General features: G+C 69.5%; 55 protein-coding genes and 4 tRNA genes (2 of these 59 cut by a window edge). 36 read left to right on the plus strand and 23 right to left on the minus strand.

Annotation, left to right across the window (positions count from 1 at the left end):
* The 5 genes from rplA to ACIOD2_RS17925 form a co-directional block, all read right to left on the minus strand.
* Positions 1-238, minus strand: partial view of a 50S ribosomal protein L1 gene (rplA, locus tag ACIOD2_RS17905; protein WP_323329487.1) — the beginning only. It extends 482 nt beyond the left edge of the window; only the first 238 of its 720 coding nucleotides appear in the window; it begins with the start codon at positions 236-238; its stop codon lies off the left edge, out of view.
* A gap of 83 nt (positions 239-321) precedes the next feature.
* Positions 322-759 carry a 50S ribosomal protein L11 gene (rplK, locus tag ACIOD2_RS17910; protein ID WP_003079266.1) on the minus strand — a complete coding sequence of 146 codons (438 nt, stop codon included), beginning with the start codon at positions 757-759 and terminating at the stop codon, positions 322-324.
* Positions 760-832: 73 nt separating this feature from the next.
* Positions 833-1,660, minus strand: a complete 828-nt coding sequence (nusG, locus tag ACIOD2_RS17915; RefSeq protein ID WP_400539091.1) for a transcription termination/antitermination protein NusG — start codon at positions 1,658-1,660, stop codon at positions 833-835.
* Positions 1,661-1,734: 74 nt separating this feature from the next.
* Positions 1,735-2,175 carry a preprotein translocase subunit SecE gene (gene secE, locus ACIOD2_RS17920; RefSeq protein ID WP_400539093.1) on the minus strand — a complete coding sequence of 147 codons (441 nt, stop codon included), beginning with the start codon at positions 2,173-2,175 and terminating at the stop codon, positions 1,735-1,737.
* A gap of 26 nt (positions 2,176-2,201) precedes the next feature.
* Positions 2,202-2,274, minus strand: a tRNA-Trp gene (locus ACIOD2_RS17925).
* A 207-nt stretch (positions 2,275-2,481) separates the two neighbouring features.
* Here ACIOD2_RS17925 and ACIOD2_RS17930 point away from each other — a divergent pair.
* On the plus strand, positions 2,482-3,390 hold the full coding sequence (locus ACIOD2_RS17930; protein WP_400539095.1) for a TIGR03619 family F420-dependent LLM class oxidoreductase: 909 nt from the start codon (positions 2,482-2,484) through the stop codon (positions 3,388-3,390).
* 4 nt (positions 3,391-3,394) lie between these two features.
* Here the strand turns inward: ACIOD2_RS17930 and ACIOD2_RS17935 are convergent, their stop codons facing one another.
* Complete coding sequence (locus ACIOD2_RS17935; protein WP_257921896.1) at positions 3,395-3,610, minus strand: hypothetical protein; 216 nt, start codon at positions 3,608-3,610, stop codon at positions 3,395-3,397.
* A gap of 136 nt (positions 3,611-3,746) precedes the next feature.
* Here ACIOD2_RS17935 and ACIOD2_RS17940 point away from each other — a divergent pair, with 136 nt between their 5' ends.
* From ACIOD2_RS17940 to ACIOD2_RS17950, 3 genes are read left to right on the plus strand one after another with little or no spacing between them, the layout of a single operon-like run.
* Positions 3,747-4,097: a GntR family transcriptional regulator gene (locus ACIOD2_RS17940; protein ID WP_323329483.1), complete on the plus strand. Its 351-nt coding sequence runs from the start codon at positions 3,747-3,749 to the stop codon at positions 4,095-4,097.
* The gene (locus ACIOD2_RS17945; protein WP_400539098.1) at positions 4,094-5,056 is read left to right on the plus strand and encodes a hypothetical protein; all 963 of its coding nucleotides are present in this window, start codon (positions 4,094-4,096) and stop codon (positions 5,054-5,056) included. Before ACIOD2_RS17940 ends, ACIOD2_RS17945 begins: the two co-directional genes overlap by 4 nt.
* 35 nt (positions 5,057-5,091) lie before the next feature.
* Positions 5,092-5,997, plus strand: coding sequence for an SGNH/GDSL hydrolase family protein (locus tag ACIOD2_RS17950; RefSeq protein WP_400539100.1), 906 nt, complete (start codon positions 5,092-5,094; stop codon positions 5,995-5,997).
* Between the two features lie 58 nt (positions 5,998-6,055).
* Here ACIOD2_RS17950 and ACIOD2_RS17955 read toward each other — a convergent pair whose 3' ends face one another.
* From ACIOD2_RS17955 to ACIOD2_RS17980, 6 genes are all read right to left on the minus strand, one after another.
* Positions 6,056-6,454: a MaoC family dehydratase gene (locus ACIOD2_RS17955; RefSeq protein ID WP_400539102.1), complete on the minus strand. Its 399-nt coding sequence runs from the start codon at positions 6,452-6,454 to the stop codon at positions 6,056-6,058.
* Complete coding sequence (locus tag ACIOD2_RS17960; protein ID WP_400539104.1) at positions 6,451-6,900, minus strand: MaoC family dehydratase N-terminal domain-containing protein; 450 nt, start codon at positions 6,898-6,900, stop codon at positions 6,451-6,453. The genes ACIOD2_RS17955 and ACIOD2_RS17960 overlap by 4 nt, the downstream gene beginning before the upstream one ends.
* Before the next feature lie 81 nt (positions 6,901-6,981).
* Complete coding sequence (gene rpmG, locus ACIOD2_RS17965) at positions 6,982-7,146, minus strand: 50S ribosomal protein L33 (protein ID WP_005152047.1); 165 nt, start codon at positions 7,144-7,146, stop codon at positions 6,982-6,984.
* A gap of 51 nt (positions 7,147-7,197) precedes the next feature.
* Positions 7,198-7,270 (minus strand) — tRNA-Met (locus ACIOD2_RS17970).
* Between the two features lie 50 nt (positions 7,271-7,320).
* A tRNA-Thr gene (locus tag ACIOD2_RS17975) sits at positions 7,321-7,393 on the minus strand.
* An 80-nt stretch (positions 7,394-7,473) separates the two neighbouring features.
* A complete protein-coding gene (locus tag ACIOD2_RS17980; RefSeq protein WP_400539107.1) occupies positions 7,474-10,119 on the minus strand; it encodes a putative bifunctional diguanylate cyclase/phosphodiesterase in 2,646 nt (881 codons plus the stop codon).
* Between the two features lie 249 nt (positions 10,120-10,368).
* Between ACIOD2_RS17980 and ACIOD2_RS17985 the strand changes: the two genes are divergently transcribed.
* The 9 genes from ACIOD2_RS17985 to ACIOD2_RS18025 all read left to right on the plus strand — a co-directional run bounded on the left by ACIOD2_RS17985 (position 10,369) and on the right by ACIOD2_RS18025 (position 22,888).
* Entirely contained in the window at positions 10,369-11,307 is a 939-nt protein-coding gene (locus tag ACIOD2_RS17985; RefSeq protein WP_400539109.1) for a GNAT family N-acetyltransferase, read from the plus strand.
* Between the two features lie 70 nt (positions 11,308-11,377).
* Complete coding sequence (locus tag ACIOD2_RS17990; RefSeq protein ID WP_400539111.1) at positions 11,378-12,232, plus strand: SAM-dependent methyltransferase; 855 nt, start codon at positions 11,378-11,380, stop codon at positions 12,230-12,232.
* Positions 12,229-13,077 carry an SAM-dependent methyltransferase gene (locus ACIOD2_RS17995; RefSeq protein ID WP_400539113.1) on the plus strand — a complete coding sequence of 283 codons (849 nt, stop codon included), beginning with the start codon at positions 12,229-12,231 and terminating at the stop codon, positions 13,075-13,077. Before ACIOD2_RS17990 ends, ACIOD2_RS17995 begins: the two co-directional genes overlap by 4 nt.
* A 100-nt stretch (positions 13,078-13,177) precedes the next feature.
* Positions 13,178-15,580 carry an endopeptidase La gene (gene lon / locus ACIOD2_RS18000; RefSeq protein ID WP_400539115.1) on the plus strand — a complete coding sequence of 801 codons (2,403 nt, stop codon included), beginning with the start codon at positions 13,178-13,180 and terminating at the stop codon, positions 15,578-15,580.
* A 238-nt stretch (positions 15,581-15,818) separates the two neighbouring features.
* Complete coding sequence (locus tag ACIOD2_RS18005) at positions 15,819-18,410, plus strand: Z1 domain-containing protein (protein WP_400539117.1); 2,592 nt, start codon at positions 15,819-15,821, stop codon at positions 18,408-18,410.
* Positions 18,407-19,405 (plus strand): PD-(D/E)XK motif protein, encoded by a 999-nt coding sequence (locus ACIOD2_RS18010; protein WP_400539119.1) that lies wholly within the window; start codon positions 18,407-18,409, stop codon positions 19,403-19,405. The genes ACIOD2_RS18005 and ACIOD2_RS18010 overlap by 4 nt, the downstream gene beginning before the upstream one ends.
* Positions 19,402-21,243, plus strand: coding sequence for a hypothetical protein (locus ACIOD2_RS18015; protein ID WP_400539121.1), 1,842 nt, complete (start codon positions 19,402-19,404; stop codon positions 21,241-21,243). Before ACIOD2_RS18010 ends, ACIOD2_RS18015 begins: the two co-directional genes overlap by 4 nt.
* Complete coding sequence (locus ACIOD2_RS18020; protein ID WP_400539123.1) at positions 21,240-22,130, plus strand: hypothetical protein; 891 nt, start codon at positions 21,240-21,242, stop codon at positions 22,128-22,130. The genes ACIOD2_RS18015 and ACIOD2_RS18020 overlap by 4 nt, the downstream gene beginning before the upstream one ends.
* Positions 22,127-22,888, plus strand: a complete 762-nt coding sequence (locus tag ACIOD2_RS18025) for a DUF6339 family protein (RefSeq protein ID WP_400539125.1) — start codon at positions 22,127-22,129, stop codon at positions 22,886-22,888. Before ACIOD2_RS18020 ends, ACIOD2_RS18025 begins: the two co-directional genes overlap by 4 nt.
* An 18-nt stretch (positions 22,889-22,906) precedes the next feature.
* Here the strand turns inward: ACIOD2_RS18025 and ACIOD2_RS18030 are convergent, their stop codons facing one another.
* Complete coding sequence (locus ACIOD2_RS18030; RefSeq protein WP_400539127.1) at positions 22,907-23,947, minus strand: LacI family DNA-binding transcriptional regulator; 1,041 nt, start codon at positions 23,945-23,947, stop codon at positions 22,907-22,909.
* A 151-nt stretch (positions 23,948-24,098) separates the two neighbouring features.
* On the opposite strand from ACIOD2_RS18030, the gene ACIOD2_RS18035 reads away from it, so the two are divergent.
* From ACIOD2_RS18035 to ACIOD2_RS18055, 5 genes are read left to right on the plus strand one after another with little or no spacing between them, the layout of a single operon-like run.
* Complete coding sequence (locus ACIOD2_RS18035) at positions 24,099-25,751, plus strand: glycoside hydrolase family 13 protein (RefSeq protein WP_400539129.1); 1,653 nt, start codon at positions 24,099-24,101, stop codon at positions 25,749-25,751.
* A 17-nt stretch (positions 25,752-25,768) separates the two neighbouring features.
* Entirely contained in the window at positions 25,769-27,124 is a 1,356-nt protein-coding gene (locus ACIOD2_RS18040) for an ABC transporter substrate-binding protein (RefSeq protein WP_400539131.1), read from the plus strand.
* Complete coding sequence (locus ACIOD2_RS18045; protein ID WP_400539133.1) at positions 27,121-28,080, plus strand: carbohydrate ABC transporter permease; 960 nt, start codon at positions 27,121-27,123, stop codon at positions 28,078-28,080. The genes ACIOD2_RS18040 and ACIOD2_RS18045 overlap by 4 nt, the downstream gene beginning before the upstream one ends.
* Positions 28,077-28,937, plus strand: a complete 861-nt coding sequence (locus ACIOD2_RS18050; RefSeq protein ID WP_400539135.1) for a carbohydrate ABC transporter permease — start codon at positions 28,077-28,079, stop codon at positions 28,935-28,937. The genes ACIOD2_RS18045 and ACIOD2_RS18050 overlap by 4 nt, the downstream gene beginning before the upstream one ends.
* Positions 28,938-28,960: 23 nt before the next feature.
* The gene (locus ACIOD2_RS18055; protein WP_400539137.1) at positions 28,961-31,816 is read left to right on the plus strand and encodes a carbohydrate-binding protein; all 2,856 of its coding nucleotides are present in this window, start codon (positions 28,961-28,963) and stop codon (positions 31,814-31,816) included.
* Positions 31,817-31,876: 60 nt separating this feature from the next.
* On the opposite strand, the gene ACIOD2_RS18060 is transcribed toward ACIOD2_RS18055, so the two are convergent.
* Positions 31,877-31,959: transfer RNA gene (locus tag ACIOD2_RS18060), tRNA-Tyr, on the minus strand.
* Positions 31,960-32,076: 117 nt separating this feature from the next.
* Here ACIOD2_RS18060 and ACIOD2_RS18065 point away from each other — a divergent pair.
* A complete protein-coding gene (locus ACIOD2_RS18065; RefSeq protein WP_247060445.1) occupies positions 32,077-32,568 on the plus strand; it encodes a YajQ family cyclic di-GMP-binding protein in 492 nt (163 codons plus the stop codon).
* Positions 32,569-32,599: 31 nt separating this feature from the next.
* Here the strand turns inward: ACIOD2_RS18065 and ACIOD2_RS18070 are convergent, their stop codons facing one another.
* Complete coding sequence (locus tag ACIOD2_RS18070; protein ID WP_400539139.1) at positions 32,600-33,064, minus strand: GNAT family N-acetyltransferase; 465 nt, start codon at positions 33,062-33,064, stop codon at positions 32,600-32,602.
* 40 nt (positions 33,065-33,104) lie between these two features.
* Entirely contained in the window at positions 33,105-33,764 is a 660-nt protein-coding gene (locus ACIOD2_RS18075) for a hypothetical protein (RefSeq protein ID WP_400539141.1), read from the minus strand.
* A gap of 197 nt (positions 33,765-33,961) precedes the next feature.
* Between ACIOD2_RS18075 and ACIOD2_RS18080 the strand changes: the two genes are divergently transcribed.
* Together ACIOD2_RS18080 and rfbA are read left to right on the plus strand one after the other, a co-directional pair.
* A complete protein-coding gene (locus tag ACIOD2_RS18080; protein WP_400539142.1) occupies positions 33,962-35,098 on the plus strand; it encodes a sialidase family protein in 1,137 nt (378 codons plus the stop codon).
* 74 nt (positions 35,099-35,172) lie between these two features.
* Entirely contained in the window at positions 35,173-36,054 is an 882-nt protein-coding gene (gene rfbA, locus ACIOD2_RS18085) for a glucose-1-phosphate thymidylyltransferase RfbA (RefSeq protein WP_400539144.1), read from the plus strand.
* Between the two features lie 5 nt (positions 36,055-36,059).
* Here rfbA and htpX read toward each other — a convergent pair whose 3' ends face one another.
* Entirely contained in the window at positions 36,060-36,920 is an 861-nt protein-coding gene (gene htpX / locus ACIOD2_RS18090) for a zinc metalloprotease HtpX (protein WP_323329455.1), read from the minus strand.
* A gap of 143 nt (positions 36,921-37,063) precedes the next feature.
* Here htpX and ACIOD2_RS18095 point away from each other — a divergent pair, with 143 nt between their 5' ends.
* From ACIOD2_RS18095 to ACIOD2_RS18105, 3 genes are read left to right on the plus strand one after another with little or no spacing between them, the layout of a single operon-like run.
* Positions 37,064-38,032 carry a hypothetical protein gene (locus ACIOD2_RS18095; protein ID WP_400539146.1) on the plus strand — a complete coding sequence of 323 codons (969 nt, stop codon included), beginning with the start codon at positions 37,064-37,066 and terminating at the stop codon, positions 38,030-38,032.
* 40 nt (positions 38,033-38,072) lie between these two features.
* Positions 38,073-38,948, plus strand: a complete 876-nt coding sequence (locus ACIOD2_RS18100) for an LLM class F420-dependent oxidoreductase (RefSeq protein WP_400539148.1) — start codon at positions 38,073-38,075, stop codon at positions 38,946-38,948.
* The gene (locus ACIOD2_RS18105) at positions 38,945-39,817 is read left to right on the plus strand and encodes an LLM class F420-dependent oxidoreductase (RefSeq protein WP_400539150.1); all 873 of its coding nucleotides are present in this window, start codon (positions 38,945-38,947) and stop codon (positions 39,815-39,817) included. The genes ACIOD2_RS18100 and ACIOD2_RS18105 overlap by 4 nt, the downstream gene beginning before the upstream one ends.
* Positions 39,818-39,859: 42 nt before the next feature.
* On the opposite strand, the gene ACIOD2_RS18110 is transcribed toward ACIOD2_RS18105, so the two are convergent.
* Together ACIOD2_RS18110 and ACIOD2_RS18115 are read right to left on the minus strand one after the other, a co-directional pair.
* Complete coding sequence (locus ACIOD2_RS18110) at positions 39,860-40,219, minus strand: hypothetical protein (RefSeq protein WP_400539152.1); 360 nt, start codon at positions 40,217-40,219, stop codon at positions 39,860-39,862.
* An 80-nt stretch (positions 40,220-40,299) separates the two neighbouring features.
* Positions 40,300-40,668, minus strand: a complete 369-nt coding sequence (locus tag ACIOD2_RS18115; protein WP_400539154.1) for a YrdB family protein — start codon at positions 40,666-40,668, stop codon at positions 40,300-40,302.
* Between the two features lie 209 nt (positions 40,669-40,877).
* Here ACIOD2_RS18115 and ACIOD2_RS18120 point away from each other — a divergent pair, with 209 nt between their 5' ends.
* The 12 genes from ACIOD2_RS18120 to ACIOD2_RS18175 all read left to right on the plus strand — a co-directional run bounded on the left by ACIOD2_RS18120 (position 40,878) and on the right by ACIOD2_RS18175 (position 53,683).
* Positions 40,878-42,110: a class I SAM-dependent methyltransferase gene (locus tag ACIOD2_RS18120; RefSeq protein WP_400539156.1), complete on the plus strand. Its 1,233-nt coding sequence runs from the start codon at positions 40,878-40,880 to the stop codon at positions 42,108-42,110.
* A gap of 1 nt (position 42,111) precedes the next feature.
* A complete protein-coding gene (locus tag ACIOD2_RS18125) occupies positions 42,112-42,903 on the plus strand; it encodes a glucose-1-phosphate cytidylyltransferase (protein WP_400539158.1) in 792 nt (263 codons plus the stop codon).
* Entirely contained in the window at positions 42,900-43,547 is a 648-nt protein-coding gene (locus ACIOD2_RS18130) for a PIG-L deacetylase family protein (RefSeq protein ID WP_400539160.1), read from the plus strand. The genes ACIOD2_RS18125 and ACIOD2_RS18130 overlap by 4 nt, the downstream gene beginning before the upstream one ends.
* A gap of 5 nt (positions 43,548-43,552) precedes the next feature.
* Positions 43,553-44,572, plus strand: coding sequence for an NAD-dependent epimerase/dehydratase family protein (locus ACIOD2_RS18135; protein WP_400539162.1), 1,020 nt, complete (start codon positions 43,553-43,555; stop codon positions 44,570-44,572).
* Positions 44,572-45,852 carry a DUF4910 domain-containing protein gene (locus tag ACIOD2_RS18140; protein ID WP_400539163.1) on the plus strand — a complete coding sequence of 427 codons (1,281 nt, stop codon included), beginning with the start codon at positions 44,572-44,574 and terminating at the stop codon, positions 45,850-45,852. The genes ACIOD2_RS18135 and ACIOD2_RS18140 overlap by 1 nt, the downstream gene beginning before the upstream one ends.
* A 5-nt stretch (positions 45,853-45,857) precedes the next feature.
* Positions 45,858-47,240 carry a hypothetical protein gene (locus ACIOD2_RS18145; protein ID WP_400539164.1) on the plus strand — a complete coding sequence of 461 codons (1,383 nt, stop codon included), beginning with the start codon at positions 45,858-45,860 and terminating at the stop codon, positions 47,238-47,240.
* 7 nt (positions 47,241-47,247) lie between these two features.
* Entirely contained in the window at positions 47,248-48,192 is a 945-nt protein-coding gene (locus tag ACIOD2_RS18150) for a glycosyltransferase family 2 protein (protein WP_400539165.1), read from the plus strand.
* Positions 48,189-49,373 carry a polysaccharide pyruvyl transferase family protein gene (locus ACIOD2_RS18155; RefSeq protein ID WP_400539166.1) on the plus strand — a complete coding sequence of 395 codons (1,185 nt, stop codon included), beginning with the start codon at positions 48,189-48,191 and terminating at the stop codon, positions 49,371-49,373. Before ACIOD2_RS18150 ends, ACIOD2_RS18155 begins: the two co-directional genes overlap by 4 nt.
* On the plus strand, positions 49,370-49,918 hold the full coding sequence (locus ACIOD2_RS18160) for a dTDP-4-dehydrorhamnose 3,5-epimerase family protein (RefSeq protein WP_400539167.1): 549 nt from the start codon (positions 49,370-49,372) through the stop codon (positions 49,916-49,918). The genes ACIOD2_RS18155 and ACIOD2_RS18160 overlap by 4 nt, the downstream gene beginning before the upstream one ends.
* Positions 49,919-49,923: 5 nt before the next feature.
* A complete protein-coding gene (locus tag ACIOD2_RS18165) occupies positions 49,924-51,240 on the plus strand; it encodes a glutamate-1-semialdehyde 2,1-aminomutase (protein WP_400539168.1) in 1,317 nt (438 codons plus the stop codon).
* A gap of 171 nt (positions 51,241-51,411) precedes the next feature.
* Positions 51,412-52,893 carry a right-handed parallel beta-helix repeat-containing protein gene (locus ACIOD2_RS18170; RefSeq protein ID WP_400539170.1) on the plus strand — a complete coding sequence of 494 codons (1,482 nt, stop codon included), beginning with the start codon at positions 51,412-51,414 and terminating at the stop codon, positions 52,891-52,893.
* A gap of 166 nt (positions 52,894-53,059) precedes the next feature.
* Positions 53,060-53,683: an HAD family hydrolase gene (locus ACIOD2_RS18175; protein ID WP_400539172.1), complete on the plus strand. Its 624-nt coding sequence runs from the start codon at positions 53,060-53,062 to the stop codon at positions 53,681-53,683.
* Here the strand turns inward: ACIOD2_RS18175 and ACIOD2_RS18180 are convergent.
* From ACIOD2_RS18180 to ACIOD2_RS18195, 4 genes are all read right to left on the minus strand, one after another.
* Positions 53,670-54,284, minus strand: coding sequence for a maleylpyruvate isomerase family mycothiol-dependent enzyme (locus ACIOD2_RS18180; RefSeq protein ID WP_400539174.1), 615 nt, complete (start codon positions 54,282-54,284; stop codon positions 53,670-53,672). The two genes, ACIOD2_RS18175 and ACIOD2_RS18180, sit on opposite strands and share 14 nt — an antisense overlap.
* Positions 54,285-54,381: 97 nt before the next feature.
* On the minus strand, positions 54,382-55,029 hold the full coding sequence (locus ACIOD2_RS18185) for a phosphatase PAP2 family protein (protein WP_400539176.1): 648 nt from the start codon (positions 55,027-55,029) through the stop codon (positions 54,382-54,384).
* A complete protein-coding gene (locus tag ACIOD2_RS18190; RefSeq protein WP_400539178.1) occupies positions 55,026-56,201 on the minus strand; it encodes a glycosyltransferase family 4 protein in 1,176 nt (391 codons plus the stop codon). The genes ACIOD2_RS18185 and ACIOD2_RS18190 overlap by 4 nt, the downstream gene beginning before the upstream one ends.
* On the minus strand, positions 56,198-56,513 hold the 3' end of the coding sequence (locus ACIOD2_RS18195) for an O-antigen ligase domain-containing protein (protein ID WP_400539180.1). It continues 956 nt past the right edge of the window; the window shows 316 of its 1,272 coding nt (coding positions 957-1,272); the start codon falls outside the window, past its right edge; its stop codon occupies positions 56,198-56,200. The genes ACIOD2_RS18190 and ACIOD2_RS18195 overlap by 4 nt, the downstream gene beginning before the upstream one ends.

Genomic DNA, 56,513 nt, shown 5'->3' on the forward strand with positions numbered 1-56,513 from the left:
CGGCGAAGACGATGACGCGAGCGGTCTTACCGGTGCCGTGCGGCAGGTTCACGGTGCCGCGGACCATCTGGTCGGCCTTGCGCGGGTCCACACCGAGACGCATCGCGACCTCGACGGTCGCGTCCATCTTGGTCTTGGAGGTCTCCTTCGCCAGCTTCGCGGCGTCGAGGGGCGCGTACAGCCGCGCCTTGTCGATCAGCTCCGCAGCCTGGCGGTATGCCTTGCTGTGCTTGGTCATGCTTCTGTCCTTAACTTCTCAAAACGGATCAGTGTGGTGACGAGCCGCACCGGGCTCTCCCACGTACTGCTGTGCTGCAGACGTCAGGCGTCGACGACCGTGATGCCCATGGAGCGGGCGGTGCCGGCGATGATCTTCGCGGCCTGGTCGATGTCGTGCGCGTTGAGGTCGGTCTCCTTGGTCTTGGCGATCTCGCGGACCTGGTCCCAAGTGACCTTGGCGACCTTGGTCTTGTGCGGCTCGCCGGAGCCCTTCTCGACACCAGCGGCCTTGAGCAGCAGGCGCGCGGCCGGCGGCGTCTTCAGCTTGAAGTCGAACGACCGGTCTTCGTACACGGAGATCTCGACCGGGACGACGTCCCCACGCTGCGACTCGGTCGCGGCGTTGTAGGCCTTGCAGAACTCCATGATGTTGACGCCGTGCTGACCCAGGGCCGGGCCGACCGGCGGAGCGGGGTTGGCCGCGCCCGCCTTGATCTGCAGCTTGATGATCGCCGCAAGCTTCTTCTTCTTGGGTGGCATTTCTTTTCCTGTCCTGTACTACGTTCCCCGCGTACCTGCCGTGGACGTGGGGACTGCGGCCGCGCTGCAGCCGTCAGATCTTGGAGACCTGCGTGAACGACAGCTCGACCGGGGTCTCCCGGCCGAAGATCGACACCAGGACCTTCAGCTTCTGCCCATCGACGTTGACCTCGGAGATCGTCGCCGGGAGCGTGGCGAACGGGCCGTCCATGACGGTGACCGACTCGCCGATCTCGAAGTCGACCTCGACGGCCGGGCCACCGAGCGGGGCCGCGGTCGTGCCGGACTCGCCCTTGCCGCCCTTCGCGGGGGCTTCGCTCTCGACCTTCGGGGCGAGGAACTTCAGCACCTCGTCCACGGTCAGCGGCGAGGGCCGCGAGGTGGCGCCGACGAACCCGGTGACACCCGGCGTGTTGCGCACCGCGCTCCACGAGGCGTCGTTCAGGTCCATCCGGACCAGGATGTAGCCGGGCAGCACCTTGCGCTGTACCTGCTTGCGCTGGCCGTTCTTGATCTCGGTGACCTCTTCGGTCGGGACCTCGATCTGGAAGATGTAGTCCTCGACGTCCAGGGTCGTGGTCCGGGTCTCGAGGTTGGTCTTCACCTTGTTCTCGTACCCGGCGTAGGAGTGCACGACGTACCACTCGCCGGGGGCGGCGACCAGCTCGGCGCGCAGCGTGGCGACGGGGTCGTCGTCCACCGCGGGCTCGGCCTCGGCGTCGTCGGCCACCTCGTCGGTGACGTCGGTTTCCTCGGAGGCGGCTTCGTCGACCTCTTCGGCTTCGGGCACGTCGACGGGCTCCAGGTGCTCGGACTCCTCGTCACCGAGTGCCGCGTGCACCTGCTCGTCGGAAAGCTCGGTCAGCTCCTGACCGGCTGCTGTGCCGTTGTCGGAGGTCACGTTCCGTCCTCTCAGTTGATCATTGCCGGGGTCAGGCCGGGACCTGAGCCCCTATCGGCGCGCGCCGAAGCGCGTCAGCCGAAGACGTGGCCGATGCCCCACTTGAACAGCAGGTCCAGGCCACTCACCAGGGCCACCATGAACACCACGAAGACCAGCACGACCGCGGTGTAGGTGACCATCTGCTTGCGGTTGGGCCAGATGACCTTGCGCAGCTCCGCCCACACCTCGCGGATGAAGCGCACCAGCCGCGCGAACACGGAGGCCTTCTTCGGCTTCTGGTCCCGCTTGGGAGTCGCCGCGCCCTTCGCGTCGGAGGCGGTCTTCTCCCCCGACTTCCCGGCCGGCCGGGTCTTGTCGTCCGCACGTGCCGCGGACTTGCCCGCCGGACGAGCGGTCGCGCGGCGCTCACGCCGGGCAGCAGCTGTGACGGGACGGGACTGGCTCTCGGGCTTCTGCCCGGTGCCGTCCTGCTCCTGCTCGCCGCCGCTGGCGTCGCTGTCGCTCACGACCACTCCTTCGCTCCACCAGTTCCGTTACGCAGGGGTGACAGGACTTGAACCTGCAACCTGCGGTTTTGGAGACCGCTGCTCTGCCAATTGAGCTACACCCCTGTGAGGCTCCGACTGCTCGGAGCCCCCGTGGACGCCTTCCAGCATCCCCACCATCCAGGCGGGGATGACCGTAGTGCTTTCCAAGTCCCGAAGTCTACGGCAAGCCTCACGGGAGCCCGCAACCGCGCCCCCCGATCAACCGCCGAACCCCGGTCGGCCTGCGGAAAACCTCCCCGCCGACCTGGTGATCATGCCAGGATGTCCGCCATGACGAGCAACCCGGTGAGCGGGACACGGCTCGGGCTCGCCCTGCCCCAGTACGGCGCACTCGCCGACCCCGCCGCCGTCGCGCGCTTCGCCGTCGCCGCGGAGGAGCTCGGCTTCGGGTCCCTGTGGGTCGGCGACCGGATCCTGACGCCGCTCGAGCCGTCCGATCTCTACCCGGGCGGCGGGACGCCGGAGCACCCGTACCCGGAGGAGTTCAAGACCTTCGCCGACCCGTTCACGACGCTGGCGACGGCGGCCGCGGTGACGAGCACGGTCCGCTTGGGGATGAGCGCCCTGACCGGGCCGGTCTATTCCCCCGTCCTGCTCGCCAGGGCGCTGACCTCGCTCGACCTCGCCAGCGCGGGACGGCTGGACGTCGGCCTCGGGCTCGGCTGGCTGCGCGAGGAGTACTTCGCGACGGGCGTGCCGTGGGAGGGTCGTGGCAACCGGCTCGACGAGGTGCTCGACGCGCTCGAGGCGATCTGGACCGGTGACCCGGTGGCGCACGACGGCCCGCAGTGGCGGATCGCGCCGTCGACGGTCGGCCTGCGCCCGGCGCAGGACCCGCGGCCGCCGGTGCTGCTCGCCGGGTTCGCGCCGCCGGCACTGGCCCGGATCGGCCGCCGCGCGGACGGCTGGCTGGCCGGCTGGATGCCCCGGCAGTACCTGCAGGCCCTCTGGGCGGTGGCGCTCGAAACGGCCGAAAAAGCCGGCCGTGACCCCGGCACCCTGCGGCGGGTACTGCGGATCAACCCGCGCGCGGGCACCGGGGTCGAGTCGGTCGCGGACGTCCTGCCGTGCTTGGACGTGGCCCGCGAAGAGGGCATCACGGAGGTGCTGGTCGATCTGCACTACGTCGCGAAGGACGTCGACCACGCACTGGAGCTGGCCGGCGAACTGACCGGCTGAGCCCCTAGGACTCGCTGTCGGCGAGTGCGGCGAGCGCCTGCGCCTTGGCCGCGTACTTCCAGTTGGCGAGGTCGCGGATCGTCTTGATCTTCAGCTCGGCGAGCAGTTCGTCGTGCTTCGGCGTGAGCCCCTCGAGCGCGGACGGCGGGGCGTCCAGCAGCTCCTTGATCGACTTGTCCTCGTAAGCCTTGTCGACGAGCTTGTTCAGGTTCAGGCCCACAGCGCTATTCCTGCCTTTCTCGGTTCGGCTTTCTCGAGCGGCCCCACCCTCGCCGTGATCGGCGTCTCACGCAACCCTCGTTCCCTCACTCAGGTTCACCCGCACAAAGCCGGTTAGTTCTAGTACAGTTAGAACTATGTTGGTCCGCATCGACCCGGGTTCGCCCGTCCCGCTCTTCGAACAGGTGGCGGCGTCGATCCGCCGCGCCCTCGCCGGGGGCAGCCCGGCGCGGGGTGAACAGCTGCCGCCGGCCCGTGAGCTGGCGGCGTCGCTCGAGATCAACGTCCACACCGTGCTGCGGGCGTACGCGCTGCTGCGCGACGAAGGCCTCATCGACCTGCGGCGACGGCGTGGTGCCGTCGTGCTCGGCGACGCACCGTCGCGGGCACGGCTGACCGAGCTCGTCGCGGAGCTGGTCGACGAAGCGAAACGTGCGGGCGTCGGCCCGGACGAGCTCACCGGGGTGATCAAGGAGAAGTACTCATGAACAAGCTGATCCGGGTCCTGGTCGCGACGGCGGTGCTGCCGGGTGCGGTCCTGGCCGTCGCCGCCGTCCTCGCGAACGCGTGGCGGGACCGGCTGCCCGATCCCATCGCTACGCACTGGAACGACGGGCCGAACAGCGCCAACTCCCTCGGGCTGTTCGTCACCGTGTGCCTGGTGCTCGGCGCGGTCGTGACCGCGGTCGTGGCGGTCATCGCCGTCGCCGGGCTGCGCAACGGGCGGCCACTGCCGCGTCCGTCCGTCGGGCTCGGCGCCGGGCTCGCCGCGATGCCGTCCGCCGTCCTGCTGTCGACGCTCGCGCTGAACCTCGACGTGCCGGACTGGCACGCGGCCCGCGGGGGCGCTCTCGTCCTGCTCTTCCTGCTGGGTGTGGCGGTGCTGGGCGTCGTGGCGGCGTTCGTCGGCGGCCTGCCCACGCCGGCCCGCGAGCACGCGGCCGGGGCGTACCGGCCGAGTGTCGGGCTCCAGCCGGGCCAGCGGGCGTTCTGGTCGGGCCGGGCGTCGAACCCGGTGATGCTCTGGGCGCTACTGGCGATCCCGGTCGCGATCGCTTTCCTGCCCGCCGGGCTCCCGTGGCCGACGGCCGTCTGGATCGGCTTCGTCGGCGCGGTGGTCACGGCGTTGACGTACCGGCTGCGGGCGAAGGTGGACGCCACGGGCGTGACGATCCGCTTCGGCCTCCTCGGCTTCCCGTGGCGGCACCTCGAACTGGGCGGCATCCGCGAGGCCACCGTGCGCGAGCTGACGACGTTCGGCGACGGCGGGCTCGGCCTCCGCTTCAACGCGGTGACCGGCACGACGGCGTACAAGGTGCGCGGCGGCCCGGCCCTGGCGCTGACCCTGGAGAACGGCCGGACGGTGCTGGTGAGCGTCGACGACCCGGAGACCGGCGCCGGCCTGGTGAACGACCTGATCGCGCAGGGCGTCACCCGGATTGACTAGGTCCGCGGGGCACGCGGCCCGGTAGAAACGGACGAGTGGCGAAAAAGAGCGGTGGGGGCGGCTGTCTCGTGGTCGTGCTCGTGGTCGGGTTGCTGATCTTCGGGTACTACAAGTGGCAGCACGGTTCGTCGGCGGCGCCGCCGGACGGTGACGACACCGGCGGCGGCAGCGGCCGCTACGTCGCGCTGGGGGACTCGTACACGTCCTCGCCGCGCACCGGGCGGCAGTCGGGCACCCCGGTGGGCTGCGAACGGTCCGACGACAACTACCCGCACCTCGTGTCGGCGAAGCTGAAGCCGGCCGAGTTCGCCGACGTCAGCTGCGGCGGCGCGACCACCGCGAGCCTCACCGCCGCGCAGAAGACGTCGAACGGCACGAACCCGCCCCAGCTGGACGCGGTGACCGGGAAGACGACGCTGGTGACCCTCGGCATCGGCGGCAACGACGTCGGCTTCCTGGCGCTGGCGCCCACCTGCGCGACGGCGCACCCGTCCGCGTCACCCTGCAAGGACCGGCTGACCGCGGGCGGGCACGACCAGCTCGCCGAGCGGATCGACGCCACCGCGCCGAAGCTGGGCGCGGTGCTCGACAAGATCCACACCAAGGCCCCGCGGGCGAAGGTGGTGCTGGTCGGCTACCCGACGGTCCTGCCCGACGGCGACGGCTGCTGGCCCGCCCTGCCCCTCGGCGCGGGCGACGTCGCGTACTTCCGCGACACGCTGGGCAAGCTGAACGCGATGCTCGAGGACCAGGCGAAGGCCCACCGCGCGGGCTACGCGGACACGGCGACCCCCGGCAAGGGCCACGACGTCTGCACGGCGTCGGACAAGCGCTGGGTGGAGGGCATCATCCCGGCCTCGCCCGCCGCCCCGCTGCACCCGAACGCCCGCGGCGAGCAGGGCATGGCCGACGCCGTGGTGTCCCTGCTGAAGCTGCCGTAGCGGTCCGTGAAGGCCACATTGAGGGACTCTGAGTCCCTCAATGTGGCCTTCACGGACCTCAAACGCGGATCAGGGCTTGGGGCTTGCCGAGCACGGTCTTGCCGTCGGACTTCACCACGAGGTCGATGCGGGCGATGCCGTCGTCCTGCAGCGCGCCGACCTTGCCGGTGATCTCGACGACCGCGCCTTCCGGCGTGTTCGGGACCACGACCGGGCGGGTGAAGCGCGCGCTGAAGTCGACCAGGCGGCCCGGGTCGCCGAGCCAGTCCGTGACCACACGGCCGGCCACCGCCATCGTGAGCATGCCGTGCGCGATGACGTCGGGGAGGCCGACCTCCTTCGCGAACGCCTCGTTCCAGTGGATCGGGTTGAAGTCCAGCGCCGCTCCGGCGTAGCGCACCAGCTGGTCGCGGGTGATCCGGACCTCGATGGCGGCCAGTTCGTCTCCGACGTTCACGCGTCCTCCCCCCGCACCACGAGCTGCGCGCGCGTGGTGGCGATGTGCCCGCCGTCGGCGTCGGTGATCTCGGCGCGCAGGTTGATGAAGTCGTTGCCGGCCCGGGCCATGATCCGGTCGATGTGCGTCGTCAGCAGCAGCACGTCACCGGCGTGGGCCGGACGGGTGTAGCTGAACTGCTGGTCGCCGTGGACCATCCGCGAGTAGTCGAGACCGAGCTCGGGGTCCATGACGATCGAGTTGATCGACGCGAGGTTGATGATCGTGAGGAACGTCGGGGGCGCGATGACGTCCGGGTGACCGGCGGCTTTCGCTGCGTCGACATCCCGGTAGACCGGGTTCTGGTCGCCGATCGCGTCGGCGAACTCCCGGATCTTCTCCCGGCTCACTTCGTAGCTGGTCTGCGGCGGGTAAACCCGCCCGGTGAACGACTCGTCCAAGGGCACGCCGACGAGGCTACCAACAGCAAAGAGCCGCCCCGGTGGTCCAGGGCGGCTCTTCGAAGCTGGTGCGAACGCGCTACGCGGTCAGCGGGTTTCCTTGTGCGTCCGGTGCGTACCGCAGTTCGGGCAGAACTTCTTCATCTCCAGGCGATCCGGGTTGTTGCGCCGGTTCTTCTTGGTGATGTAGTTGCGGTGCTTGCACTCTTCGCACGCCAGCGTGATCTTGGGTCGCACGTCGGTGGCAGCCACAGCGTTTCCTTCTCTCTCAGGTCCCGGGGGCCAGCCCCAGTCGTTACCGCGTAGCGGTGGCCGGACTTGAACCGGCGACACAGCGATTATGAGCCGCTTGCTCTGCCAACTGAGCTACACCGCCCTTACATGACCCAAGCCGCGACACGCAGGCGTGACGCGGCTGAGGTCGTGAGCCCCTTTACGGAATCGAACCGTAGACCTTCTCCTTACCATGGAGACGCTCTGCCGACTGAGCTAAAGGGGCCTGGCCTCTCGCGAGGACTTGGAAAGATTACCAAGTCCCTTCACCCCGTCGTGCAACCGGGGTCCCGAAAGAGCAAAACCTCAGGTCAGCAGGGTCAGCACGGTCTCCGAGTGCCGCCCCGGCGAGCGCGCGGTGCGGGCCTGCAGCCACGCCTCCAGGCGGTCCTCCGGCAGCGGCCGCGAGATGAGGTAGCCCTGGGCGACGTCACAGCCCATCGCCTCGAGCTGGTCGCGCGCGACGTCCTCTTCGACGCCTTCGGCGACCACCGTCAGGCCGAGCGAGTGCCCCAGCTCGACGATCGAGCGGACCACGGCCAGGTCACCGAGGTCGGTGCCCATGCCGAGGACGAAGCTCTTGTCGATCTTGACCTGGTCGACCGGCAGCTGCCGCAGGTAGGCCAGCGACGAGTACCCGGTGCCGAAGTCGTCCACCGCGAGCGTGATGCCCAGCGAGTGCAGCTCGCGCAGGATCGGCAACGCCTTCTGCGGGTCGGACATCACGCCGGACTCGGTCAGCTCGAACGTCAGCAGCTCGGGCGGGATGCCCACGCGGTCCAGCTCGCGGGCGACCTTGTTCGGGAAGTCCTCGTCGGCGAGGTTGCGCACCGACAGGTTGACCGCCACCGAGATCCGCAGGCCCTCGTCGAGCCACTTGCGGCAGCGCTTCAGGGCCTCGCCGAGCACGAACGACGTCAGCACGCCGATCAGGCCGGCCGCCTCGATGGCCGGGACGAACTCGTCCGGGCCGAGCCTGCCGAACTCCGGGTGCACCCAGCGGACGAGCGCCTCGACGCCCTGGACCTGCCGGTTCGGCAGGGTGATCTTGGGCTGGTAGTGGACGCTGACCTGGCCGTCCTCGAGGGACTGCCGGAACTGCGTGACCATCTGGAAGCGGCGCAGGAAGATCTGGCCCATGCTCGGCACGTAGCCGCGGACCTCTTCGCCGCCCTTGGTAGCGCGAACAGCGACGTCGGCCCGCTGGAGCAGGCCTTCGATGTCGACGGGGTCGACGGCCTCTTCGGGCGTCGTCGTCGCGTAGCCGATCATCGCGTTGGCCTCGACCGAAAGCCGGTCGACCGGGTACGGCGCGGACAGCTCCTCGCGCAGCCGTTCCGCCGCGTGGTGGGCGTCCTCCGGCGCGCAGCCGACGAGCAGCGCCGCGAACGACGCGCCTTCCAGGCGGGCCAGCGGGACGTCGGGGCCGAGCGCGTCGCGGATGCGGCGGCCGGCGGCGATGACCATCCGGTCGGCCCAGGCGTAACCCAGCGCGTCGGAGACGGTCGAGAAGACGTCGAGGTCGATCCGCAGCACCACGGCGTTCGCGAAGTCCCGCAACGGCTCCTTCGCCACCTGCCGGAAGCCCGGCCGGTTGAGGTGCCCGGTGAGCGGGTCGTGGTAGGCGTCGTGGCGCAGGGTCGCGAGCAGCCGCCGGTTGTCCAGCGACGTCGCGAGGTGGCTGGCCATCGTGCCGAGCAGCTGGACGTCGTACTTGCCGAACCCGCGCCAGCGGGACAGCCGGTCGTGCGCCTCGACCACGCCGAGCAGCTGGTTCGCGCTGCGCAGCGGGACGACGAGCGCCTCCTGCGCGCCGCGGTCGAGCAGCGCGGCGCGGACGTCCGGGTTGGCTTCGGTGATCCGGAAGTGCCGGACGTGCGCGCCGGGCAGGCGCAGCAGCGGGTCGTCGGCGCCCGGGTCGGCGGCCGGCAGCTCGTCGCCGGCGACGACGACGCGCATGGTGTCCTTCGGCTCCAGCCGCAGCCGCAGCACGACGCGGCCGGCGGCGAGCTGGTCCTTGATGCGCTCGGCGATCGTGGCCCACTCGCGGACGTCGACGCCGCCGACGAGCTCGTCGGCCCGGCTGGCCGGGCGCGCCGCGGCCTGCTGGCCGGAGCGGGCGACCATCAGGCTGACGTCCGAGAGCGCCTCCATGTCCCGCTGCTCGCGCAGCAGGTCGGAGTAGGCCCAGTAGAGCGCGGTGAGGCCGAGGAAGACGGCGAGCACCAGCGGCCACGCCTTGGGCGTGTTCGAGATGACGAGGTACCCGGAGAGGCCGACCGACGCGTTGACGAACCCGACGACCAGGATCCGCGCGGTGAGCCGGACGGCGGTGCTGACGCGCATCCGACGGCGCAGCACGCGCACCGCGGCCAGCGCGAGCAGCGTGCTGACGAGCGGCGCGGTCAGCGTGCCGGCGAGCGCGGCGACCCACGGGATCTCGCTGCCCGATCCGGCGCCGACGGCGACCTTCACCAGGCCGGCGACCGCGAAGGCGCCGGTGATCTCGAGCAGGAACGCGCCCGCGTTGTAGAGGACACGGCCGGCGACCTTGCGCGCGAGCAGCGTCCCGATGCCGGCGACCAGGTGCGCGGCCAGCACGACCTCGAACGGCGCGATGAAGAAGCCGATGACGAGCGGGATCTCGGTGAAGGAGATGGTCCACGAGATGCCGCTGCGGACGTCGACGTTGATGCCGAGCTGCTCGGCGAGCAGGAACGCGACCGCGAGCACCGGGCCGATCCAGAGCAGCTTGCTGTCCCAGTGGAACGGCAGCCACGAGCCGACCGCGAACGCGGCGACGAGCCCCAGGCTCAGTACCGCGAAGGTGTAGGCGCGGAACCGGCGTTCGTCGGTCCGTGCCTCGACGGAGGCCGCGGGGATCGGCGCGGTCGCGGGACCGCCCGGCCCGGGCTGCGCGACGGCGTCGCCGTGCGCGGTGGTCTCCGGCATCCGTTCTTCCCTCCCGGATTGCCCACGGTCGCTGATCCGTGACGTCAGGTGTGGACAAGGGCCATACCGTACCCCGTAGGGCGTACTCATGTCCCTTTCGAGACAGTAGGAGATCACCCCAGGGTTAACAATGCCTCGATAGCGCTGACCTGCGTGGACCAAGGGGTGAAACATCTGGTGCGGGGGCCGCGACCCCTTCCCGGGAGGTTCTGTACGCATTCCCGGCCGGGTAGCGCTTGAATGTGCCCCATGCACAGCGATGTGATTGCCACCGAGCACGCGGCGCGACTCGCGGCGGTGGATCCCCTCCTCCCCGGCTCCTCTCCGTTCGAAGCGGCCGAAAACGCCGTGGTCCTGGAGGTGGCCACCGACGACTCGGCCGCGTCGGGACTCGCTTCCCGCGTCCAGGTGGACCGCGACGCCCCCAACGCGCCGTGGCGCGCCCTCACCGAGCACCGGCTCGACCTCCAGCTCGCCGGCCCCCACCCGGCCGGTGCGCTCGACGCCCTCCTCACCCGATGGGATGAACATCTGCGAGCGGTCGCCGAGCGTGGCGACACCGAGACCGCCGCGGTCGTCCCCCGGGCCAGCCGTGACGCCGCCGGCGCGCGGGAAATGCTGCACCACGGCTTCGCGCCGTTGCGGATCGTCGCGGTCCGCCCGGCCGACCGGATGATCCCGGAGGGCCCGCACGGCACCCCGGGCGTCAAGATCCGGCGCGCCGAGCCCGGCGACCTCGACACGGTCGTCGCCCTGGGCCTGGAGCTGCACTCCTACGACGCCCAGTACGGCACGGTCAACCTGCGCCAGGGCGTCGAGGACATCATGGCCAAGGACCTCGCCGAGCAGCTGAACCGGCCGGAGCCGCCGCTGTGGATCGCCGAGCTGTACGGCCGTCCGCTCGGCATGGTGAACGTCCAGCACCCCGGCGAGACCGGCTGGATCAGCGACCGCGTGGCCGCCACCCGGGTCGGGTACCTGTCGTCACTGGCGGTCGCCGAGGCGGCGCGCTCGTCCGGTGTCGGCACGGCGCTGGCGGCCCACGCCCACCACGTCCTCGACGAGGAGGGCACCGACGTCGTCCTGCTGCACCACGCCGCGGCGAACCCGCTCTCGACGCCGTTCTGGTACGCGCAGGGTTACCGCCCGCTGTGGACGTACTGGCAGCGTCGCCCAGCCGTTCGGTGAACTACTGGCGGATTACCCCGGGTGCCCCGTCCTTATAGGCTGATGTCAGTACAAGGGACGGGGAGCCGACGTGAACGAGCAGCGGGACGCCGCGCCCAGAGCACCCGAGGGTGTGGACACGGAGAAGCCGTCCGCGGCCCGGATCTACGACTGGTACCTCGGCGGTACGCAGAACTGGGCCGTGGACCGCGAGTTCGGCCGCCGCATGGAACAGCAGTGGCCACTCGTGCGCCCCGGCTCGAAGCAGAACCGCGAGTTCATGAACCGCGCGGTGCGCGCGGCGCTGAAGGCGGGGATCCGGCAGTTCATCGACCTCGGCTCCGGCGTCCCGACGGCCGGCAACGTGCACGAGGTCGTCGAGGCCGAGCTGCCCGACGACCACGACGCCACGGTCGTCTACGTCGACTACGAGCCGGTCGCCGTCGCCCACGCGACGCTCATCCTCGAAGAGGAGGCGGCGACCGACTGGGCCGGCATCGTGCAGGCCGACATGCGGGACGCGAAGGCCGTGCTGCGCGCTTCGGAGACGAAGCGGCTGATCGACTTTTCGCAGCCGGTCTGCGTGATGATGATGGCGGTGCTGCACTTCGTCGGCCCGGACGACGACCCGCACGGCCTGCTCAAGGCCTACCGCGACGCGCTCGCGCCGGGCAGCTGGCTGGCGATCTCGCAGATGAGCGAGGGTGACGGCGAGGGCGAGATGCTGGCCGGGCTGCGCTGGTTCGTCGAGCAGTACCGGAAGACGAGCAACCCGGTGTGGCTGCGCGACCGCGACGAGATCGAGCCGCTGTTCGGCGACTGGCCACTGCTGGAGCCGGGCATCGTGCACCTGCCGGACTGGCGGCCCGACCGGAAGCTGAACGCCCTGGAAGCCGAAGCCCGCCCGTACGCGTGGTGCGGCATCGCGGAAAGGCCTGGCGGATGAACGAAACCGCACCGATCGCCCCGGCGGGGGTGGACACGGAGAAGCCGTCCGCCGCGCGCGTCTACGACTGGTACCTCGGCGGCAACCACCACTGGGCGGTCGACCGCGAGTTCGGCCGCCGCGTCGAGAAGGTGTGGCCGCTGATCCGGCCGATCTCGCGGCAGAACCGGGCGTTCATGAACCGGGTCGTCAAGGCCGCGATGGCCGCCGGCGTCCGCCAGTTCGTCGACCTCGGCTCCGGCGTGCCGACCGCGGGCAACGTGCACGAGATCGTCCGCGACCTGCTGCCCGCCGGCGAACGCGCGTCGGTCGTGTACGTCGACTACGAGCCGGTGGCGGCCGCGCACTCCCGGCTGATCCTGGAGAAGGAAGACGCGACGGACTGGGCGGGCCTGGTCGAGCGGGACATCCGGCGTCCGAAGGAGATCTTCGCGGACGACGTGACCGAGGACCTGATCGACTGGTCACGGCCGGTGTGCCTGCTGATGATCACCGTGATGCACTTCGTCGGCCCGTCCGACGACCCCGAGGGCCTGATGGCGGCGTACCGCGCGAAGCTCGCCCCGGGCAGCTGGCTGGCCCTGACCCACGGCACGTGCCGCGACGACGCCCCACCGGTTCGCGCGGCCGAGGTGAAACGATTCATCGACGCCTACCGAGACACGACGAACCCGGCGTGGCTGCGCACGGCCGAAGAACTGCTCCCCTGGTTCGGCGGCTGGCCGCTGTTGCCGCCGGGGATGACATCGTTGCCGGACTGGCGGCCGGAGACCCCGCCGAACGCCATCGACCTGGAGACCCGGCCGTTCGCCTGGTGCGCGGTGGCGCGCCGGCCAAGCCTCTGACCTGCGGTTTCGCTGATCGCTGTGGGCGAACGCACCATCGGAAACAAACACGCCTATCGGAGAGTTGAGCTAGGCAGACTCAACTACCCGAGGAGTGCACATGTCCGACACCCGCCTCCTGCCCGTGCTCCCGCTCGATGACGACGTCGTGCTGCCGGGCATGGTCGTCCCGCTCGACCTCACCGACACCGAGACGCGGGCCGCGGTGGAGTCCGCCCAGGCCGGGACGCCGAGCCAGGCGTCCTTCCCCGGCATCCGCTCGACCGGCGCCACCAAGGCCGAGGTCCTGATCGTCCCGCGCGTCCACGGTGAGTACGCCGAGTACGGCACCGTCGCCACGGTCGAGCGCATCGGGCGCGTGCCCGGTGGCAAGGCCGCCGTGCTGCTGCGCGGCACGGCCCGCGCGCTCGTCGGCCGGATGGCCGACGGCCCCGGTGCCGCCCGCTGGGTGCACGCCGAGGACGCCCCCGAAACCACCGGCGACCAGACCGCGAAGCTCGCGGCCGAGTACAAGGCCGTTGTCATCTCGATCCTCCAGCAGCGCGGCGGCTGGCAGCTGATCGACGCCGTCCAGCAGGTCGAGGACCCGTCCGCGGTCGCCGATCTGTCCGGCAACGCGCCGTACCTCGACACCGACCAGAAGGTCGAGCTGCTCACCACGCTCGACGTCACCGCACGCCTGGAGAAGGCGCTCGAGTGGAGCAAGGAGCACCTGGCCGAGCTCGAGGTCACCGACACGATCCGCAAGGACGTCTCCGAAGGCATGGAGAAGCAGCAGAAGGAGTTCCTGCTGCGCCGCCAGCTCGAAGCGATCCGCAAGGAGCTGGGTGAGCTGGACGGCTCCACCGACGACACGGACTACCGCGCCCGCGTCGAAGGTGCCGAGCTGCCGGACGCCGTGAAGAAGGCCGCGCTGGCCGAGGTGGACAAGCTGGACCGGACGTCCGAGCAGTCCCCCGAGGGCGGCTGGATCCGCACCTGGCTGGACACCGTCCTGGAGCTGCCCTGGAACGAGCGCACCGAGGACGTCTACGACATCGCCGCCGCGCGGGCCGTCCTGGACGCCGACCACGCCGGCCTCGACGACGTCAAGGAACGCATCATCGAGTACTTGGCCGTGCGCAAGCGTCGCGCGGAATCGGGTCTCGGCCCGGTCGGCGGACGTCGTTCGGGCGCGGTGCTCGCCCTCGCGGGCCCTCCCGGAGTCGGTAAGACGTCGCTGGGTGAGTCCGTCGCGAAGGCCATGGGACGCAAGTTCGTCCGGGTCGCCCTCGGCGGCATCCGCGACGAGGCGGAGATCCGCGGCCACCGCCGCACCTACGTCGGCGCCCTGCCCGGCCGGATCGTCCGCGCCATCAAGGAAGCCGGCTCGATGAACCCGGTCGTGCTGCTCGACGAGATCGACAAGGTCGGCGCCGACTACCGCGGCGACCCGACCGCGGCGCTGCTCGAAGTGCTGGACCCGGAGCAGAACCACACGTTCCGCGACCACTACCTCGAGGTCGAGCTGGACCTGTCCGACGTCGTGTTCCTGGCGACGGCCAACGCGCTCGAGACCATCCCCGGCCCGCTGCTGGACCGCATGGAGCTCGTCACGCTGGACGGCTACACCGAGCACGAGAAGGTCACCATCGCCCGCGACCACCTGCTCCCGCGCGAGCTGGAGCGCGCCGGCCTGGCCACGGCCGACGTCGCCTTGACGGACGCCGCGTTCAGCCGGATCGCCGCCGAGTACACCCGCGAGGCGGGCGTGCGCGACGCGAACCGCACGATCGCGAAGGTGCTGCGCAAGATCGCGACGAAGGTGGCGATGGACGAGGTGTCCCTGCCGCTCACGATCGACGACGCCGACCTGGAGACCTACCTCGGCCGGCCGCGCCACCTGCCGGAGTCGTCGCTGCCCGCGTCGACCCAGCGGACCGCGACCCCCGGTGTGGCCACGGGCCTGGCGGTCACCGGGGCCGGCGGTGACGTCCTCTACATCGAGGCGTCGCTGGCGGACCAGGAGTCCGGCGCGTCCGGGCTGCAGCTGACCGGCCAGCTCGGTGACGTGATGAAGGAGTCCGTCCAGATCGCGCTGTCCTACCTGCGCTCGCACGGCGCGGAGCTGGAACTTCCGGTCGGTGACCTGAAGAACCGCGGCATCCACGTCCACGTCCCCGCGGGCGCGGTGCCCAAGGACGGCCCGTCCGCCGGCGTCACGATGACGACGGCCCTGGCGTCGCTGCTCTCGGGCCGCGTGGTCAAGGCGGACGTCGCGATGACCGGCGAGGTGTCCCTGACCGGACGCGTCCTGCCGATCGGCGGCGTCAAGCAGAAGCTGCTGGCGGCCCACCGGGCCGGGATGAAGACGGTGATCATCCCGCAGCGCAACGAGCCGGACCTGGACGACGTCCCGGCCGAGGTGCTGTCCCAGCTGGACGTCCACGCGGTGGCGAACGTGCGCGAGGTCCTCGACCTCGCCCTGACCCCGGCTTCAACGCCGGTTGCCCAGGCGGCGTAACCCCGAACGCCGCCACCTGAACGGCCGGTTTCCCTCTCCCCCAAGGGAAACCGGCCGTTTCCTATGTCCGGACGGGCGGTGGTGACTGCCCGAATGCAGCACAGTACTCCATTCGGGGTATCGGGATCACGAAAGAACACAGGGCGTAACAGGACCGTGCGGATCGTCGATCAGGTTCCTAGAGTGGGGTGATCCGGGCTCAGCCGCGCCCGGACGAATCGACGACGTTGGAGCGCACGTGACGAAATCGCTCGCGGAAGACTCGGAGATCCAGGAGGATTACGAGGTCTTCCGGGCAATCGTCGAGAAGTTCACGCCGGCGGAAGCGGCTCGTCGCATCCGCCGGATGGGCGTGCCCGAAGACATCGTCAGAAGAATCGTCGAACGCCATGAGCACGAGTGCATTCGGGTCCGCGACATGGACGAACCTCATTCCGTCTACCGCGACAACCGGATGACCTGGTACACGGGTCCGCAGTCTGGCGACCGGAACTGGCCGTCGCTCGAACAGTCGTTGCGGGACAAGTATCGGAACGAGGACGCCGTCAAGGCCGTCGACGACGCGTCGACGAAGGTGGTCTCCCTGCTGGAGCACCCGAAGCTGGCGGAATTCTCCACCCGCGGTCTGGTCGTGGGTTTCGTCCAGTCGGGTAAGACGACCAATTTCACGGCCGTCATGGCCAAGGCCGCCGACCGGGGATACAAGCTGTTCATCGTGCTTTCCGGCGTCCACAACGCACTGCGAAAGCAGACCCAGATCCGTCTGAAGAACGACCTGATCGCCGCGAACCCGGAACTGTGGCACGAGGTCACCACCCCGGAACGGGACTTCGGCGAGCGAGGCAATGCCGCGGCCTACCTGGCGGCCAAGGATCAGCACTTGCTCTTGGTCGTGAAGAAGAACGCCGCCGTGTTGCGAAAACTCAATGCCTGGCTCGGGACGGCGCACGAATACCTCGAGAACTGCCCCACGCTGATCATCGACGACGAGGCCGACCAGTCCACGGTCGCGACGAAGAAGATCAACCCGCTGCTCTTCAAAGTGTTGAGCAAGTTCCCGAAGGTCGGTTACATCGGGTACACGGCGACGCCGTTCGCGAACCTCCTGATCGATCCTTCGGTCACGGAGGACTTCTATCCCCGGGACTTCATCGTCAACCTGCCGAAGCCGATCGGTCACCAGGGCACCGAGGTCCTGTTCGGGCGTGAGCCCCTGGACTGGGAGGACGCCGCCGACGTCCCCGGCGGCTACGACATGATCCGCCGGGTCCCGGACGACGAGGTCGAAGACCTCAAACCCAAGAACAAAAAGGAAGCCCCCACCTTCGCACCCGCACTGACTCCTTCACTGGAGGCGGCTGTCCGCTGGTTCTGGCTGGCCACGGCGGCTCGCCGGGTGCGAGGCACCGGCAATCCGCACTCGTCGATGCTCATCCACACCAGCGTCGACTCCGGCGTCCACTTCGGGTTCGTACCGGTGTTGAAGGCCTTCCGGTCCAGAACACTCGACGGTCTCAACCGGGAATCCCGGAAACTGCTGGACGACCTGCGGCTGCAGTGGACCGAGGAGACCGCGAAGGTGCGGGCGGACGACCTCGGCGAAATCCCGGTTTCGTTCGACGAACTCCTCCCCCGGCTCCACGACGTGGTCCGCGAGACGACCCTGGTCGTCGACAACTACCGCAGCAAAGACCGGCTGGACTACGACTCCGGCCCGGTGACCACGATTGCGGTGGGCGGCAACACCCTGTCCCGAGGCCTCACCCTCGAGGGACTCGTGTGCAGCCTGTTCGTCCGCGGCGCCTCGGCCTACGACACCCTGCTGCAGATGGGACGCTGGTTCGGTTACCGCGACGGCTACGCCGACCTGCCCCGCATCTGGATGACCGACGAGCTCCAGGGCTGGTTCCGCCACCTCGCCACGGTCGAAGCCGAGATGCGCGTAGACATCGACCGCTACATGACCACCAACGAAAACCCGATGACCTTCGCGGTCCGACTGCGTTCGCATCCGAAGCTGCTGATCACGGCGAAGGCGAAAATGAAGGACGCGGTCAAGGCCGAGGCAGCGTACGGTGGCCACCTCATCGAGTCCCGGTACTTCGACGTCCGTCCCGAAGGCAAGTCGTGGCTCGAGAAGAACGCTCGAGCAGCCAAGACTCTGATCGAAGACTGTCTTTCCGCGAGTAGTTCGCGAGTGGATCCCGACAAGAACCGTGTGCTGTTCAAAGACGTCCCGCACGAAGGGGTCACTCGATACCTTGCGGAGTACGAATTCCACCGCAAGTCCACGGAGGCCGACCGCCGCCGCCTGCTCGGCTACATCGAGAAGAGGCTGCGCGTAGGCGCTCTGAAGCAGTGGAACGTTGCCGTCATCGGCAGCAACGATGACGATGCCCAGCGTTATAAGCCCGATTCCACCATCGATATCGGAATGGTTCGACGCGCCCGGATCGACCTCGAGTCCGGCATCGCCTCGGACGAGCCCGCTGACATCAAGACCCTGACCAGCGCCCGCGACACTACGCTGGATCTGTCCCTCCCTAGCGGTCACGAGCAGCCGAAGCGTTTGGAGATAGAGAAGCTGCGGGAAGCACAGGTCCCCGATGTGGGTCTTCTGCTGCTGTATCCGATCGACCCGGTCTCGCATACCAAGGCTACGGGTCGTGCACCTCTCGACGCGCCTGCCGACGTGGTCATGGGAACCGCGCTCCTCTTCCCGCACCCCGCAGGCGAAGATGACAAGATCGAGGCGGAGTACTACTCGGCGAACCTCGTGGAGCAGGACGACGTCGACGCGCTGGAGATCGACGACGAGGAAGAAGAATGACCGAGCTGCGTGACGTCGTCGTCGATCGCTGGCGCGTGCTGGAGGTCGCGGCACGCAGTTCGGGTTCGACGATCGTCACGAGCCCGGTCCCGGTGGACACCCCGCAGGGACCGGTTCTGCTGGGCATCGACACATCGGGGAACAGCCACCTCTTTGTTCCGCTGGCGGCGCGTCAGACTGTCGAACCCGACTTGACCGGCCGAGCCGTGCACTTGGTCATGAAGCCGCTCGAGGACGCAGTCCAGTACCGGCACTATGCGGACTTGGTGCTGCTTGACCCGTCGCTGCAAGATGTGTTCACGTCCCTCTGCGAGGACGTGCTCGAGGCCGTGGCCAAAAACCCGGAAAAGGCGGTCCGAGCCCTTCGCCGGGTGCTCGACGAGTGGCGTCAGCTCCTGTCCGGTGCACAAGGACCGTTGAACGCCCAGGCTCTCGCCGGGCTGTTCGGTGAGCTGTCGGTCCTCCGCCGGCTTCTGCAGCAGGACTCGGGGCTCGCCGAGAGCTGGCACGGGCCGGGCGGCACCGCGAAGGACTTCCACCTCGCCGGCAACGCAATCGAAGTGAAGACGACAACCGCGCCGGAGGGCCGGACGATCCGGGTCCACGGCATCGACCAGCTGGAGTCGCCGGCAGGCGGGGACCTCGGCCTGGTGTGGTTCCGCCTGCTGAGGACGGCCTCTGGGACATCGGTGCCGGACCTGATCGAAGACGTGCTGGCCCTGGCCGACAATCCCTCGCCCATCCGCAGGGGGCTTGCCGAGTTGGGCTACCGCGAACGTGACGTCGATCGGTATTCCTCGATCCGCTACGAAATCCTCGAGCGAAGGTGCTACCGAGTGGACGACGGATTCCCTCGGATCGTGCCCGCGTCCCTCACCGGTGACGCGCTCGAACCCGGCATTGACGACCTCGTCTATTCGGTCGACCTCGACAGCCCGAAAGCACTCGAACACGAAGTTGCCGACTTCGTTCTCTTCGTCTCTGGAGCATCGTGAACGAGCAGGCGCGGTGGTGGTCCCAGCCCTTCCCGCCAACCGGGGCGATCACCTCCGAAGGCATCCGGAACCAATTGGGCAGGCCGCCCGTCGATCCGCTCACCGTCTTCGTCCGGGAAACCGTGCAGAACTCCTGGGACGCCCGCCTGCGCACCGGCCCGGTTACGTACCGACTCGAAATCGACACGGTGGCCGCCGCACAACGTCCCGTGTGGGAACGCTTGCTGACGCCCGCCGCCCGTGTGGAACGGCATCTGGGTGTGGGCCGAGTCCTGCGTGAGCCGCCGGTTCGGCTCCTGACGGTGTCCGACCGGGGCACCGCCGGGCTGGGCGGTCCGACCAGAGCCGACGAACTCACCGACGGCCGCCGCGACTGGATCTCGTTCGTGCTGAACGTCGGCGAGAAGCGGGACACCGAACAGGGTGGCGGCACCTACGGCTACGGCAAGGCCGTGCTCTACCGGCTGTCGAAGGTGGGCACGGTCCTCGTCTACACGCGCACGTCCGACAGCTCCGGGCAGCGAGTCTCGCGGTTGATCGGCATCGCGTTGGGAGCGTCGTTCGAACTGCGGGAACACGTCGACCCGCGGCCGTACACCGGCAGGCACTGGTGGGGCCGTGTAGAGGACGAACACGTGGAGCCGCTGACGGGCGACGAGGCCGACCAGGTTGCCCGCAGCCTCGGCCTCCGCGTCTTCGCGCCGGGCGAAACCGGTACAACTCTCGTGGTGGTCGCCCCCGAGCTCGACGAATTCGAGGACGCCACCTCGGCCGGCCATCACCTCGCCGAGACCATCGCCTGGCACACCTGGCCTCTGATGTTGGACGAGCGAGGCGACGACCGACTGGTCCCGCAGGTGCGCGTCGAGGGCACCGACGTGCCCGTCCCCGATCCCGCGGCCTCGTATCCCTTGAACCTCTTCGTCAAGGCGTACCGGAGCGCCCGGCTGCCGGACGCCGAGATCCTCAAGTGCGGAAGTCCGAAGAAGGATCTCGGCCGGTTTTCGCTCGCGAAGCGCCGCGTCCTGCCGATGGAGAAGAACGGCGGTACCAAGGCCGCCGCCTACGCGGGTGTGCCGGACGATCCGCACCACGTGTGCCTCATGCGCTCGCCGGAACTCGTCGTCAGGTACTTCGAAGGCCCGGAGACGTTCTCCACGAACGTCGCCTACGCCGGGGTCTTCCGGGCGATGGACGAACTCGACGAGGTGTACTCGGCCGCGGAACCGCCGACCCACGACAACTGGGTGCACGAACAGTTGCAGGGTGCCAACAAGACGTTCGTCCGGACGACGTTCACCCGGATCAAGGAACGCTTGGCGGACTTCAAACGACCGGAGACGTCGACTCCCCCGGTCGCCGGTTTGCCACTCGGGTCCGCGAGCAGGTTCCTCGGCGGCCTGATCGCCGCCGCCTACGCCGAAGAAACGCCGAAATCGGGACCGGGACCGGCCAAGCCCCCGGGATCCGGCAAGCCGAGTGACGAGCCCGTCGCGCGACGGGCCCGAGTTCGTGGCCCGGTCACCATGGTCGGTGCACCCGTGCTGGAAGAACTCGCAGGCGAGCCTCTGATCTTCCAACAGTTGACCGTCGGCGGAACCGGTCCGGTGGCCCTGACCGCCAAGCTCACGGTCATGACCGTGGACGGACGCGAGGACGAGGCTCCGGTCGGTGCCGTCCCACCCTCGGTGCACTCTTGGCGGACACCTGCGGGCGAGTTCGAATCGGACACCTGCTTCGTCATCGCGCCCGTCGAGGTCGAGCTGCGGGTCCGGAGCGTGCCGGACACCTTGATCGACGTGGCCGTCGAGGGTCTGCTCGTCGAGGAGGCCTCATGAGCGTCGTCCACCCCTATCGCAGACCTTCCGAGGACATCGTCCGCGCCGCTCCCTGGACTCTCGCGGGAGAGTTGACCGAACTGGCCGACGACCTCCCGGACTGGGACTACGACACAGTGCTGCCGCTGCGGCGGACGCTGGTCGTGGACGGCGCTCGGGCGCGAAATGAATGCGGATTGAAAGACGACGCCGAACTGGCCGTCTCGGTCCGCTGGACGGCGTCCGGTTCGCTGTTGCGTGGACGCGCATGGCGTGCACCGGTCCCGCCGACCGACGGCGTGGAACTTTCGGTGGAGTTCGACCTGCCCGGCACCGACCTCGGCGGCACGCTGGGACTCGACCTCTCCCTCGTCCTGATCAGCCCGGGCGGCACGATCTCGAAGATCGCCCCCCGGCGACCGGGCAGCGTGTTGTGGGCCGACCGGCGCGACGTCCGCCTCCGTGGGGACGCAACCCAGTTCCCGATCGTCGTGACCGACTTCGGTTCGTCCACCTACCCGGCGGACGCCCCCTGGATCCTGGACATCGGCGGCGGGCTGGAGGACGCGGCCCTGGGTTCACTGCTGCTGCTTGTCAACGAGAAGCGGAAGAACGTCGTGGATGTGGTGACCGGTCGTGCGGCGGGCGATCCCGCACGCAGCGCGGCCGTGCTGTCGATGCTGCGATCCGACACGTTGCGCAGTCTCGTCGAAAAGGCCGTGGTCGAGGAGGACTTCGACCTTTCGACGGAGTACCCGACCGGCTCGACGGGCGCCGTGCTTCAGGCGGTGCTCAGGCAGCATTTCGAAAACGACCTCGGAACCCTCCGGCGTGAGCACACCCAGGATCCGGCGTATTTCGTTGCTCGGATCCAGGCCGCAGCCGGTCTGCTGAAGGAGGAGGCGTGAGCGCCCTTTACCCACGCCTGCTCGGCCGGGTGGCTCGTGAGCTCCACGAGGAATACGTCGGCATGGAGGTCGAAGAGCTTCGGCGGAAATCGGCACTCCGCCACCGCTCGGCGATCTTCACGGCTACCGGCGGGACGCGCGTCCACACCGAGCAGCTCCAAGCACTTCGAGAAGAGATACTGGCCGAGGCCGTCAAGGCGAACTACCCCTACCCGGGCACGCGAGACGGACGCGCGGAGTTCGACCTGCGCGTCGCCAAGCTTCTGCACGAGCGCAGCGGGCTCGTGCCCGCCGAGGCGTCCGTGCGATCGACCTGGGCGTTCCTGGCCTTGGTACTCCTGCCCGATGTCGCCTACTGGCGGTACCCGAGGGCACCGGGCGATCGAGTCCTCGACACCGACATCACCCGCCACGTGTTCGGCAGGCTCTGGTGGCGTGCGCACTTGCTCGAGGACCCGCGCGCCGTCGGTGACCGGTACGCGCTGATCGGGGTGTTCGGAGAAAGCGCGTTCGACCAGATCTTCTCGCGGCGACGCTCTCTCGGAGGCAGCCGGACGCTCATCCGCGCCCTCGCCCGTACTTGGCCGCGACTGGGTGTGGAGCAGAAGGACGAGCGCACCGTGTTGCGTGAGCTGCTCAAGAGATTTAGGCGGCTCGGGGCGATCGTCGACTTCGAAGCCTTGGACGACGAAGATCTCGGCAGGCAGGTTGCCGAGGTGGCGGACGAAGTGGTGACGGCTCTTCAGCTGCGGAGGTAAGCCGGGAGCTCCCCGTGTTCAGCCGCGCACCGGAGCCGTCGACTCGCGTTCGACGAGCGAGACGTCGATCGTCACCGGGTGCTTCGGGCGTTCGTCCTTCTCGATCGAGTCCAGCAGGATCGACACCGCCGTCGCGGCTTTGCGGGTGATGTCCTGGGCGACGGTCGTCAGCTTCGGTGTCACGTAGTTGCACAGGTCGAGGTCGTCGAAGCCGACCACCGAGACGTCCTGCGGGACCCGGACGCCCGCCTCGGTCAGGCCGTGGACGACGCCGACCGCGAGGATGTCCGCCGTCGCGAACAACGCCGTCATGCCCGGATGGCGATCGGCCAGCACGAGCCCGAGTTCGCGGCCTTCGGCGTACGTCGTGTTGACCGTCTCCACCAGGTCCGGCCGCGCGACGCCGGCGTCCGCGAACGCCTGGCCGAAACCCTCGAAACGTTCGTGGACCACGCCGACGCCGCTGAACGCCGGGCCGGCGAACAGGATCCGGCGGTGGCCCAGGTCGAGTAGGTGCCGCGCGGCCAGCCGGGCGCCCGCGAAGTCGTCGGAGCGCGTTCCCGTCGTGAGGCGGTTGGCCGAGTAGCTGTCGATCGCGACGACGTGGACCGCGCCGATGGTCTTCTTGGTCAGCTTGCCGACCTCTTCGTCGAGGAAACCCAGCAGGATCGCGCCGTCGAGGCTCCACGAGCGCAGCGCCTCGGCGACCTCGTCCGGGTGGGCGACCCCGCGCAGCAGCAGGTGGTAGCCGTACTTGCGCAGCTCACGCTCGATCAGGCCGACGATCGCCATGGTGTGCGGGCTGATCATCAGGCTGTCCTCGTCGGCGGCCGGCACCAGCAGGCCGACCAGCCGGGACGCCTTGGTCGCGAGGCTGCGGGCCGACGCGCTCGGGACGTACCCGAGCTCGTCCGCGATGCGCTGGACCTTCTCGATGGTGCTCGGTGAAACCCGCGCGCGGTTGCCGTTCATCACGTTCGACACGGTCATCATGCTCACGCCCGCCTGCTCGGCGACCTCCCGCAGCGTGACGCGCACCCTCGGTCTCCTCTCGCTCACCCGGGCCCCAAGGTTACGGGACCGGCCGTTGACAAGCGGCCGGGGACGACATTACCGTCTATCGAGGTATAGCGCTAAACCTAATCCATGCGGACGCCGGTCCGCACCCTTCGCCGCGCTCCGGAAACCGTTGAGCCAGAACGGGAGTCCCGTGACCACAGACATCTCGACCGACCCGCTGACCGCACCCGCCGAGCAGGCGGCGCCGTGGTGGCGCGGTGCGGTCATCTACCAGATCTACCCGCGCAGTTTCGCCGACGGCAACGGTGACGGCACCGGCGATCTCGCCGGCGTCCGCGCCCGCCTGCCGCACCTCGAAAGCCTCGGCGTGGACGCCATCTGGTTCACGCCCTGGTACTCCTCGCCGCTGGCCGACGGCGGTTACGACGTCGCCGACTACCGCGTCATCGACCCGGCGTTCGGCACCCTCGACGAGGCCGAGCAGCTGATCGCCGAGGCCGCCGGGCTGGGCATCAAGACCATTGTGGACATCGTCCCCAACCACGTCTCGGACCAGCACGAGTGGTTCAAAGCCGCGCTCGCCGCCGGGCCGGGATCGCCGGAGCGCCAACGGTTCTGGTTCCGCCCGGGCCGCGGCGAGCACGGTGAACTGCCGCCGACGGACTGGGAGTCCAGCTTCTCCGGCGGCACCTGGACCCGCACCACGAACCCGGACGGCACCCCCGGCGACTGGTACCTGCACCTGTTCGCGCCCGAGCAGCCGGACCTCAACTGGAACCACCCGGACGTCCGCGCCGAGCACGAGCGCGTCCTGCGGTTCTGGTTCGACCGGGGGGTCGCGGGCATCCGCATCGACTCGGCGACCATGCCGGTCAAGGACCCCGCGCTGCCCAACGAGGTGACGCCGGACGCGCACCCGTTCGTCGACCGCGACGAGATCCACGACATCTACCGCGGCTGGCGGGCCGTCGCCGACTCCTACGCCGAGCCGCGCGTCCTGGTCGGCGAGGTCTGGCTGGCCGACCCGCACCGCTTCGCCCGCTACCTGCGGCCGGACGAGATGCACACGGCGTTCAACTTCGACTTCATGATGCGCCCGTGGGACGCCGGGGAACTGCGCACCGCCATCGTGTCCACTTTGGACGCCCACGGCCCGGTCGGCGCGCCGCCGACGTGGGTGCTGTCCAACCACGACGTCACCCGCGCGGCCACCCGCTACGGCCGCGAGGACAGCTCGTTCGGTTTCGTGGCACGCGCTTTCGGCATCCCCACCGACCTCGCGAAGGCTCAGCGCCGCGCCCGCGCGGCCGCTCTGTTGTCGGCGGCCTTGCCCGGCTCGCTGTACGTCTACCAGGGTGACGAGCTGGGCCTGCCCGAGGTCGAGGACCTGCCGCTGAGCGTGCTGCAGGACCCGATGCACTTCCGCTCCGGTGGCACCGACCCCGGCCGTGACGGCTGCCGCGTCCCGCTGCCCTGGACGTCCGACGCGGACAGCGCGTTCGGCTTCGGCGCCGGCACCCCCTGGCTGCCCCAGCCCGCGAACTGGGGTGACTACTCGGTCGAGCGGCAGGACGGCGATCCGCGGTCGATGCTGACGCTCTACCGCACCATGATCGCGCTGCGCCGGTCCGAACCCGCGCTGCGTGGTGAGGAGTTCGCCTGGGCGGCCGAAGACACCGACGACGTCCTCGCCTTCCGCCGTGGCGCCGACCTGCTCTGCCTGGTCAACTTCGGCGAAACCCCGATCGACCTGCCCGCCCACCTCGAAATCCTGCTCGCCAGCGGCGAGCTGGCCGGCTCCCAGTTGCCCACCGACACAGCCGTCTGGCTGCGAGTCCAGTAAACCCGCCAGGAGTGACGATGAAGTCCTCGAAGATCGCCGTGGTGTGCCTGTGCGCCGCCGCCGCGCTGACCGCCTGTTCCGGCACCGACGACACCACGACCGCGGACGGCAAGACCGTCGTCAAGGTGTCCATCGAACCGGGCCTGGACCAGGGCGCGGTCGCCGCGTTCAACGCCCGGGTGACGCAGTTCGAGACCGCGAACCCGAAGATCGACCTGGTCCCGCAGGAGTTCAAGTGGGACGCGACGACGTTCACCGCGCAGCTGGCGGGCGGCACGCTGCCGGACGTCCTCACGATGCCGTTCACCGACGGCCGCGGCCTGATCGAACGCCGCCAGATCGCCGACATCAGTGACCTGGTCGCCGGCCTCCCGTACGCGAAGAAGTTCAACCCCGAAGTCGCGAAGGCCGGCTCGGCCGACGACGGCAAGATGTGGGCCGTCCCGATCGCCGCGCACGGCCAGGCGCTGCACTACAACCGGACGCTGTTCAAGCAGGCCGGGCTCGACCCGGACACGCCACCGTCCACTTGGGACGAGATCCGCGCGGACGCGAAGCAGATCGCGCAGAAGACCGGTCAGGCCGGCTACGCCCAGCTGACCACGGACAACACCGGCGGCTGGATCCTCGCCACGCTCGACTACGCCTTCGGCGGCCGCACCGAGCAGCTGACCGGCGACAAGGCGACGGCCACGCTGAACACCCCGCAGATGGCCCGCGCGCTGCAGACCGTCCACACCATGCGCTGGGACGACAACAGCATGGGCGCCAACTTCCTCTACGACTGGAACGGCATCAACCAGGACTTCGCCGCCGGCCGGATCGGGATGTACGTCTCCGGCGGCGGCAACTACGGCTCGCTGAAGGCGCAGAACGCGATCAAGGCGGACGACTACGGCGTCACGGCCCTCCCGCTCGACGGCCCGGGCGCCGGCGTGCTCGGCGGCGGCACCCTCGCCGCGGTCAACGCCAAGGCGAAGGACCCGGTGAAGGCCGCGGCCGTGAAGTGGATCGACTTCTACTACCTGCAGAAGCAGGCTGACCAGGCCGCCGCGGTCGCCGACGCGAAGACGACGGCCGACTCGGGTGAGGCCGTCGGCTCGCCCGAGCTGCCGGTGTTCGACAAGGCCACCTTCGACCAGCGGATGGGCTGGATCGCGCAGTACGTCAACGTGCCGGTGAAGCAGATGACGCCGTACACGGACAAGATGTTCGGCCAGCCGCTGATCCCGGAGCCGACGCGCTCCACCCAGCAGGTCTACGGCCTGCTCGACCCGGTGGCGCAGAAGGTCCTGACCGACCGCGGCGCGGACATCCCCGCGCTGCTGGCCGACGCGCAGACGCAGGCCCAGGCGTTGCTGGACAAGCCGTGACGCTCACGGCGGCCCGGCCGGCGACGGCGTCCTCGCGGCCGCCGGCCCGGGCCCGCCGGCGGCGCACCCCGCTGACGTGGGTGCGCCGCGGCGGCCTCGGCACGGTGCTGTTCCTGCTGCCGATGCTGGTGGTGTTCGGGCTGTTCTCGTGGCGGCCGATCGGCCAGGCCGTCGTGATGAGCTTCCAGCAGACGAACCTCGTCTCGGACCCGGTGTTCGTCGGCCTGGACAACTATCGCGCCGTCCTCGGTGATCCGCAGCTGTGGAACGCCGTCGGCAACACGCTGTGGTTCGCCGTGCTCGCGCTGCTGCTCGGCTACCCGATCCCGCTGGTCGCCGCGGTGCTGATGAGCGAGGTCCGGCGGGCGAAGGGCCTCTACAGCGCGCTGGCCTACCTGCCGGTGGTGATCCCGCCGGTGGTGGCCGTGCTGCTGTGGAAGTTCTTCTACGACGCGAGCCCGAACGGGGTGTTCAACACCGTGCTCGGCGCCGTCGGCCTCAGCCCGTCGCCGTGGCTGCAGTCGGCGTCGACGGCGATGTTCTCGCTGGTCGCGGAGGCGACGTGGGCCGCGGCCGGCGCCACGATCATCATCTACCTGGCCGCGCTGACCAGCGTCCCGCCCGAGCAGTACGAGGCGGCCGAGATCGACGGCGCGTCGGTCCGGGGCAAGGTCTGGCACGTCACGCTGCCGAACCTGCGCGGGGTCCTGCTGATCACGTTCATCCTGCAGATCGTCGGCACCGCGCAGGTGTTCCTCGAGCCGTTCCTGTTCACCGGCGGCGGCCCGGCGCGCTCGACGACCACGATCCTGCTGCTCGTCTACAACTACGCCTTCGCCGACAGCCTCGGCGGCGACTACGGCGCGGCGACCGCGTTGAGCGTCCTGCTCGCCCTGGTCCTGGGCCTGTTCTCCGCCGTGTACTTCCGCCTCACCCGCTCCTGGAGCAAGTCATGACGCGCGCCCTGCTCTCGCCGTCGGACTGGCGGCGGCCCGCCGTCCGCCGCACCACCCGCACCCTGCACACGCTCCTGCTCGCGGCGTTGTTCCTGGCCGGGCTGGGGCCGATGCTGTGGCTGGCGAAGGCGGCCGTCACGCCGACGCAGGACACGCTGCGCGACCCACTCGCGTTGTGGCCGCACGGGATCGACTTCGCCAACCTCGCCACGGCGTGGAACCGCGTGCAGATCGACAAGTACTTCCTCAACACCGTGTGGGTCGCCGCCGGGTCGTGGCTGGTGCAGCTGCTCGTCGCGACGACGGCCGGGTTCGCGCTGTCGGTGCTGCGGCCGCGCTACCGGCGGGTGCTCACCGGCGTCGTCCTGACGACGTTGTTCGTGCCGGGGGTCGTGCTCCTGGTGCCGCTGTACCTGTCCATGGTGGACTTCTCGCTGATCAACTCGTTCTGGGCGGTCTGGCTGCCGTCGGGTGCCAGCGCGTTCAACATCCTTCTGGTGCAACGGTTCTTCGACAACCTCCCGCGTGAGGTGTTCGAGGCCGCTCGCGTTGACGGCGCGGGCCCGCTGAGGTTGTTCTGGTCGGTCGTGCTGCCGATGTCCCGCCCGATCCTCGGCGTCGTCTCGGTGTTCGCGATCGTGGCGGCCTGGAAGGACTTCCTCTGGCCGATGCTGGTGCTGCCCGACCCGGCGGTCCAGCCGCTCTCGGTCCGGCTGCCGGCGCTGCAGAAGTTCGTCGAGCTCGACGTCTTCCTCGCCGCTCTGGCTATTTCGACGGTCATCCCCGTCGTGTTGTTCCTCGTGTTCCAGCGGATGTTCCTGCGCGGCAACGCCTTGAGCGGAGCCGTCAAAGGCTGATTCTCTTTGTTGGGAGAAAACAGATGCGCAGATTCCCTGTTCTGGCCGTCGCGGTAGTCACTTTCACCGCTCTCGTGGGCACGGTCCCGGCGCACGCCGCGACCACCCGCCTCGAAGCCGAATCCGCTGCTCTTTCGGGCGGCGCGGTCGTCGAATCCGACCATCCCGGCTACAGCGGCTCCGGATTCGTCGGCGGTTTCACCGACGGGCACCGCGGCGCCGCTCGGACGACGTTCGCCGTCTCCGCCGCGTCGGCCGGCTCGTACACCCTCGCGCTCGGCTACGCGAACGGCACCGGCTCTTCGCGCACCCTCACCTTGACCGTGGATTCCACGGCACAGCAGATTTCCTTGCCCGCCACGGCTTCCTGGGACAGCTGGGGCTCGGCGAGTGTGGCCGTCCCGCTCGGCGCTGGCGCACACAGCGTGTCCTACACCTTCGGCTCGGGTGACAGCGGGAACGTCAACCTGGACCGCCTCGACGTCACGCCGTCCGCGACCGGGCAGGCGGGTCCGCTGTTCGAGGCCGAAAACGCGACGCTCACCGGCGGCGCGGTCGTCTCGACCGAGCACCCCGGCTACAGCGGGAGCGGCTTCGTCGGCGGGTACACCGATGGCAACAAGGGCAACGCCCGGACGTCGTTCGCGGTCAAGGTGACGACCGCCGGGCCGCAGTCGCTCGCGCTGCGGTACGCAAACGGTACCGGTGCCGCCATGACGCTTTCGCTCTATGTCGACAGCGTCCGGCAACGGCAGGTGTCGCTGCCCGCGTCGGCGAACTGGGACACCTGGACGTCGGCGACCGAGTCCGTGACCCTCACCGCAGGCGACCACACGGTGGCGTACGCCTTCGACAGCACCGATTCCGGCAACGTGAACCTCGACAACCTGACCGTGACGCCGTCGGTGCCTTCGCAACCCGCTGGTCCGGGCGAGGCGGAGTCGGGGTTCCTGTCCGGCGGCGCGACGGTCGCCACCGCGACCACGGGCTACGCCGGTTCGGGTTACGTGACCGGCTTCGGGACCGCGGGCGCGCGGCTGGTGCGCACCTTCGCGATGGCGTCGGCGGGCACGGCGACCGCGACCATCCGGTTCGCCAACGCGGGCACCCTCGCGGTGTCGGCGAACGGCCGAGCCACCGGGAGCGCCTCTCTGCCCGCCGGGACCGGCTGGCGGACAGCCACGGTCTCGGTGCCGGTCCGCGCCGGCGTCAACACGCTGCAGCTGGCCGGCACCGGCAGCGACGTGCTGGTCGACAGCGTGGTCGTCGCGAACGAGACGGCGCTGGCCGCGCGCGGCGCGACGACGCCGTACACCGAATACGAGGCCGAAGCCGGGTCGACCACCGGGACCGTGCTCGCCGCGGACCGGACGTTCCACACGGTCCAGGCCGAGTCGAGCGGCCGCCGCGCGGTGCGCCTCGGCGCGACCGGGCAGTCGGTGAGCATCACGCTGACCAAGCCCGCCAACGCCATCACCCTGCGGTTCTCGATCCCGGACAGCGCGGACGGCGCCGGGCAGACCGCGCCGCTGGCGCTGTACGCGAACGGGACGAAGGTCCGCGACCTGTCCCTGACGTCGAACTACAGCTGGGTCTACGGCGAGTACCCGTACACGAACGTGCCGTCGCAGGGCAGCCCGCACCGGTACTACGACGAGACGCGCGCCCTGATCGGCGACTGGCCCGCGGGCACGGTCCTGAAGCTGCAGAAGGACGCGTCGAGCACGGCCGCGTACTACGACGTCGACCTGCTGGACGCCGAGCAGGCCCCGGCCGCGGCGACCGCCCCCGCGGGTGCGCTGTCCATCACGTCGTACGGCGCGGTGCCGGACAACGGCTCGGACGCGACGTCGGCGATCAACGCCGCGATCGCGGCGGGTGCGTCCCAGAACAAGCCCGTCTGGATCCCGGCCGGGACGTTCCGGATCACGTCGAAGATCAACGTGGCGAACGTTCGCGTTTACGGAGCGGGGCCGTGGTCCTCGGTGATCCAGGGCACCGGTCCTCGCGGTGGCTTCTTCGGCACGGGCGGCAACGTCACGCTGGCCGACTTCGCGATCTTCGGTGACGTCCGGATCCGCGACGACAACGGCTCGGACGCGGCGCTGGACGGCAACTTCGGCGCCGGATCGTTCGTCCAGAACCTGTGGATCGAGCACACCAAGGTCGGGCTGTGGGCGGACTCGGGCACGAACGGCCTGTACGTGGTCGGCACGCGGATCCGCGACACGTTCGCGGACGGCGTCAACATCCACGCCAACGTGGCCGATGTGCGGGTCGACCAGTCCATGGTCCGCAACACCGGCGATGACGGCCTGGCGATGTTCTCGGAAGGCAGCGCCGTGACCGGCAGCGCGTACACGTTCAACACGGTCCAGTCGCCGGCGCTGGCGAACGGCATCGGCGTCTTCGGCGGCAGCGGCAACCGCGTCGAGGACAACCTGGTCGCGGACAGCGTCACGGCGGGTTCGGGCATCACGGTCGGCACCCGCTTCAACCCGGTGCCGCTGTCCGGCACGACGTCGATCCGGCGCAACACGCTGGTGCGCACGGGCAGCTTCGAATACAACTGGAACTCGGCGATCGGCGGCCTCTGGATCTACGCCGACTCGGCGCCCATCGCGGCCCCGATCGTCGTCGAGGACCTGACGCTGACCGACAGCGGTTACCAGGGTGTGCTGCTGAGCTTCCAGAAGTCGATCACACAGCTGAGCTTCGACCGCGTGACGATCAGCGGAGCGGGCACGTACGGCATCGAGACGAACGCGACGGGCAGCGCGTCGATCGCCAACACGAAGGTGACGGGCGCCACGTCCGGCGGCCTGCTCAACGACGGCGGCTACACGCTGGTGCGAGGAGCCGGCAACTCCGGCTTCTGACTCTGCCGGGTAACGCACTGCGGCCCCGGTGACCTTGCTGGTCACCGGGGCCGCTGGGCGTGGCGGGTGAGGGATTCGAACCCCCGTAGGCGTAAGCCAACTGGTTTACAGCCAGTCCCCTTTGGCCACTCGGGTAACCCGCCCAAGCCGGTCGTACCGGCCGGGAAGAAGCTTACCCAAGCACTCCCGGCGGGGGTCAACCGGGATACCCGGGACTAGGCTGGGTGCCCCTGACAAGCGAGTACGAGGTGTGAGGACACGTGGCGGATCCCTCTTTCGACGTCGTGAGCAAGGTCGACCACCAGGAGGTGGACAACGCGCTCAACCAGGCGAGCAAGGAGCTCGGTACGCGCTTCGACTTCCGCGGCACGGGCACGACGATCAACTGGTCCGGCGAGGAGGCGATCGCGATCGAGTCCGAGACGGAAGAGCGCGCGCTGGCCGCGGTCGAGGTGTTCAAGGAGAAGCTGATCAAGCGCAGCATCTCGTTGAAGGCCTTCGAAGCGGACGAGCCGGCCCTCTCGGGCAAGATCTACAAGCTCAGCGGCAAGATCATCCAGGGCATCGCATCCGACAAGGCGAAGCAGATCGCCAAGTTCATCCGCGACGAAGGCCCGAAGGGCGTGCAGGCGCAGATCCAGGGCGACCAGCTGCGGGTGTCGGGCAAGAAGAAGGACCAGCTGCAGGACGTGATCGCCTTGCTCAAGGGCAAGGACTTCGAGATCGCGCTGCAGTTCACCAACTACCGCTGACGAACCCTCGTTGACCTGCGGGTATCTGGTTTCAGGTGCCCGTGGGTACAACCTGGGACGCGTCACGCCGGTAGCTGTAGCGGATCAACCCCTCGTGAAACTTGCCCACCTGGTCGTACAGCGCGCGGGCCGGGGCGTCTTCCAGCGTGTTCCAGTAGAGGGCCGGGAAGCCGCGCTCCTCGGCGTCCCGCGCCACCCACTCGATCATCGCCGTCGCGATACCGCGCCGCCGGGCTTCCGGGTCCACGAACAGGTCCGCCAGGTAGCACTTGCCGGAGTACCAGACGCTGGCGTGGAACAGGTAGTGCGCGACGCCGACCATCCTGCCGTCCAGCCGGGCGGCGATCCCGCGGATCCGCTCGTCGTCGAGCAGGCGCCGCCAGGTTCGTTCGTAGGCGTCGTCGCTGCGTTCGACGTCGAAGTGCGCGTCCTTGCCACGGGCCAGGACTTCCCAGTGGGCGCGGTCGGGTTCGGTCAGGTAGCCGATCTTCACCATGCGCCCATCCTGCCCGCCGATCAGGTCGCCGGGTGCCCGCTCAGGACGGCGTCAGCGTCCAGTTCGCCTCATAGCCGTCCACCCGCAGATAAGCCGGCCCGCGAACGTCCCGCTCCACCTGCAGGTCGCCGATCTGGTTGACCAGCAAGTCACGCTGTTCCGGGGACATCACCCACAGCCCGGTGCTGCCGCGGGTCTTGACCGTGAACTGGACGTGCGTCGCCCCTTCCGGCAGGCGCAGCACCGCGTCGCCCTTGCCCGTGGACGGCTGGCCCGGCGAGGCCGTCGGGAGGCTTCGGTAGTCCTGGATCGTCGCCGTCCAGGGGGCGTTCGCGCGGACCGTCACCCGCGTCACCGGGCGGTCGGGGTACGTGTTCAGCCACGTCGTCCCCTTGTACGCGCCGATCGCGTTGACCAGGCCGTGCTCGCCGCCGTCGGCGTCGATGATCACGTTGGACGAGCACTTCGGGCAGTCGAACGTGAAGAAGCCGAGCTGGTCGGCCGGCCAGCTGGTCGCGAACTCGCCGTTCCCCGTGCCCGTGTGCGTTTCGAGCGGCACCTCGCGCGGTGCGGCCGGCGCGGTCGACGTCGGCGACGGCACTTCAGAGGCGGTGGCGGCGATGACCTTGCCGTAACCGACGGGCGGCGTGCACGCGGACGCCAGTACCAGGACCAGAAGACAGGACAGCCGGAGTTTCATCGTTCCCCCTCGGGGCCACCACCTGGCCCCCAGGTGATCTTTCGGTCCCCTTTGGCCCGGCGTTACCGTCGCCTTGGGTGATCGATCACCCAATCGTGCCTACCCAGCTCCCCGAAAGCGCGAACGCCCGACGACTGTCCACAAGAGACGGCCTGACCGTGCTGTAATCGCGCGGTCACCGCGTGGAGAGGGTCAGGATGCGCCGTTTGCTCGTCTTCGTGCTTCCGCTGGTCCTCGTCACCGCACTGCTGACGCCCGCGAGCGCCGCCGAACGCCAGCAGCTCGTCTCCGGCTACGGCTCCTACGCCCGCCTCGTGCGGCTCGAGCACTCGATCTTCGGGCGCGGCCACATCATCGCCGCGCTGACCAGCGAAGACGCCGGCGGCAAGTTCACCCCGGTGATGGAGAGCACGGACGAGGGCGCGACGTTCCACAAGATCGCCGAGATCCACGACCCGGACGGCCGCTACGGCATGTGCTGCGGCACCCTCTACGAACTCCCCCAGCGCGTCGGCCGGCTCCGCGCGGGCACCCTGCTGTGGGCCGCGTCCTACCGGCAGGACGCCGGGGCGCAGCGCCGCGTCGGGATCAAGATCTGGGCCAGCAAGGACGGCGGCCGCTCCTGGGGCTTCCTCGCCGAGGCCGCCCGCTCGCACAACATCGACGGCATCTGGGAGCCGGAGTTCACCGTCGACGCCGGCGGCACGCTCTGGCTGCACTTCGCCGACGAGACGCAGGCCCCGAAGTACGCGCAGGTGCTCAACCGGGTCGCCTCGACCGACGGCGTGAACTGGGGCACCAAGCAGCTCACCCTGGCCATCCCGCCGGACCGGGTCCGCCCCGGCATGCCGATCATCCGGCGGCTGCCCGACGGCCGCTACTACTTCGCCTACGAGATCTGCAACTTCCGCGACCGCTACTGCGACCCGTACTTCAAGATCTCGCCCGACGGCGCCAACTGGGGCAGCCCGACCGACCCCGGCACCCGCGTGAACACCGCGAACGGCAACTACTTCCAGCACGCGCAGACGATCACCCTGTTCCCCGGCGGCCCGAACGGCGTCCGGATCGTCATGGTCGGGCAGATCTACACCGACGCCAAGGGCAAACCGCAGCCGGGCAACGGCCAGGTCCTGCTGGCCAACGACAACTTCGGCAGCGGCAACTGGTACGAGCTGCCCGCGCCGGTGCACATCACCGGCATCTACAACAACTTCTGCCCCAACTACTCCTCGACGCTGCTGCCGGTCGACGACGGCAAGAACGTCCTGGAGATCGCCACCGAGTACAACCTCGGCTGCAAGGCCTACTTCGGCAAGGGCCCGCTCTTCTAGCGCTTCCCCATCCCGGCTCCACAGGTCGCCCCGTAGGGTGGGCGAGGCTGTGGTCGACGAGAGGGAGGCAGCGAATGAAGGGCATCGTGCTGGCCGGAGGCAGCGGGACACGCCTGCACCCGATCACCCAGGCGGTGTCGAAGCAGCTGCTCCCCGTCTACGACAAGCCGATGGTCTACTACCCGATCTCGGTGCTGATGCTGGCCGGGATCCGCGAGATCCTCGTCATCTCCACCCCGGCCGACCTGCCGAACTTCCGCAAGCTGCTCGGCAACGGCGACCAGTTCGGCCTCTCGTTCTCCTACGCCGAGCAGCCCAGCCCGAACGGCCTGGCCGAGGCGTTCGTGATCGGCGCGGACTTCATCGGCGACGACGACGTCGCGCTGGTCCTCGGCGACAACATCTTCTACGGCCAGGGTTTCTCCAGCCGGCTCCAGGCCGCGGTCCGGGACCTCGACGGCTGTGTCCTGTTCGGCTACCCCGTGAAGGATCCCGAGCGCTACGGCGTCGGCGAGGTCGGGCCGGACGGCAAGCTGGTCTCCATCGAGGAGAAGCCGGCCAAGCCGCGGTCGAACAAGGCGATCACCGGCCTGTACTTCTACGACAACGAGGTCGTCGAGATCTCGCGCGCGCTGAAGCCGTCCGCGCGTGGCGAGCTGGAGATCACCGACGTCAACCTCACCTACGTGCGCCAGGACCGGGCGACGCTGGTCGAGCTGAGCCGCGGTTTCGCGTGGCTCGACACCGGGACGCACGATTCGCTGCTCGAGGCCGGGCAGTTCGTGCAGGTGCTGGAGCACCGGACCGGCGTGCGCATCGCCTGTCTCGAGGAGATCGCGCTGCGGATGGGCTTCATCGACGCCGACGAGTGCTACGCCCTGGGCTCGAAGCTCGCGAAGTCCGGCTACGGCGACTACGTCAAGGCTGTCGCCGTCGCGGCGGGGGCCTCGGCTTAGAAGGCCTAGAGACCGCCGGGGCCGCGGCGGGCCATCTCCTCGAGCCGCGCGATGCGGTCGGCGATGGGCGGGTGCGTCGAGAACATCTTGCTCAGGCCCTCACCCGGGCGGAACGGGTTCGCGATCATCAGGTGCGACTGCGACACCAGCTGCGGCTCGGCGACCAGCGGCCGCGCGCGGGTGCCCGCCTCCAGCTTGCGCAACGCCGAAGCCAGGCCCAGCGGGTCGCCGGTCAGCTCGGCGCCGGACGCGTCGGCCTGGTACTCCCGCGACCGGCTCACGCCCATCCGGATGACGGCCGCCGCGATCGGGCCGACGAAGATCAGCATCAGGCTGACCAGCGGGCCACCGTCGCGGTTGTTGCCGCCGAAGAACAGCGCGATGTTCGCGAGCACGCTGATCACGCTGGCCAGGGCCCCCGCGACGCACGAGATCAGGATGTCGCGGTTGTAGACGTGGGACAGCTCGTGGCCGAGCACGGCGCGCAGCTCCCGCTCGTCGAGCAGGTCGAGGATGCCGGTGGTGCAGCAGACGGCGGCGTGACGCGGGCTGCGTCCGGTGGCGAACGCGTTCGGCGCGACGGTCGGGCTGAGGTACAGCGCGGGCATCGGCTGGCGGGCTACCGTCGCGAGCTCGCGCACGATCCGGTACATCGCGGGCTGCTCGGCCTCGGACACCGGCTGGGCGTGCATCGCGCGCAACGCCAGCTTGTCCGAGTTGAAGTAGGCGAAGGCGTTCATCCCCAGGGCGACGACCAGGCCGATGACCAGGGCGCCGCGGCCGAAGAGCCCGCTGATCGCGACGATGATCGCCGACAGCAGGCCGAGCAGCAACGCCGTCTTGAGTCCGTTCTGGTGCCCGTGCACGCGCGCTCGCCTCCGTCCGCTCTTCCCGCTCTTCAGGTGGGTTACCCACTGGAAACAACGCGATCGGGGGACCCGAAGTTCCTTCGCGTGATCATCGCGCGGGTTACGCTCGGGAGGCGAATTGATCACGAGCGGAGGCGCCGATGCGAGGTCGCCAGATACGCCGGAGGACCCTGTTCGCCCTGGTCACGGCGGGCGCCGGGGCCATGGTCCTGCCCGGGGTCGCGCGCGCGGAGAACGTCCGGTCGATCGACGTCGGCGGCGCCCCGACCGGCATCGCGGTGAATCCGGTCACCGGGTTCGGGTACGTCACGGATCCGCAGGCCGGCACGGTGTCCGTCGTGGACCCGCAGAGCGCCACGGTCGGCGCGGTGGTCCGCGTGGGCGGCGAGCCCGGTGACGTCGTCGTCGACTCGGTTGCCAACCGCGTCTACGTCGCGAACCCGCCTGCCGGCACCGTCGTGGTGCTGGACGGCCGCACCCACGACCTGGTGAGCGTGATCGGCGCGGGTGCCGGCGCGGCCACCCTGGCGGTGGACGAGCAGGCCAACCGGGTCTACGCGGCCAGCGGCGGCACCGGCATGCTCGCCGTGCTCGACGGCGTCAGCTGCACCCTGGCGGCGCTCGTGCCCGGCCCGAAGCCGAGCCTGGGCGGCATCGCCGTCGACCCCGGCCGCAAGCTCGCCTACTGTGCCAGCACCGGCACGGACTCGGTCGAGGTGTTCGACATCGAGGCCGGGAAGTTCGTCGCGAGCGTGAAGGTCGGAGCCAAGCCGACGGCCGTCGCGGTGCACACCGCGAGCGGCACGGTGTACGTCGCGAACTCCGGCATCCACCACATGTCCATTGTGGACTCCTCGACGCGCACCGAGCGCAAGACCGTGTTGCTGCGCAGTGAATCCTCCGCGCTCGCCGTGCACCAGGGCACCAACACCGTCTACACCAACGGCGGCTCGAACGGGCTCAGCCGGATCGACGGCGCGACGGGCACGCTGTCGGGTGATCTTTCGCTGGGCGTCAACCCCGGCGACGTCGCCGTCGACCAGCGCACGCGCACGGTGTTCGTCACGGATCCCTTGCACGGCAGGGTTTCCCTCATCCGGGATTTCTGAGTACCCAGCTGGGGTAACTCCAGGTATACGGTCGGAGACTATGAAACTCGGACTGCAGATCCCCGACTTCACCTGGCCGAACGGGGCGTCCGCACTGGGCGCCGACCTGGCCGCCGTCGTCCGCACGGCCGACCAGGCGGGCTTCGACTCCATCGCCGTGATGGACCACTTCTTCCAGATCGGCGGGGTCGGCCCCGTCGAGAACGACATGCTCGAGGCGTACACCACCCTCGGCTTCATCGCGGCGCACACCGAGCGCGCCAAGCTGCTGACCGTCGTCACCGGTGTCCTCTACCGCCACCCGGGCCTGCTGGCCAAGGCGATCACGACGCTGGACGTGCTCTCCGGCGGCCGCGCGATCCTCGGCGTCGGCGCGGGCTGGAACGAGGAGGAGTCGAAGGGGCTCGGCTTCCCCTTCCCGCCGGTGAAGGAGCGCTTCGAGCTGCTGGAGGAGAACCTCCAGTACATCCTGCAGATGTGGGCCGAGGGTGACGCGCCGTTCAAGAGCGCGCACTTCGACGCTTCGCGGCTCCTGAACGTGCCGCAGGTGCTCTCGAGCCCGCGTCCGCCGATCATGATCGGCGGCGGTGGCGAGAAGAAGACGCTGCGCTTCGTCGCGAAGTACGCCGACCAGTGCAACCTCTTCAACAGCCCGGAGCTGGAGCACAAGCTCGACGTCCTCAAGCAGCACTGCGAGACCGAGGGCCGCGACTACGACTCGATCACCAAGACCGTCTACCACATCCTCGACATCGGCGAAGACGGCGAGAAGACCGACGAGCTGCTGAAGGAACTGGAGCGGCTGAACGGGCTCGGCATCGAGGTCGCCCTCGGCATGGTCCCGCACGTGCACAACCAGGCGGTGCTCGAGAAGTTCGGCACCGACGTCATCCCGGCCGCGGAGAACATCGGATGAAACTAGGTCTCCACCTCGCCCAGCAGACGTACCCGAACGGCCCGGCTGCCCTGGGCGCCGACCTGGCCGCGACAGCCCGAGCGGCCGACGAAGCCGGCTTCGGCTACCTGTCGGTGATGGACCACTTCTTCCAGATCTCGCGCTACGGCCCGCCCGAGCACGAGATGCTGGAGGCGTACACCACCCTCGGCTTCCTGGCGGCGCACACGTCACAGGTGAAGCTGTTGACGCTGGTCAGCGGCGTGATCTACCGCCACCCGGGCCTGCTCGCGAAGGCGATCACGACGCTGGACGTGCTCTCCGGCGGCCGCGCCGTGCTCGGCCTCGGCGCGGGCTGGAACGAGGAGGAAGCGCGCGGCCTCGGCATGCGCTACCCGTCCACGAAGGAGCGCTTCGAGCAGCTGGAAGACGCGCTGAAGTACGTCCACCAGATGTGGTCATCGGACGATTCGGGCTTCTCGGGCACCCACGTGACGGCGGAGCGCCTGCTGAACGTCCCGCAGGCGCTGTCCCGCCCCCACCCCCCGATCATGATCGGCGGAGGCGGCGAAAAGAAGACCCTGCGCTTCGTCGCGAAGTACGGCGACGCCTGCAACCTGATCGCCGGGCCGGACCTGGAGCACAAGCTCTCGGTGCTCCGCGAGCATTGCGAAGCGGAGGGCCGCGACTACAGCGAGATCACCAAGACGGTGGCGCTGTGGCTGGACACGGGCACGGACGGCTCGTCGACCGGGGCGCTTCTGGAGGAGCTGGAGCGCCTGTCCGGCCTGGGCATCGACGCGGTGCTGGGCTGGGTCCCGGGCGTGCCGGACCTGTCGGTGATCGAGCGCTTCGCCACGGACGTGATCCCGGTGGCGAACAAGCTCTGACCTGGGCGGTTGCCTCGCGAGCGACTCTCGCGAGGCACCCCCTCACGTCAAATCGAGCCGATACTGCAGGTCGTAGGTGGCGAACATCGAATAGTCCCCCGCCTTCTCCAACTCGGCGTAGACCCTTCGCAGGACCACCTGAGCGGCGGCGACGTCCCGGCTGAGACTCCGGAAGCGAAGCATGAAGGGATGGCTGCTCAAGGGCATGTCGTCATCGTCTTCGTACCCGTGGCCGACGAACAGTTCCACCATGACGTCATCGCGCGATCCGGCATATGCCTCATCTTCGTACGCCGGCTCCCGCAGAAGCGGCGTCCTGACCGCAGCGGAGACATCGTCGACAACGGACTGAGTGGTCCGGGTCGTCAAGGGCCGCAGAAAGATCTCGACGTGGGTGGCCATCAGCTGGGCATCTCCTGATCACTGCGTGTCACGGGCCGACCATCACTGTGCGTTACCCTCCCGGTGATCGAAACTCCTGGTCAGCCGTCCTTGGCGAAGCGCCGGGTCAACGCCGCGACGCCGATGCCGGCCACCGCCAGCACGATCCCGGCCACCACCCAGCCCACCAGGGCCAGCACCACGCCGGTCGCCGCGAACAGGGCGAACTCCACCAGGAAACGGGCCGGTTCCGGGAGCCGGCGCGGGGCGCGCGGGGCGATGAACAGGCCCCAGATCGCGGCCGCCACCACCGGCAGCAGGATCGCGTCGACGATCGCCAGCGCCAGGCCGCCGCCGAGCTGGGTGCCCGCCAGGGCCAAGCCGCCCAAGAGCGCCAGTTCCGTCAGGAAACGGACCGTCAGCACCACGCCCGCGATCCCGCTCAGGCGGGGAGTCGGCTCCGAAGTCATCGGGCCAGCGTAGGGCCCAGGTCCACTGTGGACGTTACGGATCCGGGCCGGCACTATCCGTGATCTGCACCACAGGTCACCTGCTTGGCGTGGTGATGTTGCGGTTCCGAATCGGTCCACCTGACCGGCACGCGTCGCTGTAACGACCTTCCACCGCTGCTCGACGTGTCTAACGCATATCGCGACCGCGAGTCCAAGGAGCCTGGTAGATGACCACATGTCGACTCTGCGGTTCGACAAACACGGCCAGCGTCGTGGACCTCGGCGCGACTCCCCCGTGTGAGCGATTTTTGACCGCCGAACAGCTCGACGAGCCGGAAGCCACCTTCCCGCTGCACCTCATCGTGTGCACCGAGTGCTGGCTGGCGCAGATCCCGCCGCTGATCGACCCGGACGACACCTTCACCGAGTACGCCTACTTCTCGTCGTTCTCGACGTCGTGGGTCGAGCACGCGAAGCGGTTCGTCGACGGCTCGGTCGAGCGGCTCGGGCTGGACGAGAAGTCGTTCGTCGTCGAGGTCGCCAGCAACGACGGCTACCTGCTCAAGCACGTCGTCGGGCACGGGATCCGGTGTCTGGGTGTCGAACCTTCGGTGAACGTCGGGCAGGCGGCGCGCGACGCCGGCGTGCCCACCCTGACCGCCTTCCTCTCCGAGGAAACCGGCCGTCAGGTGCGTGAGGAGCACGTGCCGGCCGACCTGGTCGCCGCCAACAACGTCTACGCGCACATCCCCGACGTCCTGGGCTTCACCAAGGGCCTGCGCGCCCTGGTCGCGGACGACGGCTGGGTCTCCATCGAGGTCCAGCACCTGCTCACGCTGATCGAAAAGAACCAGTACGACACGATCTACCACGAGCACTTCCAGTACTACACGGTCGAATCCGCCCGCCGCGCGCTGGCGACCGGCGGGCTGACCGTGGTCGACGTCGAACTCGTGCCGACGCACGGCGGGTCGATCCGGCTCTGGGCGCGTCCCGACGAGGTCGCGGGCGAGCCGAGCGAGCGGATGACCGACGTCCTGGAGCGCGAAAAGGCCGCCGGGCTGCACGAGCTGTCCGGGTACACCGAGTTCGCCGAGCGCGTCACCCGCGTGCGGCTGGACCTGCTGAAGTTCCTCATCGAGGCGCGCAACGACGGGAAGACCGTCGTCGGCTACGGCGCCCCGGGCAAGGGCAACACCCTGCTGAACCACTGCGGGATCCGGACGGACCTGCTGAGCTACACCGTCGATCGCAATCCGTACAAGCACGGCCGTTTCACGCCGGGCACGCGCATTCCGGTGCTGCCCCCGGAACGGATCGAAGCCGATCGGCCCGACTACGTGCTCGTCCTCCCGTGGAACCTCCGGGAGGAACTGACCGAACAGCTGTCGTTCGTGGGTGCCTGGGGCGGAAAGCTCGTGTTCCCCATCCCCCGCCTGGAAATCGTCGAGGTGTCTTGAAGTGAAGGTCGTACTCTTCTGCGGTGGTTACGGGATGCGGATGCGCAACGGCGCGGCCGACGACGTCCCGAAGCCGATGGCGATGGTCGGTCCGAGACCGCTCATCTGGCACGTCATGCGGTATTACGCGCACTTCGGGCACACGGAGTTCATCCTGTGCCTCGGCTACGGCGCGGCGCACATCAAGAACTTCTTCCTGAACTACCAGGAAACCATTTCCAACGATTTCATCCTGCGCAACGGTCAGCCGGAACTGCTCTCGACCGACATCGCCGACTGGACGATCACCTTCGTGCAGACCGGGATCGAGTCGCCGATCGGTGAGCGCCTGCGCCGCGTCCGCGACTACCTCGACGGTGACGAGATGTTCCTCGCGAACTACGCCGACGTCCTGTCCGACGCACCGCTGCCCGACATGATCGAGCGGTTCGAGAACACCGACGCCGGCGCGTCGATGATGGTCGTGCCGCCGCAGTCGTCGTTCCACTGCGTCGAGATGAACGAGGGCGGCATGGTCGGCGCGATCACCGCCGTCAGCGAGATGCCGCTCTGGGAGAACGGCGGGTACTTCGTGCTCCGCCAGGAGGTCTTCGACCACATCCCGGAGAACGGCGACCTGGTCGCCGACGGCTGCGGCGAGCTGGCCAAGCGCGGCCGCCTGCTGGCCTACCCGTACCGCGGGTTCTGGAAGCCGACCGACACGGTCAAGGAGCGCGCGGCGCTCGACGACGCGTACACGCACGGTAAGAAGCCCTGGGCGCTCTGGGAGCAGCCCGCCGCGAGCACCGCGTGATCGGGCTCCGGCCGGGAAGGCTCGGCGGTGTCGTCGCCCTCGGCGCGCACTGCGACGACATCGCGATCGGCGCCGGCGGCACGCTGCTGACGATGTGCCAGTCGCGGCCCGGCCTGCGGGTCGACGCGCTGGTCCTCTCCGGCGGCGGCACGCCCCGCGAGGACGAGGAGCGCGCGGCGCTGGCGGCGTTCTGCCCCGGCGCGCAGGTCGACGTCACGGTGCTGAAACTCCCGGACGGCCGGTTCCCGGCGCACTGGGAAGAGGCCAAGAACGCGCTGGAGGAGCTGCGGCGCCGGACCGACCCGGACGTCATCCTGGCGCCGCGCACCGACGACGCGCACCAGGACCACCGCGGGCTCGCGAAGCTGGTGCCGACGGCGTTCCGCGACCACCTGGCGCTGGGCTACGAGATCGTCAAGTGGGACGGCGACCTCGGCGCGCCGTCGGTCTACCAGCCGCTCGACGACGACGTCGCCGAGGAAAAGGTCCGGCTGCTGCAGACGCACTACGCGTCCCAGCGGCACCGTGGCTGGTACGACCGGGAGGCCTTCCTCGGCCTGGCCCGGATCCGCGGGATCGAAGCGGCCGCGAAGTACGCCGAAGCGTTTTTCGTCAAGAAACTCACTCTCGACCTGAAGGGCTGAATTCGATGCGGGTGTTGCTGACGGGGCACAAGGGCTACCTGGGCACGGTGATGGCCCCGGTGCTCGCCGCGGCCGGCCACGAGGTCGTCGGCCTCGACTCCGGGCTGTTCGAGCAGTGCCTGCTCGGGCCCGCGCCGGCCGACCCGGGCGGCTACGCGGTCGACCTGCGCGACGTCACGGCCAAGCACGTGTCCGACGTCGACGCGGTGATCCACCTGGCCGCGCTGTCGAACGACCCGCTCGGCTCGCTCGCGCCCGAGCTGACCTACGACATCAACCACCACGCGTCGGTGAAGCTCGCGAAGCTGGCCAAGGACGCCGGCGTCAGCCGCTACCTCTACGCGTCGACCTGCTCGGTGTACGGCGCGGGCGGCGACAACCTGGTCGACGAGGACGCGCCGCTGAAGCCGGTGACGCCGTACGCCGAGTCGAAGGTCCGCGTCGAGGCCGACGTCCACGAGCTCGCCGACGACGACTTCACCCCGGTCTACATGCGCAACGCGACGGCGTTCGGCTACTCGCCCCGCCTGCGCGGCGACATCGTGCTGAACAACCTCACCGCGCACGCGCACCTGTCCGGCGAGGTGCTGGTGCTGTCCGACGGCACGCCGTGGCGGCCGCTGGTGCACGCCCAGGACATCGCGCGCGCGTTCACCGCCGCGCTGACGGCGCCCAAGGAGGCCGTGCACAACAAGGCCTTCAACATCGGCACCGAGGACAACAACGTCACCGTCGCCGAGATCGCCCAGGAGGTCGTCGAGGCCGTGCCGGGCTCGACGCTGAACATCACCGGCGAGGCCGGCGCCGACCCGCGCTCCTACCGCGTCGACTTCTCCCGCTTCCGCGAGGCCATCCCGGGCTTCGCCTGCGAGTGGTCGGTCAAGGACGGCGCCGTCGAACTGATCGAGGCCTACCGGAAGTTCGGCCTGACCAGGGAATCGTTCGACAAGCTGTTCACCAGGCTCGCCTGGCTGCGCAGCGAGGGCGAAGCCGGCCGCGTCGACGACACCCTGCGGCGGCACTAGTGCCGGGCTCGCGGCTGCGGTCGGGGGCGGAGCTGCACGCCCTGGTCGAACGGCTGTACCCGATCTGCCGCAGCATCACCGGCGACGGCGTGCGGCAGACCCTGGACGTCATCGGCGAGCACATCGCGCTCGATCGGCACGAGGTCCCGACCGGCACGCAGGTGCTGGACTGGACGATCCCGCAGGAGTGGAACATCCGCGACGCCTACGTCGCCGCGCCTTCCGGTGAGCGGGTAATCGACTTCCGGGAGTCGAACCTGCACGTCGTCGGGTACAGCGTCCCGGTGTCCGAGCGGATGCCGCTGAGCGAGCTGCGGGAGCACCTGCACACGCTGCCGGACCAGCCGTCGTGGGTGCCGTACCGGACCAGCTACTACGCCCCGGCCTGGGGATTCTGCCTCGCGCAGGAGAAGCTGGACGCGCTGCCCGACGGCGACTACGACGTCGTCGTCGACTCGACACTGGCCGACGGCTCGCTCACCTACGGCGAACACGTCGTCCCGGGGCGCGTCACCGACGAGGTCATCGTCTCCTGCCACGTGTGCCACCCGTCGCTGGCCAACGACAACCTCGCCGGCATCGCCGTCGCGATCTCCCTGGCCCAGCAGCTGGCCGAGTCGCAGCCGCACTACACGTACCGGTTCCTGTTCATGCCGGGCACGATCGGCTCGATCACCTGGCTGGCCCGCAACTCCGACCGGATCGACAAGGTCAAGCACGGGCTGGTGCTGGCGTGCGCGGGTGACCCGGGCCCGCTGACGTACAAGAAGTCCCGCCGCGACGACGCCGAGATCGACCGCGTCGTGCAGCACGTCCTCCGCTCGCGCGAGCACAAGGTGGTCGACTTCTCGCCGTACGGCTACGACGAGCGCCAGTTCTGCTCGCCGGGCTTCAACCTCGGCGTCGGGTCCCTGACGCGCACGCCGTACGCGGGCTACCCGGAGTACCACACCTCCGCCGACAACCCGGGTTTCGTCTCCCCGGCCGCCATGGAAGACACGCTCGGCGCGCTGCTCGACGCCGTCGGCGTCCTGGACCGCAACCGCCGGTACGTCAACCTCAGCCCGTACGGCGAGCCCCAGCTGGGCAAGCGCGGGCTGTACAGCTCGCTCGGCGGCCGCAGCGACGCCAAGGAAGCCCAGATGGCCATGCTCTGGGTGCTTAACCTGTCCGACGGCGACCACTCGCTCCTCGACATCGCCGAACGGGCCGGGCTGCCGTTCGACATCGTCGACGTCGCGGCGCGTGCCCTGCACGACGCCGGCCTGGTCAAGGAGTGAACGACGTGGCCAACCATCGCCGTGCCCCCGGCTCGCTGCTCCGGAACGGCGCCGTGCGCGCCATGGCCGGACGGCTGAGCTGGGGACTCGGCGACCAGGCGGTGTCGAGCCTGACCAACTTCGCCGTCGGCCTGTACGTCGCCCGTTCGCTCGGGACGTTCGCCTTCGGCATCTTCAGCCTCGCCTGGGTGACGTACGGCGTGGTGCTGAACGTCTCGCGCGGCCTGGCCACCGACCCGCTGATGGTGCGCTTCAGCGCCGTCTCGCAGGACCGCTGGCGCTCCGGCGTCGCGAGCGCGTCCGGCACCGCGATCGGTGTCGGCTGCGTGACCGGCGTGATCAGCCTCGTCGCCGGATGGGCCGCGGGCGGTCCGCTGGGCAGCGCGTTCGTCGCGCTCGCCGTGGTGCTGCCCGGGCTGCTGCTGCAGGACGCCTGGCGCTTCGCGTTCTTCGCCAAGGGCGAGGGCAAGAAGGCGTTCATCAACGACTGCGTCTGGGGCGTGGCCCTGCTGCCGGCGCTGTTCATCGCCGCCCAGGTCCACACCGTCGTCGCGTTCGTGCTGGCCTGGGGCATCTCCGGCGCGGTCGCGGCCCTGTTCGGCTGGTTCCAGACCGGCATCCTCCCGCACCCCCGCGAAGCGCTGGGGTGGTTCCGGCAGCAACGCGACCTGAGTGTCCGCTACCTCGTCGAGAACGTCAGCAACAGCGGCGCGTCCCAGCTGCGCGCGTACGGCCTCGGCGCGATCGCCGGCATCACGGCCGTCGGCGCGGTCCGCGGCGCCGAGCAGCTGCTCGGCCCGTTCCTGGCCCTGCTCATGGGGCTGTCCCTGGTCACCGTCGCCGAGGGCGCGCGGGTGCTTCAGCGGGCGCCGCACCGGCTGAAGCACTTCTGCGTGATCCTCGGCGGCGGCCAAGCCGGCGCCGCCCTGTGCTGGGGCCTCGGGCTGCTGCTCCTGGTCCCCGACTCGGCCGGCCGCTGGGTGATGGGCTCGGTGTGGGACTCGTCGTCCCCGCTGATCCTGCCGGTCACCCTCGCCGTGGTCGGCGCGAGCTTCGCGACCGGCGCCGCTGCCGGCCTCCGTGCCCTCGGTGCCGCCCCGCGGAGCCTGCGGTCGCAGCTGATCGCCTCCCTCTTCTACGTCACGTTCGGCATCACCGGAGCCTTCCTGGGTGGCGCGGCCGGATCCGCCTGGGGCGTCGCGACCGCGACGCTCACCGGATCCGTCGTCTGGTGGTGGCAGCTGCGGCTCGGGCTCCGCGAGTACGTGCCGCCGGTCCTGGACGACGCCGGGGCCAACGAGACCACGATCGTCTTCGCGCCGATCAAGGAGACGATCAACGAAACCACCGTGGTCTTCGCCCCGATCCAAGAGCCGATCAAGGAATGAGGACTCCATGACCACCGTCCCGCGGCTGAGCCTCGGCCTTCCGGTGTACAACGGCGAGGAGTACCTCGCCGAGTCACTGGACGCGCTGCTCGGCCAGACCTACGAGGACTACGAGCTGATCATCTCGGACAACGCGTCCACCGACGCGACCGACGAGATCTGCCGCCGCTACGCCGAGAAGGACTCGCGGATCCGCTACGTCCGCCAGCCGAAGAACATCGGCGCGACGCCGAACCACAACTTCGTGTTCGACGTGTCCCGCACCGAACTCTTCAAGTGGGTCTCCCACGACGACCTCTACGCCCGCGACCTCCTCAAGCGCTGCATCGAGGCGCTCGACGAACGCCCGGACGTCATCCTCGCCCACTGCGACCAGGCCATCATCGACGGCGACGGCCGCATCGTCCAGCCGCTCCAGTACACGCTGAACACCGGCTCCCGGCACGCCCCGGACCGCTTCCGCAGCATCCTGTTCGAGCCCGGCGGCGACGACTTCTACGGCGTCATCCGCGCCGACGTCCTCCGCCGCGTCAAGCCGCTCGACAGCTACCACCACGCCGACCGCACGTACTCGGCCGAGATGGCCCTCCACGGCCCCTTCTACCAGGTACCCGAGCTGCTCTACTTCCGCCGCGACCACCCGGGCCGCGCGGAGCGGGCCAACCCGACCATCCGGAGCCGGTGCGCCAACCTCGACCCGCGGCGCGCGGACCGGCTCCGGAATCCCACCGTCCGCCTGGTCGGCGAGTACATCGTCGGGTTCGCCGACCTGATCCGGCGGGCCCCGATCTCGGGCGCCGACAAGCGCGAGTGCTTCCGGCACCTCGGCAGCTGGCTGACCGACCGCGCGCGCTCCGGCCACGGCGAGCGCGTCGAGGACCGCGCGCCGACCGCCTCCGACGTCGCCACCGTCAACGAGATCGTCGCCGGCCGGGAAGGCAGGCTCGCGTGAAGCGTGCCCCACGCGTCGGCGTGTTCGGCCTGCTCGGCTCGGGGAACCTCGGCAACGACGGTTCCCTCGAGGCCGTGCTCGGCTACCTGCGCGCCGAATACCCGGACGCGGTGCTGAGTGCCCTGGTGGGCGGCCCGGAGATCGTCCGCGAGCGGTACGGCCTCGACACCACGCCACTGCACTGGAACCAGTCCGAGTACGAGACGGCGTCCGGCCTCCGGTCGATCGTCCTCAAGGGACTCGGCAAGCTGGTCGACATCGGCCGCACGGCCGCCTGGGTCCGCAAGCAGGACGTCGTGATCGTGCCCGGCATGGGCGTCCTCGAAGCGACGCTTCCGTTGCGCCCCTGGGGTTTTCCGTATTCGCTGTTCCTCCTCTCTGCCACGGGAAAGCTCTTCGGGACGAAGGTGGCGCTGGTCAGCGTCGGCGCCAACGAGATCAGCGCGCGGGCCACCCGGACGCTGGTCCGCTGGGTCGGCCGGCTCGCGGCCTACCGCTCCTACCGGGACGACATCTCCCGCGACGCGATGCGCGCCATGGGCGTCGACACCAGCCGCGACCAGGTGTACCCGGACCTCGCGTTCTCCCTCCCCACACCCGACGGCGACGGCAAGCCGGGCACCGTCGGCGTCGGCGTGATGGCCTACTACGGCGGCAACGACGACCGCGCCGAAGCCGACCGGATCTACCGCCACTACGTCGACACGATGCACCGTTTTGTCGCTTGGCTCGTTGACCAGGACAGACCGGTCCGGCTGTTCATCGGCGACCAGATCGACCGGCAGGTCGTCGACGAGATCATCGAGAAGACCGCTTCCCCGCTGGTGACGGCGGCCTCGGCGGAGACCCTGGACGAGCTGATGCACGAGATGGCCGCGGTGGACCGCGTGGTGGCGACGCGCTACCACAACGTGCTCTGCGCCCTGAAGGTCGCGAAACCGACCGTGGCGATCGGGTACGCGCCGAAGAACGACGTCCTCATGGCGGAGATGGGGCTCGGCGGTTTCACCCAGCGGGCGAAGACCGTCGACTTCGACCGTCTCGTCGAGCAGTTCACCGAACTCGAGAACCGTTCGGCCGAACTGCGCCAGACGCTGCTGGAACGGAACGAGATGAACGCGCAACGTCTCAAGGACCAGTTCGCCGCCCTTTCGGCGGCCCTCTTCGGGGGTGGGCGATGAAGGCCATTCCGGTACCCGAAATCGAGGGCGTGTACCTGTTCGAACCGGCACCCCACGTCGACGAGCGCGGCTTCTTCAGCCGCACCTTCGACCGCGAGGTCGTCGCGTCGGCCGGGATCGACCCGGACGGCTTCGCCCAGGACAGTCTTTCCCGCTCCCGCAAGGGAGTCGTGCGCGGGATGCACCTGCGCGGCGGGGCCGGCGAATCGAAGCTCGTGCGCTGTTCCCACGGCGCGATCTTCGACGTCGTGGTGGACCTCCGACCGGATTCCCCGACATTCCGAAATATCAAGACGTTCGAACTTTCGGGTGAGACGCAGGTTTCCGTGTACATCCCCGCGGGGTGCGCGCACGGATTCCAGTCACTCACCGATCCCTCCGACGTCTCGTACCGTATCGATCGGGCGCACAACCCGAACGAAGACATTACGATTTCGTACAAAGACCCTGAATTGGACATTTCCTGGCCACTGTCAGTCACACTGGTGAGTGACCGAGACGAACGTGCGCCGTCTCTCGGAGAGGCGTTGAAACCAACGAGGTGACCCCCATGGGAACGAACTTGCCCCGCTCCACGACGGCGAACGAGCGGCTGCACCGGGTCATCCCGGGTGGTGCGCACACTTACGCCAAGGGCTCGGACCAGTATCCCTTCGAGATGGCCCCGGTCATCTCCCACGGCCGCGGCGGACACGTCTGGGACGTCGACGGCAACGAGTACATCGAGTACGGCGCCGGGCTGAGAGCGGTCAGCCTGGGCCACGCCCACCCCCGGGTCCTCGACGCCGTCCGCGGCGAACTGGACAAGGGCAGCAACTTCATCCGCCCGTCGATCATCGAGGCCGACGCCGCCGAGCGGTTCCTCGAGAACGTCCCGACGGCCGACATGGTGAAGTTCACCAAGAACGGCTCCGACGCCACCTCGGCCGCGGTGCGGCTGGCTCGCGCCGCGACCGGGCGCAAGCTCGTCGCGAAGTGCGCCGACCACGCCTTCTTCTCGACCGACGACTGGTTCATCGGTACCACGCCGATGAACGCGGGCATCCCGGACGAGACGACCGAGCAGACGGTGTCCTTCCCGTACGGCGACCTGCAGGCCGCGCAGGAGCTGTTGCAGGGCCACGACGGCGAGATCGCGTGCATGATCCTGGAGCCTGCCGCGGCGGTCGAACCGCCGCCGGGGTACCTGCAGGGCCTGCGGGAGCTCGCCACGCGCCACGGCGTCGTGCTCATCTTCGACGAGATGATCACCGGCTTCCGCTGGTCCGCCCACGGTGCGCAGGGCCTCTACGGCGTCACCCCGGACCTTTCGACGTTCGGCAAGGCGCTCGGCAACGGCTTCGCCGTCTCCGCCCTCGCGGGCAAGCGGGAGCTGATGGAGATCGGCGGCCTGCGTAGCGACCGGGAACGGGTGTTCCTGCTCTCGACCACCCACGGCGCCGAAACCCACTCCCTCGCCGCCGCGATGGCCGTCATGGACGTCTACCGCGACGAGGACGTCATCGGCCGCATGCACGCCCTCGGCGACCGGCTCGCCGCCGGCGTCCGCGAAGTCGCGGCCGGGATCGGCGTCGAGGACCACGTGGTCGTCCGCGGCCGGGCCAGCAACATGGTCTTCGGCACGCTCGACGAGGAAGGCAAGCCGTCGCAGCCGTACCGGACGCTGTTCCTGCGCGAGCTGATCTCCGGTGGGGTGCTCGGCCCGTCCTTCGTGGTCAGTGCCGCGCTCACCGAGGCGGACATCGACAAGACGATCGACGTGGTCGCCCAGGCCTGCACGGTCTACCGCAAGGCACTCGACGCCAACGACCCCACGCCGTGGACGGGCGGGCGGCCGGTGCAGCCGGTGTTCCGCAAGTACGCCTGACCCGAAGGGCCACGACCCGCCCGGTTCCCGGTCTCGACCGGGAACCGGGCGGTTCCGTTTCCACGGAAGCACGCCGGTTCGCCGCCCCGGGGAGCCGGATTCACTCCTTGGGTCCGATGAGGACACTGCAGGGTGACTGTTTTCCCGCCCGATCGTGCGTAGCGTCCTGCCATGGGCAGATCTCGTGCGTTCTTCGTTGGTGCTTGCTCGCTCTTGATCGCCGTGGCCTGCCCGGCGATCGCGAGGAGTGCCGACGAGCCAGGGCCGGTGTGCGATCACCAGCCCGCGGCGTACGAAGAAGCGCCCTCCGGGGCGGTCTCCGTCGATCCGGGCGTCGACGGGGACCTCTCGGCCAAGACGGCGGCGAACCCGCCCGGCACCACGTTCTGGCTCCGCCCCGGCACCCACACCCTCGGCACCGACGAGTTCGGCCAGGTCGCCCCGAAGGACGGTGACGTCTACCTCGGCGCCCCGGGCGCGGTCGTCGACGGCCGCGGCGTCAACCGCGCGGCGTTCACCCAGCGGGCCCGTGACGTCGAGATCAGGAACCTGACGATCCGCGGCTTCGCGGCGCTGCAGGACCAGGGCGTGGTCAACCACGACTCCGGTGACGGCTGGCTCATCGAGAACGCCACCATCGAAGACAACGCCGGCGCCGCCCTGATGGCCGGCGCGCGGCAGGTCGTGCGGCACAGCTGCCTGCGGAACAACGGCCAGTACGGGCTCAACGCGTACCAGGCCGGCGACGGCATCACCGGGCTCGTGCTGGAGGGCAACGAGATCACGGGCAACAACACCGGCGACTGGGAGACCAAGGTCCCGGGCTGCGGCTGCAGCGGCGGGGCCAAGTTCTGGGCCGTGAACGGCGCCGACGTCCGCGGCAACTGGGTCCACGGCAACCACGGCGCCGGCCTGTGGGCCGACACGAACAACAACGACTTCCTCGTCGAGGACAACCTCTTCGAGGCCAACGACGCCGAGGCACTGTTCTACGAGACGAGCTACAACCTGGTGCTGCGCGGCAACACCTTCCGCGGCAACAGCCTGGTTCAGGGCCGCGCGTTCGCGGCGCGCGGCGACAACTTCCCGGTGGCGACGGTGTACCTGTCGGAGTCGGGCGGCGAGCCACGAGTCCCGGCGCGGACGTCCGCCATCGACATCAGCGGGAACACGTTCGCCGACAACTGGGCCGGGATCACGCTGTGGGAGAACGCCGACCGCTTCTGCACCAGCCCGGCCAACACGTCTTCGGGCTACTGCACGAAGGTCGCTTCCCCGTCTTCGTGCTCGGCGGGCACCATCGCGAAGGCGCCGGCCTACGGCGACTGCCGCTGGAAGACGCAGCACGTGGAGGTTCACGGGAACACCTTCCGGTTCGATCCCGCACGGCTCGGGTGCACGAGTCTCTGCGGGCGGATGGCCCTGCTGTCGAACTACGGGACGTTTCCGGACTGGTCGCCCTACAAGGGAACCGTGGTCCAGGAAGCGATCACGTTCCACCAGGACAACCGGTGGCACGACAACTCCTACGCGGGGCCGTGGACCTTCGTCGCGCATGACACCTCCAAGACGGTCGATCCTGCGGGCTGGCGGGCGGACCCGTACTCGCAGGACGCGTGTTCTTCGTTCGACGGTGGGTCCGCCGGTTGCTGATCAGGACTGTGACAGCGGGGTCCGACACTTTTCTCCGGCAGTCTCGCCAGCAGTGACGCTTTCCCTTGGCGCACAAGGGAAAAGTCGCGACCGGTAAATTCCGGACACCGACAGATCACCCGTTTCAGCGATGGCGTTCGCACGGGTGTTCGGTACCGTCGGAGACATGGCCACCCCGAGCCCCGTCTCCGAACCCCTCCGCCGTGACGCGATCGACGTCGTGGTGTTCGACGCCATGGGCGTCCTCTACTCGTGCGCCGACGACGTCGGCGAGCTGCTCGTCCCTTTCCTGCGCGGCAAGGGATGCGTGCTCGAACGCCGCGACATCGACGACCTCCACCACGCGTGCAGCCTCGGCAAGATGTCCTCCGCGGACTTCTGGGCGGCGGCGGGCGTACCCGGCGCGCCGGACGACGAGTACTGCCGCGGCCACCGTCTCACCGACGGCGTCGTCACGGTGCTCGCCGAGCTCGACACCACCGGCGTGCGGCTCGCCTGTCTCAGCAACGACGTCAGCGAATGGTCCAAGCTGCTGCGAGAACGTTTCGGCCTCGCCGAGTACATCACCGACTGGTTCGTCAGCGGCGATGTCCGCGTGCGCAAACCCGATCCCGAAGCGTTCACCGGCCTGTGCCGGCGGCTCGACGTGGTGCCGGACCGCATCCTCCTGATCGACGACCGCGCGGAGAACGTCATGGCCGCGCGCGCCGCGGGACTGCAGGCGCTGCGGTTCGGCGCGGCCAGGCTGTCCACAATGGAGCAGCTGCGAAGAGAGCTCAGACCGTGGTGAACCGAGAACTCGGCTCTCCCCGCAGCCGCCCGGAGGGCAGCTGCCGGTTGCAGAGCACCAGCAAGAGATCCTGGGCCGCGCCGGTGAGCGGCGTGCCGGTGCCGTACGACCAGTCGAGGTCGTCGGCGCGCAGGCAGACGCCCGTCAGGTCGGTGCCGAAGTACTTTACCTGTTTCGGCTTGAGGCTGTTCAGGATCAGTTCGAGGCGGTCCAGGGGCACGTGCCGGTCGAGACTCAAAGCGGTCGTGATGTCGAGGCCGTGGATCACGTCGTGGCTCAGCGCACCCTCCGCTCCCCCGCCCGGCGGCCGCCAGGGGTGTTCGGCGTTGTCGCGCAGCGAGGCGATGAGCGCCTCACGCGACAGTCCGGCCGCCTCGCGGCGGGCAACACGATTCGCCATGTGGTCGAAGCGCCCGGCGGACTTCAGCAGCTCGCGGGCGAACCGGCCGGCCGACATCCGGAACGGCATCGTCATGTGGGCGACCACCTCCGGCACGCGCCAGCCCGCGCACAACGTCGGCGTCGCCCATGCGGCCGGGGACAGGGTGTCGAGCACTCCCGCCAGGTCACGGCGTTCCGCGGCGATCAGGTCCTGGATCATCGGGGTCTCCTTCACGAGTCGGTCACCCCACCGACGAACAGTCCGAGCGAAGACCGACACCCCCGTGGAACCGACCAGCCGGACGCCCGGGCTCTCGTCAGAGACGCTCCGCGACGCGGTCGACGACCCAGGCCGCCGCCGGGACCACCGCCAGCGCGGCGCAGAAACCGCCGATCGCGTCGGTCGGGTAATGCGCACCCAGGGCCACCTCGGCCCAGCCCATCGCGAGCCCGGCGACCACGGCCAAGACGAGCAGCAGCGTCACCGCCGCCGCGCGGCCCAGGTGCAGGCGGTCGGCCACCAGCAGGCCGATGACGAGCGCGAGCGCCGTCGCGAGGGCCGTGTGACCGCTCGGGTAGGACAGGAACTCGCCGTGGATCGTACGGCCGACGATCGGCTTGAGCACCGTCGTCACCGCGACCGTGGCCAGGACACCGACCACGGTCAGCACCGCGATCCGGACCCGGTGGGCCAGGAACCCGGCCAGGGCGATCAGCGCCACCAGGATCGTCGACCCGACCGGCTCGCCGCCGAAGTCGAAGACCAGCGCCACGTACCGCCACGGCGGCCGGACGCCGTCGACCGACGGCAGCACGGCCGCGTCGATCCCGGTCAGGCCGGAATCGTGGAAGTGGAGGATGCCGAGCGCGACGAGCACCGCCGTCGCGAGCGCGCCCGTCATCGCCAGCGGGGTGCGCAACGTGGCCGGCAGGGCCACGGGCGCGGTCCGGACGAGCTCCCTCACCCGTGCGCCTCGATCGCCGCCTGGTACCCGGAGATCAGCCGGTCCAGCCCGACCTCCGGGGTGAAGTCCTTCTCGTACCGGACGCGGGCCGCGTCGCCCATCTCCCGGTTCCGGTCGCCGACCACCTCGCGCAGCCGGTCCGCGAGGGAGGCCGCGTCGTTCGGCTGGTGCAGGACGCCGGTCACGCCGTCCTCGACCAGTTCGGGGAACGCGCCGTGGGCCGCCGCGACCGTCGGCACCCCGGCGGCCATCGCCTCGACGACCACGAGGCCGAACGCCTCAAGCCACGTCGAGGGGGCCACCACCGCCACGGCGTCGGCCGTCAACGCGCGGCACTCCGCCTTGTTCTGCAGGCCCACGTACGAGACGTCGGAGCGGCCGTTCGCCCAGCCGGCGACCTCGTCCTGCATCGGGCCGGTACCCGCGATGACCAGCGGCACGCCCAGGGCGCCGCCGAGCCGGTCCCAGGCCCGCATGAGGAGCCCGACCCCCTTCTCCTCGGTGATGCGGCCGAGGAAGAGCACGTGCGTCCCGTCGCCGGTGCGGCGGACGCCGGGGTCGGTGACGAAGTTGTGCTTCACCGCCATCCGCTCGCCGGGCATGCCGGCCGACACCAGGAGGTCACGTTGGGCTGCCGAAATGCAGAAGAACCGGGAGACGCCCGTCCACCACCGGCGGCGGTTCGCGATCATGCCGGCCGCCATCGGCAGCGTCGCGGCGCTCGAGCCGCGGTAGCAGCCGTGCTTCACCGCGGGCAGCGGTGAGCCGCCGACGCATTCGGTGCAGATGTGGCCGTCGCGGTGCAGGGTGCCCGGCGGGCAGACCATCGTGTAGTTGTGCAGCGTCGCGACCGCGGGCACGCCTGCGTCCGCGCAGGCCGCGACCACCGACGGCGACAGCAGCGGGAACGTGTTGTGGATGTGCACGACGTCCGGGCGCGAGGCTCGCAGCCGGGCCGCGAGCTCCTTCCGGACCGCCGGGTTCCACGGGACCATCAGCGGGACGGCCGCCTTGCGGGGCAACGGCATCTGCGCGATGTCGTCGCTGCGGCGCTCGAACAACGACACCTTGTGCCCGCCCTCGGCGAGCAGGGACACCTCGGCGTCGACGACGTTGTTCTCGCCGCTCGGCTGCTCGGACCGGTATCGGTTGTGGACCACGAGCACCTTCACGCGCCTGCACCTCGCACGCTTGCCCCCTTCGACGGGATGAATGCTTCTTCGTCGGTCTGCGGCGTTCCCCGCACCAGCAGCGACGCCGCCAGCGCCAGGTGCAGCAGGTACGGCGACGCGTCGCCGAGACCGGCTTCGGTGTAGGAGGCCGAAATGCAGTAGGTGATCAAGAAGATCGCGCACGCGCGAGCCAGTGACGGTGGGCGCAGCACCGCGACCACGACCAACGTGAGGAGAAACGCAGCAACCAGAGCGATCCCGACGAACCCCTGCTCGTGGTAGATCGCGAGCCAGCTGTTGTCGATGGGGAGG

Origin of the sequence: Amycolatopsis sp. NPDC088138, assembly GCF_044741685.1 — a bacterium.
Taxonomy (GTDB): domain Bacteria; phylum Actinomycetota; class Actinomycetes; order Mycobacteriales; family Pseudonocardiaceae; genus Amycolatopsis.

Bases quoted from the DNA above. Each gene is read 5' to 3' on its own strand.
- ACIOD2_RS18020 (WP_400539123.1), top strand. From the start codon at position 21,240: ATGAGCGTCGTCCACCCCTATCGCAGACCTTCCGAGGACATCGTCCGC.
- ACIOD2_RS18160 (WP_400539167.1), top strand. From the start codon at position 49,370: ATGAAGGCCATTCCGGTACCCGAAATCGAGGGCGTGTACCTGTTCGAA.
- ACIOD2_RS17945 (WP_400539098.1), top strand. From the start codon at position 4,094: ATGAACAAGCTGATCCGGGTCCTGGTCGCGACGGCGGTGCTGCCGGGT.
- ACIOD2_RS18105 (WP_400539150.1), top strand. From the start codon at position 38,945: ATGAAACTAGGTCTCCACCTCGCCCAGCAGACGTACCCGAACGGCCCG.
- ACIOD2_RS18010 (WP_400539119.1), top strand. From the start codon at position 18,407: ATGACCGAGCTGCGTGACGTCGTCGTCGATCGCTGGCGCGTGCTGGAG.
- ACIOD2_RS18170 (WP_400539170.1), top strand. From the start codon at position 51,412: ATGGGCAGATCTCGTGCGTTCTTCGTTGGTGCTTGCTCGCTCTTGATC.
- ACIOD2_RS18095 (WP_400539146.1), top strand. From the start codon at position 37,064: ATGCGAGGTCGCCAGATACGCCGGAGGACCCTGTTCGCCCTGGTCACG.
- ACIOD2_RS18040 (WP_400539131.1), top strand. From the start codon at position 25,769: ATGAAGTCCTCGAAGATCGCCGTGGTGTGCCTGTGCGCCGCCGCCGCG.
- rplK (WP_003079266.1), bottom strand. From the start codon at position 759: ATGCCACCCAAGAAGAAGAAGCTTGCGGCGATCATCAAGCTGCAGATC.
- rfbA (WP_400539144.1), top strand. From the start codon at position 35,173: ATGAAGGGCATCGTGCTGGCCGGAGGCAGCGGGACACGCCTGCACCCG.
- ACIOD2_RS18100 (WP_400539148.1), top strand. From the start codon at position 38,073: ATGAAACTCGGACTGCAGATCCCCGACTTCACCTGGCCGAACGGGGCG.
- ACIOD2_RS18070 (WP_400539139.1), bottom strand. From the start codon at position 33,064: ATGGTGAAGATCGGCTACCTGACCGAACCCGACCGCGCCCACTGGGAA.
- ACIOD2_RS17995 (WP_400539113.1), top strand. From the start codon at position 12,229: ATGAACGAAACCGCACCGATCGCCCCGGCGGGGGTGGACACGGAGAAG.
- ACIOD2_RS18110 (WP_400539152.1), bottom strand. From the start codon at position 40,219: ATGGCCACCCACGTCGAGATCTTTCTGCGGCCCTTGACGACCCGGACC.
- ACIOD2_RS18050 (WP_400539135.1), top strand. From the start codon at position 28,077: ATGACGCGCGCCCTGCTCTCGCCGTCGGACTGGCGGCGGCCCGCCGTC.
- ACIOD2_RS18075 (WP_400539141.1), bottom strand. From the start codon at position 33,764: ATGAAACTCCGGCTGTCCTGTCTTCTGGTCCTGGTACTGGCGTCCGCG.
- lon (WP_400539115.1), top strand. From the start codon at position 13,178: ATGTCCGACACCCGCCTCCTGCCCGTGCTCCCGCTCGATGACGACGTC.
- ACIOD2_RS18080 (WP_400539142.1), top strand. From the start codon at position 33,962: ATGCGCCGTTTGCTCGTCTTCGTGCTTCCGCTGGTCCTCGTCACCGCA.
- ACIOD2_RS17985 (WP_400539109.1), top strand. From the start codon at position 10,369: ATGCACAGCGATGTGATTGCCACCGAGCACGCGGCGCGACTCGCGGCG.
- ACIOD2_RS18120 (WP_400539156.1), top strand. From the start codon at position 40,878: ATGACCACATGTCGACTCTGCGGTTCGACAAACACGGCCAGCGTCGTG.
- ACIOD2_RS18165 (WP_400539168.1), top strand. From the start codon at position 49,924: ATGGGAACGAACTTGCCCCGCTCCACGACGGCGAACGAGCGGCTGCAC.
- ACIOD2_RS17930 (WP_400539095.1), top strand. From the start codon at position 2,482: ATGACGAGCAACCCGGTGAGCGGGACACGGCTCGGGCTCGCCCTGCCC.
- ACIOD2_RS17980 (WP_400539107.1), bottom strand. From the start codon at position 10,119: ATGCCGGAGACCACCGCGCACGGCGACGCCGTCGCGCAGCCCGGGCCG.
- ACIOD2_RS18135 (WP_400539162.1), top strand. From the start codon at position 43,553: ATGCGGGTGTTGCTGACGGGGCACAAGGGCTACCTGGGCACGGTGATG.
- ACIOD2_RS18150 (WP_400539165.1), top strand. From the start codon at position 47,248: ATGACCACCGTCCCGCGGCTGAGCCTCGGCCTTCCGGTGTACAACGGC.
- ACIOD2_RS18055 (WP_400539137.1), top strand. From the start codon at position 28,961: ATGCGCAGATTCCCTGTTCTGGCCGTCGCGGTAGTCACTTTCACCGCT.
- ACIOD2_RS18180 (WP_400539174.1), bottom strand. From the start codon at position 54,284: ATGATCCAGGACCTGATCGCCGCGGAACGCCGTGACCTGGCGGGAGTG.
- ACIOD2_RS17940 (WP_323329483.1), top strand. From the start codon at position 3,747: ATGTTGGTCCGCATCGACCCGGGTTCGCCCGTCCCGCTCTTCGAACAG.
- ACIOD2_RS18115 (WP_400539154.1), bottom strand. From the start codon at position 40,668: ATGACTTCGGAGCCGACTCCCCGCCTGAGCGGGATCGCGGGCGTGGTG.
- ACIOD2_RS18175 (WP_400539172.1), top strand. From the start codon at position 53,060: ATGGCCACCCCGAGCCCCGTCTCCGAACCCCTCCGCCGTGACGCGATC.